Raw genomic sequence first — 57,671 nt, 5'->3', positions numbered from 1 at the left:
CGGATGTTCCTCTTGAATACTTCAATCCCCGTTCGGTTGCCATCATCGGTGCATCAGATGACCCCACAAAGATGGGATATGCGGTGATGCATAATCTTCTTCATTTCCCCGGTCAGCTCTATCCGGTGAATAATAAGCGCGATACCATTCAGGGTCTGAAGGCGTATCCGACCATTAAAGATATTCCGGCACCGGTCGATATGGCGGTCATCACCGTCCCTGCGATGTATGTGCCTCAGGTCGTTGAAGAATGTGGTGAAAAAGGCGTCACGGTGGCGGTTGTTATCACTGCGGGATTCAAAGAGATGGGTGAAGACGGCAAAGCCCTTGAAGAGCGGGTTGTTGCGATTGCCAACAGGTATGGCACACGCATTGTCGGACCTAACTGTCTGGGACTCATTGTTCCGCCCCGCGGCCTTGATACAACATATGTGCACCAGTCACCCCGTCCGGGCAATATTGCATTCCTTTCCCAGAGTGGTGCGATTGTAAATACCGTTGTGGACTGGAGTCTTTCTGAGGATATTGGCTTTTCCGCTGTCGTTTCCGTCGGAAACCAGTCTGATCTGAACTTCTTTGACTACATGCGATGGGTTGAGCGTGACCCCAATACAAAGGCAATCATCATGTACATCGAGCAGATCAGTGATGGAGAGGCCTTTATGAAGGTTGCAAGTGAGGTTTCGAAGACAAAACCCATTATTGCCATTAAATCCGGTTCTTCTCACCGTGGTTCGCAGGCTGCAGCCTCCCATACGGGATCCCTTTCCGGCTCCTACGATGTATATATGGAAGCGTTCAGGCGGTCCGGTGTCCTTGCCGTCCATACCCTGACAGGGGCGTTCCTTGCAGCTGAGATGCTCTCTCATCCCAAGAGATATCCGAAGGGCTCGCGTGCTGTTATCGTCACAAACGCCGGTGGATTTGCTGTGCTGTCATCCGACTATGCAGAACGCTACGGTATCGATATTGTGGACCTGCCCGCAGACGTTGTTGCAGAGATGGACGAATTCCTGCCTGAATTCTGGAACAAAGGAAATCCTGTCGATCTGTTGGGTGACGCATCAGAACGCCGGTTTGAACAGACCTTTGAGGTTCTCGCCAAACATGACGATCTCTGGGACATGTGCTTTATCGTAGGGTTCCCGAACAATATTCTGTCATCAGAACAGCTTGCCAACCAGATCCTGAAACTTTCCGGGAATACCGAAAAGCGTATTATCTGTTCTCTTCTTGGTGGAGCTTCGATGGACCGGGGCAGAAAACTCCTGCGCCAGCACTCGATTCCAAGCTTTGAAGAACTTGATTTCACCTTCAGGGTTATCGGAAGGGTACTCTGGCAGCAGTTCCGGGTTTCAGCACCTGGTCTGCTGTAAAAAAGCAAAAATTTTATTTTTTTAATTTAATCGTATTCGCGCCAGGTGAATTTGCACTTGGTGCAGCGGAAGAACCGTGTCTCCGATTCATCTGCTGACCGAAGCTGCCTAAGCCACCATTCTGCGATGTCATTGCCACATTCCGGACATTTTGCAGAGACGGTGGGGAGCGTCCTCACTTCGTCTGCTTCATCAACGATGACAATATCCTTCTCCACCCGTTTATTGCGAATTGTCATCTTTTCTGTATTTTCGCCCGGTTCTTCAGTATGACCGCATTTTTTGCACCGGAAAAGGCCTTCTGAAGAGATCATAAGTGATTTACATTTTGGACAGAACTTCATCTGTTACTCATTGGATGTAGAGTCAGATTAAGATATGGAATATGTGTGTTTCACAGAAATTCAAATTGTGAAAATTATTTCAAGGTATATGGATAATGGAATGTAATGCAGGAGATTTTTGTTCTCATATCCTTTATTGCATTTTTTCTGTTTCTCTTCCCCACAGGTTTCAGAAAATATTTTGCAATTGCCGGCTGGATCAGTATTATCGGGGTCCTTTTTGCAAAATTTCCGGATTATATTATTGCAAATAATTTTATGTACCCGGTTGCCGCCTTCCTTGGCATACCGTTCCTGATAATCATCGTCCCCAAACTGCTTGAAGAGAATAAATTCAGCATCACACTGAGCCGGATGGCGGGTATTGCATATGTCATATTCGCTCCTTTCATGCTGATACCGGCGCTTGCCGACTGGCTTATTGCGGTAAATGTTGACCTGCTTGCATGGATGTTTACCGGAATTGGTTTTCCCTATGAGCTGGTTGAATGGAATATGTTCAGGGCTGATGTGTATCGCGTAGAAATAATTCTCGCATGCACCGGTATTCAGGGCATGGCAATCATGCTGGGTGTTGCCTGGGCGATACCGTCTTCTGTAAAGCAAAAAGTTCTGTCGTTTCTTGTTGTCGTGCCGGCGATTTTTGTGCTAAACCTCTTACGAAATACCTTTATTATCATGGCTTATGGTGATCAGTGGTTCCCGTATTTCCCGGAGATAGCCTCAAACGGAGAGATGGGCTATGAGAGTTTCTTCTGGGCGCACAATTTTGTTGCGGAAATCGGAGCACTGTTTGCGTTTATTGCAATTGCGTATATGCTGTACCGGATAAATCCCCGGCTTGGAGAAGAAATGGCTGGAATTGTGGATTTATTTGTCAGAGAAATCAGGGGATGGTTCGGTAAAGATACATAATCCTCTGAATTGCTGATAAATTGGTACAGAGAGCGACAATAATAGCTGAAATCCATATATATCCGCTGAATCCACCGATGATGAGAATAATCAGGGTTTCAGGGCGGCCAAAAAAACCAATGCCTTCCAGGGGGTCAGCGATTTTTCCATCCTCTCTGGTATCATACCCGATTTCAGCATACACTACCGGTTTTATAAACGTGTTCATAAGAGAGCCGATGATGGCGATTGCAACTACCGTAAAATCAAGGGTATGTGCGGGAAATCCATTCACGGAAATTATATGCGAGATGATGGCAATACCGGACATTCCGACTCCCAGCAGCGCAAGAGCATCGATATATTTGTCGGCTATCCAGTCAAAAACTGCTCCAAAACCGCTGGATTTGTTATTAATCCGTGCTACACCGCCATCAATAAGATCAAGGATGCCAGAAACAAGGAGCATGATGCTTCCGGCGACAAACATCCTGTTTGCATAGAGGACAGCGCATGCAATACCCGATATGATTGCAAGCAATGTCAGTTGATTTGGGGTAATCCCTGTCTTTGCACAGGCATGTGCAAGAGGATCAAGGGTTTTTATTGCACGGGGTCTAAGCGCTGTAATATTCATTATCGTATACACAGATGGGAAGATTAAGGGTATAATTCTTTGTTAATACTCAATATTGCAACGAATGCAGATGTTAAGGGAATCTCCTGTCCGTATCCCTATCGTATAATTACATTAATTGCACATACAGATTAAGAATAGATATACTGGGGTAATATATGATAAATCGGATAACCCGGCCACATGTTCTTATTATGTCAGAGATGACTGTCGATGGGAAACTTACGCTCTGGAAAGGTGCATCAAGCAAGATTCTCATGCAGTTTATGGACCCGGAAACAGAGGTGCTGCTCCATAAGACGCGTGCCGAATATGATGCAATTATGGTAGGTTCCAATACCATCAGGATTGATAACTCGATGCTCACGGTCAGGCTTGCGGAAGGGAAGAATCCCATTCGCGTCATCCCAAACAGGGGTGCCGATATTCCTCTTGATTCAAATGTACTGGGGCCTGATGCGCAGACGGTGATTGCGGTGTCTGAGGGGGCACCTCCGGAGCGGGTGGCAGCACTCCGGAAGAAGGGTGCTGATGTGCTGGTCGCAGGGAAAAAAGATATTGACTATCCTCTTCTTATGACCCTCCTGTATGAACAATACAATGTCAGAACACTTATGGTGGAAGGGGGTCCGACACTGAATTATTATATGTTTAAGAACGGACTTGTGGACGAATTGCGTCTTATTCATCTTCCGTTTATTGTCGGTGGAGCTGATACGCCTTCTCTTGTCGGCGGCATGCATATCAATTCGGTGGATGAAATGTTTCACCTGAGCCTGAAAAACCATTATATGTGCGGAAAGAATCTGGTTACAGAGTATGATATACTCTATTGAGTGAGGAAATTCCATGGGCTGGCTTGCGGGTGAAGTAGACAGAATCAACCGAAAAAAAATGCGCCGTGGCTGGCTGAAATATTTTTTTCTGGGGGGAATTACTGCACTTCTTCTTGCAGCCATAGTGATGGCTGCAGTATGGACGGTCTCAGAAGAGTTCAGCATCTCTGTAATCCGTGTGGAAGGCACCATTGTTTCGGCGAATGTAAATGGAAACGGATATGCGGGAAGTGAATATATCGGGCGTGAACTGCGTGCGTCGGCAGACGACCCGCTCGTCGAGGGAATCGTTCTCCGGGTGAACAGTCCCGGAGGCTCTCCCGCTGCAGCGCAGGAAATCATCCGTGATATTGAGTATGCAAAAGAGCGGAAACCTGTCATTGTTTCCATGGGGGATATCGCAACCTCTGCTGCGTATCACATCAGTTCCCACGCTGATGTTATCTATGCCAATCCGGATACGATGACCGGCAGTATCGGCACTATATGGACGATTTTTGACTACAGTAAATCACTCGAAGATGAAGGGGTCTCTGTCGATGTGCTCAAATCCGGTGATAAAAAAGATATTACGTCCCCCTACCGGGGACTCACCGATGACGAGCGGGTATATCTTCAGGAGCTTGTAAACGAGAGTTCTGAAATATTCATCGATGATGTGGTTGCCCAGCGGGGAGTTGAGCGTTCGATAATAGAGGACGCACGCCCCATTCGCGGGGATTATGCACAAAGTATCGGACTGGTCGATGAGATGGGGAATCTCTTCGACGCAATTAATGCCGTATCTGCGTATCCCTGAGATTTTCCGTGTTCTTTTTTTAAATCATCCGGACGGGATCAGCCTTCATATATTCCCTGCAGATGGTGGTTGCATACTGTCCCGGCCCAAGTGAGAATGAGAGGCGCACGATATCGTCACATACCTCCGATTCAACCGTGGTGCTGACGCTGATCATGCGTAATGCCCCCTTAAATGACATGTCGGTTAATTCCCCTGCTTTTCTGAATGATGCATAGGATATGCCGTCTGCCTCCATCAGGCTGGATATGTGCTGTTCAGACGGGCTCCCGGTGGGTACGGTCTTTTCACCCGGCATCTCAAGGCAGATGTGGGCACGGCCCCGTCTGATGAGCACCGCTGCCTGGGCGGCGTTTGATTCCCCGACGATGTCAGTTTTTCCGTTCTGAAACAGGATTCTGTCTCCCGGTGCCGGTTCAGACAAGGCGTACCCCATCTGAATTCTGTGGGAAAGGCCCATGTTAAAAAGCCATGACTGATATGCTGAAACAAACATCGAGAGGAGCTTTGGGGGAACACGTTTGAGTGCACCTTCATAGTCTTCCGGCCTTTCTGCAAGGTGATGGAGGATGGCGCGTTCATACCTCATCTGGACCGGAAGATTTTCAAGGGCTTTTTTGGGATCATTGTCTGAGAGATAATCCGTCCGGGCTTTTGCAACACTCTCAGGCTCTCCTTCTGAAGGGAATCCCACATATGTCCTGACTGCCTCTTTATAGTCCTCGAGCAGAATCTGTTTACCCACAAGATGAGTGACCGGTCGTTGAACACCAAACCGCTGAATTCCAAAATAATTGGGGACTCCTGTTTTGACACAGGAATCTGCCTGAGCGACTGCCTCGGTCAGGTTGCCTGAGATGCATGAACGCAGGGTAATTTCAAAGCGGTTTCCCTGCAGATCTCCCAGTGATAACTGCTGATCAGATCTGCCAACCGGCGTCAGGGTAATGTCCTTCAGGTGGATATTTTCGATATCAGTTTCTGCGATATCATACAGGGATATCAGCTGGGTGGTGACAGCATGTTTGTCTTTGGTCCCTGCCCACGAGATCCGGCGATGACTGATGCCGAGTATTTTGGCAATTTCCTTCACCGCACGCTGGAGCTCCCAGTTTTTCTTCTCCAGACTGCAGATCAGGTATTTTCCGGATGACTGTACCGGGTTGTTTATTTCATGCACAATGAAGTCTTCTGCTTCCTGGCGTAAGAGACCCTGGATGCCTTCATTGTCACAGACATAATACTGCATGCCAAGTGTCTGTTCGACAGGATATGGTGATTGTTTCATAAGAGCTGCAGGTCCCCGGTAATTCTGTCCAGATCTTCTGAGAGTGCCGGACCAAGTCCAAGGGCGGTGACGGTACCGGGTTCGACCTCAGTCCGGCCCGCATCGGTGATAAGCGAGGTGGCTATTCCTGCCATTTCTGCATTGGCCTTGATTTCATAGAGATCGCGAAGGGAAGGGGCCTTAAGCACCACTTTCTTCATCCCTTCATTAAACCACTTTTTCCGCGTGATTTTATCGGACTTTTCATATGCCCCAACTGCAGCATGGGCGAGTTGTGCACACTTTTTCCCGCAGCTCATTTTTACATCACTGCGGATTATCAGGCATTGTTTCCACGTAAAATCGGAATCATCTTTCATCGATACTGTAGTAATGAGCTCTGGCGGGTATATACCTCTTCACCCGGCGGAATTCTTTGATTATGAAATATTCCCGAGTTTTTATCCATGATTCATGCCTATTGAATGTAGATGTACGATGTGATTGTTGTCGGTGCAGGGCCTGCCGGGTCTGCAGCGGCACGATACTGTGCTGCTTCAGGGCTCCGGACACTGATGATAGAAGAGCATGCATCTGTCGGATATCCTGTTCAGTGTGCCGGTCTTCTGAGTGAGAATGCCTTTGTTGAGTGTCACGTGTCATCGGACTCGGTGATTCAGGCGGTGCGGGGTGCCACGCTTCATTCTTCCCGTGGGTGTGAACTGAACTTTGATGCCGGCAAAACCAAGGCCCTCGTGGTGGACAGGGGTGCCCTTGACCGGGAAATGGCGGAGAATGCGGTATCAGCCGGTGCTGATATCCTGCTCAAAACCTATGCATATGATATCCGGGACAATGTGCTCTTTACGAAGGGAGTGGGCGGCCACCGTGAGATTCCGTTTCGCCTCCTGATTGCTGCAGACGGGCCACGCAGCCATATCCGGTCCATTCGCGGAATGAAGCCGCCCCTTCGGTTTTATGCCGGAATTCAGGCCGATGTTCCGTATGAAACGGACACCGCATTTGTGCATATTTATCCGGATGCCTCCCCTGATTTTTTTGGCTGGGCCATTCCTGCCGGGGAGGGCAGAGTGAGAGTGGGTCTTGCAGGAGGGGCGGATGTGCAGAGTCGTTTCTCCTCATTCATCCGCAATTTCAGTGATTCATGCCTGCATCAGGTGACAGGCACCATCCCGATGGGCGTGATGCCCCGGACCTATGGTGCACGGACCCTGTTTGTGGGCGATGCGGCCGGATTTGCAAAACCCACTTCCGGAGGGGGCGTGTATACCGGTGTCCGGTCTTCCCGGCATGCAGCAGATGTGGCGTCTGTCTGCTGCGAAGAGGACCGGTTTGATGACACATCCCTTTCCCCGTATGAATCGGCATGGAGTGCAGACTTTGGGAAAGAACTGGATTTTGGCTACCGGTTCCTTGAAATGAGGTCAAATATTTCCACGAATGATATCAGCGATATCTGCAGGGCACTGAACACGCCGGAAATGAAGCGGACGATAGTTGAATATGGTGATATGGACCGGCCAACGGAACTGATTCTCCGGCTGATGAAAAATCCAACCTTCTTCCGGATAGCACGTACGGTTGCAAAAGCAGAGCTCAGGAGTCTGCTTTTTGGTGGCAGGCGATAGATACTGACTTTTTTTATGGTCTGTGTTCATCGGATATCACGCCAGCATTTTTTTCATGTTGTATGATGAGTGTATTCTATGGAGAGTCAGTTCGGACGAGGTTTTATTACCAATATCATGTTGATTGCACGGCATTTTGCCCTGCCTCCGGAACAGGCATGGGCAGGTGTCAGTGATCATCTGACGGAGATGCAGGTACCCGAACAGTTTCTGGGGACGGAAGTTGAAGAACTGGTTGTCATGCTCCGGAAAAATGTCATGTGGCACCAGAACGGCAGTATGGATAAAGAGGATGCCGAATCTGTGGTACGTATTCTCAAAAGACTGGTGGTTGCAATTGACCGGAATCTCGGCATCCCTGATCCGCAGATCGGCAAGTACGACTGAGAGGGTGAAAGTGAGAGTGAGCAATCATTAAAGTCTGAAAAAGCCTATATTATACTAATTAATTTCATTGACATTTTTGATTCTGTCAGAGCTGAGGTTTTAGTGGTGGTTATGAAAAAACAGAGTTATATGTCTGAATTAATGGCAATATTCAGGAGTATTCTTGATGGTTGAAAAAAGCGGATACACAGGCAGCAATATCACGGTTCTTGAAGGACTGGAAGCCGTCAGGAAACGTCCTGCGATGTACATCGGCAGTACGGATGAACGGGGGCTTCATCATCTCGTCTACGAGGTCGTCGACAATGCAATTGATGAGGCACTGGGGGGATTTTGTGATACGGTTACCGTCACCCTGACGGAAGACGGTTCCTGTATGGTTGAAGACAACGGGCGGGGTATCCCCGTTGATATGATGCCAAAATACAAGAAGAGTGCACTTGAGGTCGTGTTGACGGTACTCCATGCAGGGGGTAAATTTGATAAGTCGACATACCAGGTTTCCGGCGGTCTTCACGGGGTGGGTGTGTCTGTTGTTAATGCGCTTTCATCTGAGCTTTCCGCAACGGTATTCCGGAATGGAAAAGTTCATTCAATTGCCTTTCATTCAGGTGCGGTCACCATGCCGCTCACGGAGTGCGATCAGCAAAAGGGGGACCATAAGCGTGGCACTCTTATCTGTTTCAAACCGGATCCGGCAATCTTCGAGACGGTTGACTTTGATTATGACAAACTGAGTTATCGGATGCGGGAACTGGCCTTCCTGAATAAGGGGATCTCGATCTCAATTATTGATGAACGGACCGGAGATTCTGATACCTTCCATTATGAGGGGGGCATCAGTGAGTTTGTGACCTATCTTATCGGTGAGAAGGAAGCGATTCACCGGGACGTCATCTATCTGGAATCAGAAGATGTGCCAAACAAGGTGCAGGTTGAAGTAGGCCTGCAGTATACTACTGCCTATTCGGAAACGATGCTGACCTTTGTCAACAGCGTCAACACCCGTGAAGGAGGCACCCATCTGGAGGGATTCAGAAGTGCACTCACCCGCTCGATAAACACCGTTGCACGGAATAATAATCTGCTCAAAGACCTGTCCGTTCCTCTGCGGGGAGAGGATGTCCGGGAAGGTCTGAATGCCGTGATTGCCATTAAGATTGCTGAACCGCAGTTTGAAGGGCAGACCAAGATGAAACTGGGGAACTCAAATGTCAAGGGCATTGTGGATTCACTGGTGTATCAGTCGCTTTCAACCTATTTCGAAGAAAATCCGAAGGTAATTCAGATTATCATCGAAAAAGCCAAGACCGCAGCAAAAGCACGAGAAGCAGCAAAGAAAGCCCGTGAACTTGCCCGCAGAAAGAGTACCCTTGAAGGTTCCGGCCTTCCGGGCAAACTGGCTGACTGTTCCGAGCGTGACCCTTCAAAGAGTGAAATCTATATTGTCGAGGGAGATTCTGCAGGAGGTTCGGCTAAACAGGGGCGGGACCGTAAATTCCAGGCAATTCTTCCGTTAAAAGGAAAAATCCTGAATGTCGAGAAGGCAAACCCGGTGAAAATCCTGAAGAATGTCGAAATTCAGACATTAATCTCTGCCATCGGGACCGGCATTGCGGAAACATTCGATATTGAGCGCAGCCGGTATCATCATATCATTCTCATGACCGATGCGGATGTTGACGGCGCCCATATCTGTACGCTTCTGCTGACATTCTTCTACCGCTACATGCCGGCACTGATTGAAGAAGGCTATATCTATATCGCCCAGCCGCCGCTGTACCGCGTTGCACGGGGGAAAACGGAGTATTATGCATATAGCGAAGAGGAGATGCGGGAGTATGCAAAGGAGCTGGGAGAGAAAGGCACCCACATCCAGCGCTACAAGGGTCTGGGTGAAATGAACGCCCAGCAGCTCTGGGACACCACCATGGCCCCTGCCTCCCGTGTGCTGAAAAAGGTGCAGATCGAAGATGCGAGTTATGCAAATGATATCTTTGAAAAGCTCATGGGCGATGATGTATCTGCCCGCCGTGATTTTATCCGGCGCCATGCAAAGGAGGTGACGAACCTTGACATCTGAAGAGAGAGGCCGTATTATTCCTGTCAATATTGAACAGGAGATGAAATCCTCCTATATTGATTATGCAATGAGTGTGATCATCGGACGTGCTATCCCCGATGTGCGTGACGGTCTCAAGCCGGTGCATCGCCGTACGCTCTTTGCGATGGGCGAGATGGGGAATACCCATGATAAGCCGTTTAAAAAGAGTGCACGTGTGGTTGGAGATGTCATGGGTAAGTACCATCCGCACGGTGATGCCTCCATCTATGATACGGTCGTTAAGATGGCGCAGCCGTTTTCCTATCGGCATACGCTGGTGGAAGGGCAGGGTAACTTCGGTTCGATTGACGGGGACTCTGCTGCTGCAATGCGTTACACCGAAGCACGCCTTGATCCGGTTGCAGAGGAGCTTTTAGAGGACATCAACAAAGAGACGGTGAATTTCGTCCCGAATTTTGATGAATCACTCAGGGAGCCGTCGGTCCTTCCGGGAAAATTCCCGAATCTCTTAGTAAACGGGTCCACCGGAATAGCTGTCGGAATGGCAACCAACATGGCCCCCCACAATCTGGGGGAGGTCTCCCGTGCGATCGCAGCGGTCATTGACAATCCTGAAATCACCACCGATGATCTGATGACCATCATGCCGGGGCCTGATTTCCCGACGGGCGGCGTGATTCTCGGCACATCGGGAATTAAAAACGCCTATCGGGATGGAAGGGGCAAGGTTCGTATCCGGGGGGTCGCAGAGATTGAGGATGAGGAAAAGAAACCACGCATCATCATCTCTGAGATTCCGTTCCAGGTGAACAAGTCCCGGATGATCGAGCAGATGGCGGCCCTCGTCCGTGAGAAGAAAATAGATGGGATTAGTGATATCCGTGATGAATCCGATAAGGACGGAATTCGGGTTGTCATTGAACTGAAACGCGCATCCCAGCCCCTCACGGTTCTGAATCAGCTGTATAAGCATACTGCTCTTGAAACCACCTTTGGCATCATTAATCTGGCCATCGTAGATGTCCAGCCGAAGGTACTGGGCCTGCGCTCCATCATTAATGAATATCTCCGCCACCGGCGTGAAGTGGTGCGGCGACGTACTGAATTTGACCTGAGGAAAGCGGAAGAGCGCCAGCATATCCTGAAAGGGTTATTGCTGGCCCTTGACCGGATTGATGAGGTCATCGCAACCATTCGTGCCTCAAAGACCGGTGAGGAGGCCTCCGCCGCACTGATTGCACAGTTTGGTCTGGATGCCGTGCAGGCGGATGCGATTCTGAAGATGCAGCTTCGCCGCCTTGCCGCTCTCGAACACCAGAAGATTGCGGATGAAAGGGATGCTCTGCACCGTGAGATTGAGCGCCTGTCCACCATTCTCGCTGACGACAAGAACATCCTTGCCGTTATCCGGGAAGAAATTACGACTCTCGGCGAAAAATACGGGAACGAGAGGAGAACCAAAATCACTCCGTTTGAAGGTGAATTCGATAAAGAAGATCTCATCGAGAAGCGTGAGGTGGTCATTTCCCTGACCGGTGATAATTATATTAAATCCATGCCTCTTGAGACCTATCGTGGTCAGCACCGCGGAGGACGGGGCATTATCGGAATGGCGACAAAGGAGGATGACGTCGTCCAGAAGGTTTTCACTGCCTGTACGCATGATTATCTGCTGTGTTTCACCTCTGCCGGGAGAGTCTACTGGCTGAAGGTATATGATATTCCTGAAGCCAGCCGGACCAGCCGCGGGAAGGCGATTGTCAATCTCCTGAATCTTAACGAAGAGCGGGTAACGGCAATTATCTCGGTTTCTGAGTTCAGTGACGAGAGGTTCTTCCTCTTTGTTACCAGGGAAGGAATGATTGTTAAGATTCCACAGGCAGAATTCTCCCGTCCCCGTGCCAATGGCATCAATGCAATCACCCTCCGTGAGAATGATGAACTTGTTCATGTCAAGAGTATTGATGCAACCAGTGATCTGATTCTTACCACCCGGTTCGGACAGAGTCTCCGGTTCAATATTGAGACAGTCCCCCTGCGGCACAGAAACGCACTGGGTGTCATCGGCATCAAACTCCGCTACGGCGATCTGCTGCAGGATATCGCGGTGATTGAAAAAGATCATCTGCTGACCATTACCGAGCGGGGATATGGGAAGAGAACCGAATTTGATGAGTTCATGGGGCATGGTCGTGCGACCATGGGTGTCAGAAATATTCAGACCGATTATTCAGCCGGGGTTGTTTCTTCAAAGGCAGTTTCCGATGATGATGAAGTCCTTCTGATGAGCCGGTCAGGCATCGTGATGCGGACAGCGGTATCAGAGATTTCCATCCAGAAACGCGGAACACGGGGTGTCAGAATTATGAAACTCGACAATGGTGACAGCCTGGTCGGGTTCACCATCATCAAATCCGCTCCGGAAGCAGTTGAAACCGAGACCGGGTCCGAAAGTACGTCTGATAATGATTCGGCTCCGGAGTCTGATAGCGGATCAGATGAATATGATACTGAGCCGGATACCGAACCGGAAAATATGAATGAATATTAATTAATCATTTTTTTTCGTGCAGCAGACTGCCATACCAATAATTCCTAACGCGATTACGGGAATGACAGGAGATAAGGGTGTCGTTGTTTCGGATGGTGACGTTCCCGCGGAAGGATAGAGATTTGCACTGATTTTTTCCTGTTCATCGACACTTACATCAACACTTGCATCCCAGTCCTGGTATCCTTCCAGTTTCAGGTTGATGTGGTAATTGGCGGGTCCGAGTTCCCGGATTATGAGAGGGGTATATCCCTTGAAAACATCATCGACGTATACTTCGGCATTGGATGGTGTGGACTGGATATTTATTGAACCGTCGTATGGGATTTCGCTTTTCTCCATTTTTGCACTGATGGTGACCGTTTTTCCCTGAACAACCTCTATCTCGGTGTTCCAGTCGTAATATCCATCCAGTTTTAATGCTATGGTATGTTTTCCCGTGGGAATGTCACTGATGACGCGGGGGGAAATCCCGGCATATGTTCCGTCAAGGTATATGGTTGCTCCTGCCGGTGTGGATGAAATATCGGCATTTCCTTTGTACGGCATCAGGGTAGCAGATATCGACGTGGTCTCACTGCTTTTCACTTCCAGGGTGCCAAGCCAGGAGATATAGCCGTCTTTCCTCAGTTCAATAGAATAGGATCCGGGTGAATAGCGCCCTGTCAGGTCGAGGGGTGTGTCGCCCTTGTATGCACCTTCGATATACACTCCTGCCCCGCTGGGGGATGATGAGATGAGGATGGTGGGCGGCCCTGCTGTTACAAATCCTGTCACGAAATAAATCGCAAGGAGGATGCAGAGCAGTTTTCTCACCTGTTGCATGGATATGTCTGTCATATCAGATGCCTATGTCAAACAGGCATATATGTCCTTTTATGCCTGATGACCCAAAACTACGTATCGCAGGAGTTCTCATCTGCATATGATCGATATGTACCAGGAAGATCTTGTATTCAGGACAGCGGGTGAGGGCGATATCCTCAATCTGTCAGGGCCCCTTCAGCAGGTGGTTAGCCGGTCCGGGGTCCGTGACGGGATTGTGTGTGCTTATGTTCCCGGGTCTACTGCTGCGCTGACAACCATTGAGTATGAACCCGGTGTGCTTGCTGATCTGATGGATGCCCTTGAAGCAGTTGCGTCATCGGAAAAGAACTATGCCCATGACCAGGCGTGGGGGGATGGAAACGGACGTTCCCATGTGCGTGCCGCTCTCATCGGCCCGTCATTAACAATCCCTGTCTCGCATGGCACCATAAGAACCGGCAGATGGCAGCAGCCAGTGCTGATAGAGCTTGATGTGAGGGCATCACGGGAGCGCACAATAGTCTGCAGTGTTATCGGCATCTGAAATCCCTGGTCTCAAAGGAGAACAGACAACCGAAAATACGTTTTAAGAAAAGTATTAAGAAATGGTTAGTCCAGCGGGATCGTCTCTAACTGGGAGACCAGTTCCCAGATCCGTGTGCGGGCGTGAACCGGCATATTTGGATCATTACTGATTTCATCAATAATGGATATCGCAGTAGCTGCACGCAGCCCGAGCTGCTGAGAATCATTGATGAGCACTTTGCGGGTATCATCCGCGACTCTTCTGATGTTGCGTGGAATGGTATTGTCTTCCATCATTTGCTGGAGCATCATTACACAGTTTTTGATTGTTACTTCAGGGTCACCCATTATTTTTTCCACCTTCGCAGTATACATTTTAGTAATAGCATATATAAGATATTTGAGAAACCGGAGATTACAGATGAAAAGTGAAGATGAAGTGATGGCATCATATCTGCTGAACGGTGGGAGGATGCTTTCTGCCACATGCAAAGACTGTGGGGCGCCATTGTTTGAGATAAAAGGGGGACAATGCTGTGTCGTCTGTAAGGAACTGGGTAAACCAGGGGTTTCTGAAGATAATACAGCTAATCTGGCGGAAAAACCGGTCATCTCCCAACCCCGTGTTCAGGAGACCGGGGTGCAGGTATCCGGTTCCGTGTGTGAATCTCTGGAGCAGACGATCTGTGCACTGTGCACAAAAGCGATGGAGGCCTCCCGTCCGGAGGACGCAAAAATGTATATGGATGCAGTGCGCGCAGGAACGGATGCCCTGCACGCGCTAAAAAAAGCTCAATATTAATCAGTATTTTTTGTGGGAGAGTCCGGTGATGACTCCCGATATTTTTTGGCCGATTCCCTCAACTTCTCTGAGTTCTTCTTCTGATGCAGAGATTACCGCGGAAAGGGAACCGAAGTGTTCCAGGAGGCTGCGGGCCTGATGCGGGCCAATCCCCGGAAACGATGACAGAATATACTCAAGCTGTTCACGTTCTGACTGGTATGACTTGTGATGGTGCAGTGACGGACGTCCGGATGGTTCTCCCAGTTCACGGTTCATGAGAACATAGAGCATCTCCGCCGTCTCCTCCGGTCCTGAAACCATGAATACCGAGACGCCAAACTGCACACCGATTGCGGCAAGGGCACCACGGATGGCATTGGGTGCAATGTTTCTCTGGGTATAGAGGTCCGCCGCCCCTTCGATGATGAGCACCGGATGCTCGCAGGCATCTGCCATCTGTTTTATCTGTCCCAGCAGATCCCGTTCAACGAGCGTGTCAACAAAGTCCCGTGCCGTTTTTCTCTCAACAAGCATCTGGTTTCCGATGGCATAGTCGCCGTATTCAAGCCGGGTTATTTCAAGGCCGATAGTATTTTTTTTATGGAGCCATTCCACCACGGCAGATGAGGTCTCCCGGTCATCAGCGATTATTTTCTTCTCCGGTTCACCGTCAAAATCGATGATGCTCATCTGCTGATTTTTCTCTGCCGGTACCGGGGAGCTGGTATGCGGGGTTTTCTTTAACGAAGAGATGCCTTTCTGCATGGATTTCTCCCGTGAATGACTGATCCACCGGTAGGTTTCATCAGCGGTTCCCTCGGTGACAAGAACAATGATATTCCCTGCGCCGTGTCTTCCGGTTCTGCCTTTTCGCTGAATGCTGCGGATCTCTGACGGAACGGCCTCATAGAATATCACCAGGTCGGTGGAGGGAACATCCAGCCCCTCTTCACCGACGGATGTCGCGACAAGCACCTTAAATGCGCCCTCCCGGAACCGGGCAAGGGTTGCAAGCTGCTCTTTTTGCGATAACCCTTTTTCGGTGTCGCGGCTTGCCTGCCCGACAAACCGGTGGCTTTCAATGCCCTCCGTGGTGAGCTTTTTCACGATGAGATTTACCGTGTCGCGGAAGGTGGCAAAGATGATGATTCTGCTTTCCGGGAATTCGGTGAGCTGTTTCTGCACGATTTTTACGATATATTCCGGCTTTTGCAGGAGTTCTTCCTGCCACCCTTTTGCCTGAGCGGTTAAATTCTGGAATGCCGGGTCCTGTGCGAGGCGAATACTTGCCTTTGATGCCTTTGCATCGGTTGCTTCCGCCTGAAGTTTGAAGAGGTACTGTTTGAGTGCTTCACTTCCCTGGGTTTCCGCAAGGGAGATGGCATGGCGAAGCTTCATGCATTCGGCGTGAACGGATGCGCCGACAAATCCTGTCTGGTCCTGCTGTTTGATGCGTGCCTGCACCTGTGCTGATATGGCATTCATTGCCTTCATCGATAATTTATCAGGGGCGGGTACCGTATACCCGAATCCTGAAAGCATTGAGAGACGGGTGCCCAGCAGCTGGTTTAATGTTTTAATGACATATTCCAGTTCTTTCGGTAATGGGACGGAGATATGGGTGATTTCCCGTTCGTGGATGTAGGGCTTTACGTCAGCGTCTGTTTCCGTACGGCTCTCCACTCTTCCCACCATCAGGTTTTCACAGATCTCCTGCACCTTCTGCCGGTTGCTGCCGGGGGATGCGGTCATAGCAAGCAGAAGCGCATTTTTTGCCTGCCGGAAGTATTCCTGTGCGATGAACACGTATGCATAGTTGCCGACTGCCCGGTGGCATTCATCCACGATTAAAAGCGAGACATCGGTGAGACGGTATCTGCCGGCGAGGCAGTCATTTTTGATCACCTGTGGTGTTGCAAAGATGCAGGTTGCGCTCTCCCACTGCTGCACACGCTTCTGGTTCGGTGTATCACCGGTGAACATCGCGAAGACACCGGAATCCGTCTCTGTCTCCTCTGCCCCTTCAACCCGGAGATATTTTGAAAAAAACCGATAATGCTGCTCAACAAGAGGTTTCGTTGGTGCCATCATCAGCACCTTGCCGCCAGCATTCAACAGGCGTGACGCGGTTGCTATCAGCGCAATGGCTGTCTTGCCGAGGCCTGTTGGCAGGACAACCATTGAGTTTTCCTGCAGTACCGATGCTGCTATGGAAAGCTGATAATCACGTCTTTCAATTGATTCAGGTTTGATAAAAGAATGGGATATATAATTCATATCTTCCTGCCCGCTTCAGAAAACGGCAGGGTTCCTTGAATCAGGCTGGTGAGGGTTTCCGGTACAAGGGTGGCCGGAAGACGTACCTGCTGCATGCTGTCTCTCTCACGCAGGGTGACGGTGTTGTCCTCCAGTGAATCATAATCGACAGTGATGGCATACGGGGTGCCGATCTCGTCCTGCCTTCGGTATCTTCTTCCGATTGCCCCGTTATCGTCATATTGCGCAAGGATGCCGTGTTTTTGGAGACTGGTGGTAAGATCCCGTGCAATGGTGTCAAGTCCGTCCTTGTTCATCAACGGGAATACTGCTGCCTGCACCGGAGCAACGGCCGGGTTCAGGTGGAGCACCTTCCTGATTTCCCCATCCACATCCTCTTCTTCATAGGAATGTTCAAGGGTGCAGTAAAGAATCCGGTCGATGCCGTATGACGGTTCGACAACGTGCGGCATGACTTCTTCACCACGAACTTCAACGGTCTCTTCACGAATCTGGTACAGGTCTGCCGGGATAAAGAGTTCTTCCCCGTCAATGGTGATGGTGGCACCGTCCGGACCGGGTGCAGAGTCTATCAGTGCATCGGCGACTGCCTTTGCTTTTCCCCGGTAATGCGGCCCCATTGCACCCATGTCGGGCACAATTCTCCTGCGGTTTTCTTGCCGGACTTCATCATACGGGATGAATACGGTAAAGCTGTCTCCGCTCTCCTTTGCATGAGCCTTCAGGTCATAATCCGTACGGTCTGCAATGCCGACTGTTTCAACCCACCCGAAGCGTTCTGAGAATATTTCTGCATCCCAGCAGTCCAGTGCGTAATGGGCACATTCTGTCGGAAGATGCTGGCGGAAACGCAGCTTATCCGGATTGATGCCGACCTGCGTCAAAAACTCATGTGTCAGGGCAATATAATAGGCCACATATTCATTGGCAACCAGTCCGGAATCAACGGCCTGGCGCATCGTGACGGTGATGGGCTTTATGTCCTGCATCTGCTGCGTCTGTCCCCAGAGGGGGATGGAATAGTCTGCATACCGGCCGAAATCGGGATGGTCCTTATGGTCGGGATGAATGAATATTTCCGCTTCCGCCTGCGTAAATTCACGAAGGCGGATCATTCCCTGCCGGGGAGAGATCTCATTTCTATAGGATTTGCCTACCTGAACGGCTCCAAACGGTAATTTTTCACGGTAAAACCGTGAGAGACGATTGAAGTCCGTAAATATGCCCTGTGCTGTTTCCGGGCGCAGGTATCCGGTTCGCTGTGAACCCGGCCCGATTGTGGTCTGAAACATCAGGTTAAAGTAGAACACATCTGCGTTTTCAATCGGCTCTCCGCATGACGGACAGGGGAGGCCATTAATAATCTCCGCAAGTGCTTCCGGACTCAGGGAATCGGCATTTGCCGTCCCGTGTTCTTCAGCGATGTGATCTGCCCGGTGATACTCCCTGCAGGAGGGGCACTGACACATTTTGTCTGCAAATCCCTTGACATGGCCGGAGGCAATATAAATCGATTCAACGCCGACGGTCGGTGCTTCGATTTCATAGTATCCCTCACGGATGATGTAAAAACCACGCCATAGATTTTCGATTTTCCGCTTCAGCATTGCTCCGAGGGGACCATAATCAATAAATCCGGCTACCGCCCCGTAGCACTCTGAAGACGGCCAGACAAAGCCCCGCCTTCGTGCAAGTTCCATTACATTATCGTAGATATCGCCCATTATGGATCACTGCTTTCCTCTATATTCTACGCGTGATTATAAAAGATATTTTAACGAGCGCTGAATTTACTATTGCACGGAAGAAAAGCCTTATATTGTATCATACACATTATAAAGCAGATTCCGGTGAGTGCGAATGCGGGAAAGCAAGAGTAAGAAACAGGCAAGAATGAACCAGCGCAAGAAGGAGCTTCTTGACCTTTTCACAGACATTACCAACAAGACAACCATTGTTGAACCGATGAGAAAGATCCACGGAACCCTCCGCGACAAGGAAGCTATTGAACGTGAAGTTGCTCTCATCATGCGTGATATCCTAGATCAGGGCCATTTCAAAACCAAACTTCCTCCCCGCCAGCTTGCCCAGCTTGTCTGTGCATACTATGACGGGAAGAATGATACGGAAATTGCGCGTGTGCTTGGCGATGAGAAACTTTCCAAGACTGTTGCGCGTGCCCGTGTCAGGCTGAAGCTGTTCAGAGAACTTGATTTCAAGATGCCCTTTGAACGCGCCCGTATGGAGGAGCTTCTGGATTCAGGCAATACGATGAAGGAGATCAGTGAAGAACTTGGCATCAGCCCGTCAACATTGCGTGAGTACCGGCATGTGATTGAGCAGGAGCGTGACCCTACCTTAGATCCCTATCTCGAACGGATTCGTGATGTGATGGAGGACCGTGACCTGACCGAGTCGATGACCGGCGGACTGAATAATGACGGACTTGCAGAAGCAATAGATATAACCGAAGCTGAACTTGCCGATATCAGCTGAAAAGTATTGAATCATACTTTTAATCTTAATTTTTTTGTATAAGTTCTGAATAATCTGTATACCATGAAGATAACATGGTTTGGTCATTCATGCTTTGTGATTGAAGGCTCAAAGAGAGTTATTGTCGACCCTTTTATTCCTGGGGGGAATGTTCCGAAGGATGTGGATATTGTGGCCGTTACTCACGGGCATGCTGATCATTTTGGCGAGACCATGTCATTTTCAGCACCTGTCGTCGCGGTGAATGAGATTGCCCACTGGCTGCAGAGTCAGGGAATACCTGCGGAAGGAATGAACATCGGGGGGACAATAGAGGTAGAAGGTGTTCGATTTACCATGACACCCGCACTCCATTCATCCTGGCTCGAATGTACGGGTCAGCACGGATTCTACGGAGGAGTGGCCGCTGGGTTTGTTATCAGGATGGATGGCAGGGTCATCTATCATGCCGGTGACACCGGGCTCTTTTCTGATATGAAGCTTATTCGTGAGCTCTACCACCCGGAAGTCGCACTGCTGCCCATTGGCGGGAGATATACGATGGGGCCCGCCGAGGCAATGATGGCCGCTGAATTCCTCGGTGCTGATACGGTCATCCCGATGCATTACAACACCTTCCCCCCCATCGAACAGGATGCAGAGGCATTTAAGAAGACGCTTGAGCGGACAACAGATATCCGGGTAAAGGTGCTTGCACCTGGTGTTACAATAGAAATATGAGAGAAGCGGGAATTTCCGCTTCGGTATTTTTTTTGCGATTTCTGCTTAGAAATCAGTCATAATTCTGAACTGATCAATCTCTTCACTGTTGAGTTCTTCGATGAACTGTTCAGCTGCGTTCTTGATATTCTTGCTTGCGGTGATTGCACGGCCCACCACAAGGATGTCTGCGCCGGACTTCAGTGCGGTCTTCACCACATGCTGCCTGATGCCGCCTGCGGTTGCGACGAGAAGGTTTCCGCCGGCTGCTTCTTTGATTGCCGCGATGTTGCCCCAGTTATATTCAGTGCCTTCGTCATCGATTGCACGGTGCAGTTCAACAATGCTTGGCGCTGCGCCACGGGAAGCAAGGTCTTTGATGAGCGCAACAGGGTCTGCGACATTGAGCATGTCGATGACAGAGTAGATGCCGGTCTTTTTTGCTTCAAGGATGAATTTCTCGATGGTTGATACTGGTGCAAGACCGGAGACAACAACGGCGTCTGCAGATGCATTCGCTGCCATTCGTGCTTCAAGATTGCCGGTGTCAAGGGTCTTGAGGTCGGCGATGATGAATGCGTCCGGACGGATCTTCCGGATTTCTGAGATCACATTCAGCCCGAACTGTTTGATAAGTGGTGTTCCTGCTTCAATGAGCACGTGGTCATTTTTCGGAACTTCAGTCAGGACGCGCTCGACGGATTTCATGTCGACAAGGTCCATGGCCACCTGCAGGTATGGCGGGTCCCAGAGACGGTGAACTTTGAATCCCATAACTGCATGTCCTGCGCGGTCTTTCTCTTTTATGAGGACTTCTTTGCTCGGGAACTGTGCAAATGCCCGTTCAATGGCCTGTTTTGTTGCGCCGTAGTTGTAGCGGTAAATGCGGTTGTAGTCTGCTGCGTCCGGGTGCAGGTAGATGCTTGCCAGAATGACAATATCTTCAATATCCACGTCATCAAAGACACCTTCTTCAACGCTGTCAGCAACAGCCTTGGCGACTGCGGCCTGAACCGCGCCGAAAATTGCATTAACCTGTGATCCCTTTTTCAGGGTTACTTTTGGTATAATGAGTGTGGCTGGTTTTGTCAGCAGATTGGGCCGGACGACAGCAAGCAGGGGCGTATGGCCCGCAGACAGCTGGGACATTGCATTGGCAAATGCGGTGCCAACCGGTCCGTTTTTATCACCGATCATAAGATCGATGTGGGCAAGTTCAGTACCTTCGCCCTCGAGTGATTCTCCTATAAGATACATGAGTGTCTCCTAAGCCAGTATCTATTTGATGTAGGCTAATAAAAATACTCTCAAAAAGTGGGGTCGGTGAGATTTGAACTCACGATCGACGGGTCTCTCCGACATGCGTGAGCACGACTTGCATCAGTGCTCCAACGGGTCATCATCAGGTTTTCAGTAGACCCATTGTTCATCATACGCAAAGACCGTTGGAGCCCGTCGCCATGCCGGACTAGGCCACGACCCCTCACAGAATTGCATAATAATGTCGATGCCCTGTGTAATAAGAATTGTGATTGCGATCGCGATTCATAAGTAGATATAGAAAAAGATAATGTACTGATGATTCAGCACAGCTACTCCAGTGGTATCTCTGATATTCCTCTGATGGGGATGACGATTGGAGATATGCTTGACTCGATAGTCGATAAATATCCCGATAATGAGGCCGTTGTCTCCGTTGAACAGGATGTCCGCTGGACATATGCAGAATTTAATGCCCGTGTGGAGATGCTTGGGCGCAGTCTGATGGCAATTGGCGTCAAAAAAGGGGACCGCGTTGCTATCTGGGCAATGAATTATGCAGAATGGATTCTTGTTCAGTTTGCCACCGCCAAAATCGGCGCGATTATGGTCAATATCAATCCGGCGTACCGCACGTTTGAGCTGGATTATGCGCTGAAACAGGCAGAGGTGCATACCCTTATTCTCCAGGGTCGGTTCAAGTCATCCGATTATGTCGGCATGTTCTATGAGGCGTGTCCGGAAGCCATTGAGAGCAGGCCGGGTAAAGTGTCCAGTGAAAAATACCCGTTCCTTCGCAATGTGGTATTCATGGGGGATATTCCCTATAACGGCATGTTTACCTGGGATGAAATCCTTGAGAAAGGGAAAAATATCAGTCCGGATGAGCTTCAGGAACGCGAGGAATCCCTCTCATTTGATGATCCCATCAATATTCAGTATACATCGGGTACGACCGGCTACCCGAAGGGTGTTGTGCTCACCCATCATAATGTGCTGAATAACGGATACTGTATCGGGGAGGGGATGTCGTTTACCAGCAATGACCGCCTTTGCATTCCTGTCCCCTTCTACCATTGCTTTGGGATGGTGCTCTCCAATCTGGTATGTGTGACCCATGGTGCTGCCATGGTACTGCCATCCCCGACATTTGATGCCGAGGCAGTGCTGAAGACGGTTCAGGAAGAGAAATGCACCGCACTGCACGGTGTTCCGACGATGTTCATCGCCGAACTCAAGCATCCGAATTTTACCAAATATAAGTATACCACTCTCAGGACGGGGATTATGGCAGGTTCTCCCTGTCCGACCGAGTACATGCGGGCCATCTCTGAAAAGATGAACATGACCGATGTAGTGATCGTCTATGGCCAGACCGAGACCTCGCCGGGGGTGACCATGACAACAACGCACGATCCGATTGAACGCCGTGTATCAACTGTTGGCAAGGCATTCCCGCATGTGGAGATCAAAATCATTGATCCGCAGACCCAAAAGATCGTGCCGCGGGGCATGCCCGGTGAAATCTGTGCGCGCGGGTATGTGGTCATGAAATGCTACTACAACAATCCCAGTGCAACGCGTTCGACGATTGATGCGGACGGGTGGAACCATACCGGTGATCTTGGCACGATGGATGAAGAGGGGTATGTGCGGATTGTCGGAAGAATCAAGGAGATGGTCATCCGCGGCGGAGAGAATATCTATCCCCGTGAGATTGAGGAGTTCTTCCATACCCATCCAAAAATAGAGGATGTGTATATCATCGGTGTGCCGGATGAGAAGTATGGCGAAGAACTGATGGCATGGATTAAACTGCATGACGGGTTTGAAATGACGGAAGAGGAAGTCAAGGCCTACTGTGAAGGTCGGATTGCACGGTATAAGACGCCGCGCTATGTCAAATTCGTTTCAGGCTTCCCCGCCACGGTCACCGGTAAGATCCGGAAGGGCGAGATGCAGGAGATATCCATCAAAGAACTGGGCCTTGAGAACGAGGCACGAATTGAAACCGCATAACCCTTTTTTATTCCGATCCGAATAATTTCTTCGTGTATCGGGTTCGGGAATCATCTGCCCGGTATGCATTCGCATGGTTTTTAAAAATTTCTTACGACACCAGCACTGAGCCTTTCAACAGGATTTCAGGTGCAGTTTTCTCAGGGGAAAAAATGAAAAAAGATCTGCCGGTACTTCGGCAGGCAGGTATTTTTTCGGCTATTGCGGGGCGTTTGCCCGTTCAACCAGCTGGGTTGCAATGCCCTGTGCTTTTTCAAGGATTTCGTATTCGCCGGGAATGCATTTGTCTGCCATCAGAATTCTGCCGTCGCAGATGACCGTGTCAACCGCTCCTCCGGTGCAGGAATACACAATGTTTGAGACACAGTTGTGCATCGGAACCATTGAGGGTGTTTTTGCATCGATTAACACAATGTCTGCCGGGCTTCCTTCCTGAATTGCTCCGGTTGGGATGCCCAGAGCCTGTGCACCGTTTGCGGTGGCCATCGCAAGTGCTTCATCTGCCGGCAGCAGGGTGTCGCTGTTCCAGAAGAACTTCTGCAGCAGGGCTGCGAACTTCATCTCTTCAAGCATGTCCAGATTATTGTTGGATGAGCATCCGTCCGTTCCCAGGGTGATATTTACGCCGGCCTCTTTGAGTGCCTGGTAGGGGAGTGCCCGGTTGACCGCGAGTTTCATATTTGAGGACGGGTTGTGTGAGACACTCACCCTGCGGCTGCCAAGCAGTCTGCACTCCTCATCGTCAAGCCAGCAGCAGTGTGCTGCAAGAGTCCGCTCAGAAAGGCATCCACATGAATCAAGGAAGGCCGCGGGCCGCATCTGGTGTTTTTCCATGCATCCGGCTACCTCGCCCTCTGTCTCACTGAGGTGGATGTGCAGCATGATATCCTCTGCCCGGGAGAATTCAGCACACCACTCCAGCCCTTCGCGTGATACGGTATAGGGTGCGTGCGGCCCGACGGCGGCCTGCAGCCGTGAATTTTCCAGTGACTTGATGTGTTTGACGAGGTTTTTGGTGGCGGCTATTTCCGTCTCCCGCTTTTCAGGGATGTCAAAATCGATAAACCCGTGGCAGAACGTTGCGCGGATACCGGCTTCATCTACGGCACGGGCTGCATCCTGCATAAAAAAGTACATGTCGTTGAATGCCGTGGTGCCGGAACGGATCATTTCAAGGCAGGCAAGTTTTGTGCCCCAGTAGACGTCTTCGCCGGTGAGATGCGCTTCAAGGGGCCAGATCTTTTCTGAGAGCCACTCCTGAAGGTGCATGTCATCTGCGTATCCGCGCAGGAGGGACATTGCAGCATGGGTATGGGTATTCACGAGCCCCGGAATGGCGACCATCCCTGAGGCATCGATGATGCATTCTGCCTGGCCCCGGAACTCTGCTCTGATATCGGTGCCAACCGACCGGATGACTCCGGATGCATCGATATAGATGTCCTGCGTTTTTCCGTTTACCTGTGCATTCTGAATGAACTTTGTCCTGTTCTGTTCGTAGCCATCGATTTTTTCTGTCATAGTGTCACCCGATTCGTGTGATGATTCGTTCAAGTATCATTTCCGTCTTTTTTGTGTTGGCCCGTGCAAAGTTGAGAATCTGCTCATACGAGAGTCCGTCCTCTCCAATGCCGTGTGCATAATTGTCGACCATGCAGATTGCAGAAAAGGGAATGCCCAGTTCATTGGCGAGGGTTGCTTCTGATGAGATGGTCATGCCAACGACATCCCCTATCCGGGAGAGTGCACTGACCTCAGCTTTTGTCTCGATGCGGGGGCCGCTTGTCTGCACATAGGTGCCCCCCTGCTGTGCCTCAGGGATGCAGGCGGCGACCTCTGCACTCAGCTTCGCGTCTATGCCCGGCATGACATGCGCCTGGGAATGGTTGTGGATCGTCGGCACTGCTGCCATACTTGCATAGTCATCCGGGATGATGATTGAACCCGGCCGGATTGATTTCTGCAGGGAACCCACTGAACCGAATGCCACTACCCGGTCAACTCCGGCGATGGCAAGGGCAGAGAGACAGGCAGGAAAATTGATCCGGTGAGGGGGCATGCCGTACTGGTGCCTCAGCAGGAGCGCAATCTCTCCCTGATATACTTCTGCAGTACCATGGGGTGTGGCGATCTCTGTTTTTTTCAGGTCAGGTAATTCAGCAAAAAGAAGACTGGTACCGCCAATTATGCCTAGCATATATATCTGCTCCGTCATGCCTGAATGGAATAAACCATGTCGGACAATCTCTGGTGTACTATCTGTATGATTGGGTCATAAAAACGACGGAACGGTTTGAATCAGATTGATATCCGATGTCGTCCAACCTCACAGATGATGATAAGCAGGTTTGGAATTGTCAGTGATGCAGCAATCGCATCGGGTGAATGTACGGATGTTTACTTTGTGCACACTGACGAAACCCTGCGTGGAGAAGGGTGCAATCCTGACGTTGCCGTGGAAATAACTGCGTCCTCGCTTCCCGATGAGTGGGGGGTCGTCTGCGGCACTGAAGATGTGTTGTCCCTTCTGGATGGTCTGCCGCTTGATATCTCTGCCATGCCTGAGGGAACGATATTCTATCCCGGTGAACCTGTTCTCAGAATATCAGGCAAATATCTTGATTTTTGCAGATATGAAACCTCAATTCTCGGCTTCCTCTGCCATGCATCCGGTGTTGCCAGTGCAGCTGCACGTCTCACCTGTATCGCAGGTGACAAACCGCTCTATTCCTTTGGTTCACGAAGGCAGCATCCTGCAATTGCCGGTATGATTGAACGGGCGGCATGGATCGGCGGTGTGGCCGGCGTGAGCAATACCTGTGCCCCGGCAGGTATTCCCCTTGCAGGCACCATGCCGCATGCACTGATCATGAGTCTTGGCTCAGCAGGGGCCGGATGGGCTGCTTTTAACAGGCACGCACCCCCGAATGTTCCCCGGATATATCTCTGTGATACCTTCTGCGATGAGAAACGTGAAGCCCTTGCAGCAGCACAGGCCGGTGCAGAGGCGGTGCGGCTCGATACGCCCCGTTCCCGCAGGGGGGATATGCGTGCTATTCTTGAGGAAGTCAGGTGGGAGTTGGACCTGCACGGGTTTCCCCATGTGAAAATATTTTTAAGCGGAGGGGTGACGGAATCCGATATTATTGCCTATGGTGATATTGTGGATGCATTTGGTGTCGGGGGCGCTATTGCCAATGCCCCGGTAATCGACTTCTCCATGGATATTGTCGAACGGAACGGCGAACCGGTTTCGAAACGGGGGAAAAAGGGAGGGGTGAAACAGGTGTACCTGACTGAAGGCGGAAAAAGACTCCTCCTTCCCGTCACCTCGGAACATCCATCCGGGGGAACGGCCCTAATCGTGCCGGCACTGGAGAACGGCACCCGTGTTGCACCGGATACTATAAGCGAAGCACGGGCCCGTCTTCAGTATTTTCTTCGCAGTCTGCCTGCGATGAATAAATAATCATTTTATCCTATGAATACGAAGTTAATATGCACAGTGGGCCGATAGATCAGGGGAAGATCGCTACCTTGGCATGGTAGAGGCCGCGGGTTCAATTCCCGCTCGGTCCATCTGAATTTTGTTGTTCGTCCCGTTCTTTCTCACATTGCATCATGTATCTTCGATTCAAATACGTCAGGTATCCTTTTTTATCTCCGGAAGGGCTATGGAAAGAGCAACCGGTTTGTGCATCACCGGGAGCCGGTCCTGCTGTGTTTCCCTGTGGTAATTGACATTCATGCAGAAAGAATGACGATGGGGGATAACGCATGGGTGAATGGTTCGCCGGAGAGACCTGCCTGATAGCGATGTTTCCCTTCACTCTGGTGTGTCACATGGGCGTTCAAACCCTAATCCTGATATCAGCACGTTCCCGGTATTCCGGGTCTATTTGTTCCTGATCAATATCTCTTGACATGCATCCCGGATATCTGCCTGATTTTTAAAAAAATGCCTTAATTTTCGGGCCATAGTAATGATCTGACGTGTCATTCTCCCGCCCTTTTCCAAAGCCTTTTACGGACTCGGGTGAATTAAATTGCAGGTATCTGCATGGGGATGAAAGACTGGATTATTCCACAGGATAAACAATTTTATGACCTTCTGGAGGAATCAGCTGATAACGTACGGGATGCGGCTGAATTCCTTGTGTATACGGTCGAAAATTATGATGATCTGAAAAATAAATGCCATAAAATGAAATCGTATGAGCATAAGGGAGATAATATTACCCATAATATCTACCAGCTGCTGAATACGACGTTCATTACACCAATAGAGCCGGATGAAATCTCTCGCCTTGCTTCCGCTCTGGATGACATTCTCGATTTTATTGATGGTGCCACCCGGATGATGTATCTCTATGGCATCCCGGAGACGGACCGGTTCATGGTTGAATTGTCAAAACTGATTCTGGTTTCCGCTGAAGAACTTCAGTTTGCAGTGAAGGGTATTCGGGATCTGAAGAACCAGAAAGTCATAGAAGAGCGCTGTATTGAAATCAATCGGCTCGAAAATCTCGGTGACGATCTGCTGGGTGAGGCAATCCAGGCAATATTCAGGTGTCCTGATGCAATCCGACTGATCAAATATAAGGATATTTATGAAAAACTGGAAAGCGCGACTGACCGGTGTGAAAACGCTGCAAACGTGCTGAGTGATATTGCAATACGCCACTCCTGATGTGAATTATGGATACTCTGATTATCGGACTGGGAATTTTTCTGGCACTGGCATTTAACTTTGCCAATGGGCTGAATGATGCAGCTAATTCAATTGCAACGATCATTGCGACAAAATCCCTGTCCCCGTTGAAGGCAGTATTACTGGCCTCATTCTTTAACCTCCTGGGCCCTCTCATCTTTACCACAGCAATTGCTGCCACGATTGGAAAGGGTATCGTTGACCCTGGCTTCATGACGACCCATATGCTTCTTGCGGCAATGTTTGGCGCAGTTCTCTGGGTTTTTACGACATCGATGCTGGGTATTCCGGTATCCAGTTCACATGCACTCATTGGTGGTCTGCTGGGTGCCGGTATCGCGGGTGCCGGTGTCGGTGCGATTCTCTGGCCGGCATGGGATCTTGTGGTAACAGTTGTTCTGGCAATGGCTGTGGGCGGAATGTTCAGTATGCTCCTCTATATTGCAATCGCCGTTCTTCGCAAGGGTGAGTGGAGGGGTAAGGCACCGCTGGCCTTCCTGGTGGGGGTCACCATTATTATTCCTGCGCTCATCATCGGCGGCTACCTTAAGATATCCGGAATTCTTGCGGTGGTAATATTTATTGTCATATCTCCGATGCTTGGCCTCATATCGTCCTTCCTGATAGGCCTTGTGATTATGCATCTGGGGAAAAAGCAGAATCCGTCCCGCCTGAATGCAGCGTTCAGGCCCCTTACGATTGCAGCAGGTTCATTCCAGGCAATTGGGCACGGTGCAAATGATGCCCAGAATGCAATGGGTGTTATTACTGCTATGCTTGTTGCCGGCGGAATTCTCTCCGAATTTTCTGTGCCTCTCTGGGTAATCCTTGCATCGTGTGGTGCAATTTCTATGGGTACCCTTCTCGGGGGATGGCGCGTTGTTGATAAAATGGCGAACAAGATCACAAAAATCCGGCCATATCAGGGTTTTTCAGCTTCAATGGCGGGAGGGGCGGTACTTTCCATAATGACCTCACTGGGTGTGCCCGTTTCAACGACGCATGCAATGAGTGGTGCTATCATGGGTGCCGGTGCAACACGCGGGTATTCGTCTGCTGTGAGGTGGGGTATTGTCCGTGAGATTGTGGTGGCATGGATCATTACCATCCCGGCGACCGCTCTTGTTACCTGGGTGGTATATGTCCTGTATGCCTCCGTTTTCCTGTGAAATGCCAATTTCATTTTTTTCATTGACCTGTTCGACCGAATGCTAAGAGATAATATGCGAACGGTGGCCAATGATTTCTCGCTTCAGTCCGCCGGGAGCGAACCATCTATAGCAAATACATAGATGAATTGCGTCAGATTTTTCTGTTCCACCACGAGAAAGGGTTTTCTGAAAAAAATGGTATATGGCATATTCATGAATTCCCCATATTGCATAATCCGGACGGAGGTACGATGAGAATCCATTCCCTCCTGCACGAGTCGTTTGAAGATACGGGGTATATCCGTGTCTGGGCAGAAATGAACGGTCACTCATTTTATGAGACCTGCCTGTTTTCCGGGGATCCTCTGCCTTCTCCTGATGAATGCGACCTTGTTGTGGTGATGGGCGGATCCATGAACGTATATGAGGAGGACAGATATCCCTGGCTGTCGGCGGAGAAGAAATTTCTAAAATCGGCAATTGACTCCGGAAAAAAGGTCCTTGGTATCTGCCTTGGGGCACAGCTTATCGCAGCGGTGCTGGGTGCCGAAGTAAGAAAGAATACGTATCCCGAGATTGGGTGGTTCCCGGTTGAAAAGACGGATGATGCTGAAAAGGCGGTCCTTTGCGCCTGTATGCCAGACCGCTTTATCGCCTTTCACTGGCACGGCGACACGTTTGCACTACCTCAGGGTTCCATCCATCTCTTCCAGAGCGTCGGCTGTAAAAATCAGGGATTTCTGTATGGAGAAAAGGTTCTCGGACTCCAGTTCCACCCGGAGGTGACGAAGGAGAATCTTCAGTGTCTGGTTGAAAACTGCCCGGAGGACATTGTGAGTGGTTCTGAATATGTGCAGACCATACCGGAGATACTTGACGAAACCGGCGTCGGTCCTGTACATGAGATACTGTCTGTCATTCTTGAATATTTTGGTGAAACAGAAGAATGACCCGAAAGGTGGTTTTCAATATCATCGTCGGGTGATATCTCCGGTAGGGAGAATTTTGAGATCGGTTTCAGGAGCACATTCAGGTACTGATTTTTTCCCTGAAAAAGCGGCAGTGACCGGATATTTTACATGCCGTGCAATTGGGTTTCTTTGCGGTGCAGACGGCCCGCCCGTGTGATATGAGGAGATAATTGATGTATTTCCACTGGGAGTGGTCAAAGAGGTGCATCAGATCTTTTTCAACCGCATCCGGCGCTGCTGCATCAGAAAAGCCGATTCTCTGGGAAAGCCGTTGCACATGGGTATCAACGGCGATTCCTACATTCCGTCCGAATGCATGGTTCAGGACAATGTTCGCCGTCTTTCTGCCGACTCCCGGCAGGGTGACCAGCTCGTCCATGCTCTGGGGTACCTCTCCGTCGTAGTGTGCGACAAGGGCACGGGCGGTTGCGATGATGTTCTTTGCTTTGGTGTGGTAAAATCCGGTCGGACGGATGATTGACTCCACGTCTTCATGAGCGGCATGCGCCAGTGCGTATGCATCGGGATAGTTCCGGAAAAGCGGACCGCGGACCTGATTTACGATTCTGTCCGTTGTCTGTGCGGACAGGATGGTGAGAATAAGGATCTGGAACGGATTTTCGAATTCAAGAAAAGATATCACGCCATTATGAACTGGATAATCTTCGGTGAGGATACAAAGAATCAGGTCTGCTTCTTCCTGAATCATAATAATAGATGGGGCAGGGCAGATTCGAACTGCCGTCAAAGCGTCCCAAACGCTCTAGGATGGACCAGGCTACCCTACTGCCCCCCTTGGTTGCACATTATATTGGCGTGTCGGCTAAAAAAAGGTGCCGATATGATTCTCAGAATACTGCCGGATCAGGGGTATATGATACCAGACTACCGTTGTTTTTCCCGGTTTGGATGAGGGTGCGTACATTTTCCGGGTCCCTGCCGTCAAGCACCACCATCGGAACCTTGCTGCGCTGTATGACTTTGGCCGCGACGAGGTCAATGACATTGTTTGCCCCCGCATCCATGCGCCCGGTCTGTACGATCTCAATCAGTTCATCCGGCGTCAGGAACGGGATCTTTTCAGCAGATGCATCCTTCCGCGGGTCTGCGGTGTAGATGCCGTCAACTGCCGTGGCGTTAATTAAGAGGTCTGCACCTGCGCGTTCGGCAAGTACCGCGGCAACGGCATCTGTTGTCTGTGCAGGGGTCACGCCGCCCATAATGACTATCTTGCCGCTTTCGCCGGCAATCAGTGCATCGTTATATGACTCCGGGATCTGTGGGAAGCTGTCCTTTGACAGTGCATGCATCAGGAGGGTGGCGTTGAGCCGGGTAACAAGAATCCCAATTTCGTCAGCAGTCCCTTCATCAATAGTGAGATCACGTGCTGCTCCGATGTAGCGGCGGGCTTCGCCTCCTCCTCCGACAACGATAAAAATCCGGCAGATATCCTTCAGACTGCTCAGGATGTCACGGTATTGTTTAATATTATTATTCCCGATATCCGGCACCAGAACGGAGCCACCCAGTGATATCACAATGGTTTTCATTCAGGCTATTGATTTGTCTGCATGGCTTAAAGTTTATTACATTGCCTCACTATTTTCTTTCACGGAGTGCAGGGGCAGGATGGATGTGGTGACTGAGAGAAAGGCTGAGATGTGTCATGCATGCGGAGAGAATGTGATCTGCTGTGATCTCTGCGCACACCGGTGCAGGATTCATGACGGAAAAGCAGGGATCTGCGGCGTCCGGGAGAATGTTGCCGGAACACTGCATCCCCTTACCTATGGGAAAGTGAGTGCCGAGGCAATAGACCTCATCGAGAAGAAACCCCTGAATCATTTCCTGCCGGGAACGCTTTCCTATTCACTGGGGGGGGTTGGGTGCAATTTCCGGTGTAAGCACTGTCAGAACTGGCAGATATCTCAGATTTCTGAATTCAGGGGCATGCTTCATACGCTCTCCCCTGAAGAGGGTGTGCGCCGCGCTGTGAAGGCCGGGTGCAGGAGTATTGCCTGGACCTATAATGAACCAACCATCTGGCATGAATATACCAAGGATATGGGGCGTCTTGCACACGATCAGGATCTGAAGACGATTTATGTGACAAACGGATACATGACCGAAGAGGCACTGAAGGATATCGCACCTGTCCTTGATGCCTTCCGGGTTGATATTAAATCATTTTCCGATTCCTTTTACCGCTCGGTCTGTTCGGCCCGTCTCGCGCCTGTCCTTGAATCAACAGTGGTGGCAAAGGAGTGCGGGATGCATATTGAAACCGTGACCCTTATAATCCCCGGAATGAATGACAGTCCGGATGAGATTCGCTCCCTTATTCGCTGGGTAGTGGAAAATCTGGGTCCGGAAACGCCGATGCATTTCACCGGATTTTATCCGCAGTATCACATGGACCATACGGCTCCGACATCTGCAGGCACACTTGAGCGTGCGTGCGTCATGGCAAAGGAAGAGGGAATTTTGTACCCGTACACCGGAAATGTGGGACATACTGACTATCAGAATACCTATTGTCCGTCCTGCGGCGCACTCCTCATTGAACGAAGGGGATTTATGGCGGATGCCTCCGGCCTTGACGGCTCACAGTGCCGGGCATGCGGAGAGAAGACCCCAATCGTGGTCTAAAAACCTATTCAAGCCATCCCCGGTTTTTCAGGTACTCGTATTCATGCTGCATGGTGTCCGGGTTCGCACGGACGAGTGCTGTCATATGCTCCTGCATCTGCGCATGGAATACCTCCTGTTCCGGATATCTGTTCTTTTCCCGTATTGCCTGTACCAGGATTTTTCCTGCATTTGCGGCCACCGTTTTTTGTTCTTCAAATCTCTCCGGGCCGTCTGCCATGACTGCAGCCACGCCGCCGCACATGGTTGCTCCAAGCACCTGAAGGGTGGTTCCCAGATATGAGATGACTTCATCTGTCCCCCCTCCGCCGCCGGTGGTGACTGCGATGCCGTATTTTCCGGTAAATGCCTGACAATGGATGACGTCTGCCATCCTGTCGAGCAGTGTTTTGAGCTGTGCTGTTACGGCATTTATGTATACGGGTGATCCCAGAATCAGCCCGTCAGCCTCCTCCATTTTAGCTAATATCTCTGCGTAATCGTCCTTAATCGGGCATTCCCCGGTCTTGTAGCAGATTGCGCATGCTGTGCAGTATCTGATGTCGTATTCACACAGGTCCAGATATTCTGTATCCGCTCCTGCCTCTGCCGCTCCCGTGAGTGCCGCTTCTACCAGCTGAAGCGTGTTGCTGTTTTTCCTCCGGGGGCTTGCGTTCACTGCAAGGATCTTCATATGAGGACTGAAAGAGGAGAACCAATAAGAATATTTGGGTTTCGTCCGGACGGAAAAAATCCGGTCTGCAAGGGTGCTGCTGCGTTCTTGTTTCCGGATGAAAGGATCAGGATTATTCTGTTTTCTTCCGACTCTTGCATATCCTGCCGGAACCGCAGGTGTACCTGCCATGTCCATGTCCGGGAGGGCATTTCGACAGGTGCAAAAATGAGTGGTGAGAGAATCGTGATTATTGAGGGTGGGTATCCGGGCTTTCTTTGAATACCGGGTTTTGGGCGATGGTTATTCGGTATCTGCCTTTACCACAATGTAATAGTCTGTATCGCATGAGCCAGACAGTTGTGATATATAGGAAAGGGATTCGCCGGGGTTTACCCGCTGCAGGGTTTTACTGTCAACATATTCTTTTTCACCATCGGCTGTACGCAGGAGATAGGAACGGATGACGACATTCATTTCAGGAGTATCTCCGGTATTGGTAACATGGATTCGGCCTTCCCAGAAACATGTCCCGTCCGCTTTCCAGTGCTGGACAAAATCCGGCACGTCAATAACGAGATTTCCGTACACCTGCTGACCGGTTGATGGGGTAGTGGAGGGCGTGTTTGTTATAACCGTAATGTCCCTGTCGGTGATATCCCCCGGTGCAGAATCGGTGCATCCCCCGCAGGCCGTCAATACTATCGCACAGCATACTGCCAGTGTGATCCACAGCATCCCTTCTTTCCTGTACATTGCCATACAAAAAACCATGTCTGCCGGGAGGAATATAGTTATTCCTGCAGGGTGCAGTAATCATATCCTATTTAACCAGACAGAGAAAACATAGCATTAGATTTTATGAGGTGACGTCCTGAATGGAGATGATTCGTGAGCACCGGAAATATGTTATTCCGGAGATTATTACCGGTGATAATTCACGAATGTATGCCGGCAGGTATACCAGAAATTTTCATTCGGATAGGGTTCTCATCACAACTGACGACAATATTTTTCGCCAGAAATGGATTCGGGAAATCCTCCAGAGTCTTGATGAATCCGGTACTGAATATGTCATCTTCACAGATATTGAGGAGAATCCCCGCGATTATAACGTAATGGCAGGAGCAGATGCCTATCTGAGTGAAGAATGCACCGGTATTCTTGCAATCGGAGGGGGCAGTGTCCTTGACTGCGCAAAGGGAATCGGTATCGTGGCAGCAAACGGTGGGACGATCATGGATTATATCGGCGTCGATCTGGTGAGAAATCCAATGCCACCGTTGATCTGTGTCCCGACAACAGCAGGGAGTGCAGCAGATGTCTCACAATATGCCGTGATCTGCGATCCGGCAAAAAAAACAAAAAAACTCATTATTTCCAAGTCCCTTGTTCCGGATGTCTCTCTCATCGATACTATCCCGTTGATGACACAGCCGGAAACGGTCACCATAAATTCAGGCATGGATGCCTTTACTCATGCCATTGAAGCCTATGTTTCCAATGGTTCGTCGCATTTCAGTGACATGCTTGCGCTTGAATCGATAAAAATTATCGCGGGTTTGTTTCCGTTTTCAGGGGATTATACGAATGATCCCGGCTTTCGTTTTCAGTCACTGATGGCGAGCATGTATGCGGGAATTGCGTTTTCCAATGCAGGGCTTGGGCTCATCCATGCGATGTCTCATGCCATCGGTGCCCTGTTTGATCTGCCGCACGGACTTGCCAGTTCAATCGTGATGCAGAGCGTCATTCCGTATAATTATTCGTCATCGAACCGGAAATATCGGAAAATTGCAGACATTCTTGGCGTCTCTCCAGACCTGTTCGATGATGAAAAAATTGTCGCCGCAATGTTTGAAAAAATTACAGAGATGCGGGGACGGCCGGACGATCTGGTGACCCTTTCCGAATATGGCGCATCAGCTGATGATATTCCGTATCTGGTTGCACATACCGCTTCTGATCCCTGTATTGCGACCAATCCGAGAATTCCTGATGTGGATGATCTGTCCCGTCTGTTTGAGCGTGTCCTTTGAGACGCTGTTTGTCTGTGAAAATGAACTTACCTCCCTGATTGGTAAATGATAGTCTGAGTAAGCCGAAATGACGATGGATAAAAAACAGTATGAGGAGGATCTCAAAGAGATCAGAAATCGCATAATCGGGTTTGGCGAAGCCTCTATTAAGAAGAGTTATTATCCGCAGCTTCAGTATAAACAGGAGGAGCTGGAACGGTTCCGGGTCGCACTTGACAGCACCCGCGATATTGTATTCATTCTTGAACCCTCTTCAGGACGCATTATCGATGCGAACAGCCGCGCTGAGAAAATGCTTGGGTATACCGGTAAGGAACTCCTGAATATGACGATATTTGATGTAGCACATCACTACCGGCTTCATCAAATCATTGCCATGATGAAATCTGACATCCAGTCATCGGAAATTATCCGTGCACAGGTGTCTGCCAGGGATGGTCAGGAAATACGGATGGAGCTGAGTATTAGTTCAGCCCACTTTGAGAGGGACAGTTATATAACTGTTTTATGCCGTGATATTACGGAACGCGAGAGGATGGAAGCGGCAATCCGGTACTCTGAATTTCAATACCGAACGACGATTAATACGCTTCATGATATTCTTGTGGTAATTGACGAGCACTTCCGGGTGATCATTTATAATGATGCCTTTGAAACCCTGTGCCGGAACAGCGGCATACGGGGAGAGATTCAGGGGATGAATCTGAAAGTTATGGACTCCTTTTTCTCTTCCGACCAGGATTCAGAGATACGGGATTCTTTTTTGCTGCATGAATATTTTGAAGAGGATATTAAATACCGTCATGATGGCAAATTTGCGATATATTCTCTCCGGAATATGCCCATAATCGAAAATGGCGTTTTTAAGCAGTCGGTGTTATACCTGAGGGATATCACCGAATATACCGTTCTCGAAAATATGAAAAAGGAGGCATTTGTCCAGATTGACAAGAATATGGAGCAGTTTGCTGTCCTAAATGATCATATTCGAAACCCCCTTCAGATTATTCTGAGCATCATTGACCTTGAGTGCGGTGAAGAGGTGACAGAGAAGGTCGTGCCGTACATCAAAGAGATTGACAACCTGATAAATGCGCTTGACAACGGCTGGATTGAGTCAGAAAAGGTCAGAAATATGATCGTACGCCATTACGGCATTTCCCTGATTGATCGCTCAGATATCTCGGATGTTATCCGGTATCTGCAGGACAAATGTGAATCATAACGTTCTTTTCCTGCAGGTGTTATCTGTTTTTGAGCTGTGTTGTACGGGCATACATACCTCAGAAGGCATCAATACCCCTCTGACGCCTGAAGTGCCGAAATGTTTCCTCATCATTTACGTTCGGGGGGGGCACTATGCCATGGATGCCGCTTCTCTTTTGAGAAAAGAAATACCCTGTGGGGTTTTGAACAAAAAAGAATGGTTAGATAATTCCCATAGCCGGCTCTTCATTTTCGTCGCCATTCGCATAATCCGGGTGTATCTCCTGTCGTGCAAGAATGGTCAGTCCAAGGATGATAATGGCAAAAATAAATGCGAAGAAGAATGCCAGATCAAATCCTGCGGCAAGAACGGACATTTTTATCGTAACCGGGGCATCCTGGGTGACCCCCCGGTGTTCTGCAATCGCTGACATTCCCTGGATAAAGATCAGGTTGAATATCGCAATGCCGATGGTCATGGGGGCGAACCGCTCAAGACTAGTCAGGCTTGAGACCATTCCCTGATTTTTCCGGGAAACGGAGTTCATGATCATATTGGATAGGGGGGTGATGACAAGACCCAGACCAAAGCCGATGATCAGGAGGCAGAGCACGATAAATCCTACACTGGTATCGGCACTGAGTTTCGTTATCAGGAAATATCCGACAGCAAGAGAACCCGCCGCGGCAATGCAGAGAATGCGCCCTCCTGTTTTATTATAAATCGCTCCTGCAAGAATGCCAGCGATCATCATGGCAACGGAGAGTGCGGTTAAAATGAGGCCTGCTGATGAGGTGTCGAACCCCTGTACATATTCCAGATAAAACGGGAGCAGATAATTGATTCCTGCGAAACTAAAGAAGACAAGAGACATGATCAGATTGGTGAGCAGGAAATTTTTGTTTTTAAACAGGGAGAGTTCGAGGATGGGGTCGGCTGATTTCAGTTCGTGCAGGATGAAGTATCCCAGGGATGCGATGGCAAGGACGATGGACCCTGCGATGGGAAGGGACGTCCATCCCAGCGTATCGCCCTCCGAGACTGCAAAGAGAAGCGATGCAAGCCCGATGAATATCAGTGCAGCCCCGCTCCTGTCAAAGCCGGAGAGGTTACCACGGGATGGTGTGGCGGGGATGACTTTTGCGCCCAGAATGACGGCAATAATGCCGACCGGTACATTGATGAAGAAGATCCAGTGCCAGGACATATACTGGGTTAAAAATCCTCCAAGGGTTGGCCCGAGGGCAGTACCGAGAGCTGCAATGGTCATGATGATGCCCATCGCCTTTCCCTTGAGGTTCATGGGGATAAACGCGGTGATCATCGCCGGGCCAATGGCAGAGATCATGGCACCGCCGACTGCCTGAATGACGCGGGAGCCCACCAGGGTATAAAATGAGTCGAGGATCTCGGGTAAGAATCCACATAAAAAGGATCCCAGGGAAAATACCACGAATCCTGAGAGGAATATCTTCTTAAACCCGATGATGTCTGATATCTTTCCGAAGATCAGCACGCATCCTGCCATCACTAACAGATAGGCGGTGGAAACCCAGCTTACGGTACTGGATGAGATATCAAAGGATGCGGATATTGTGGGGAGAGCAATATTTACAATGGTTCCATCCAGCGATGCCATAAAGGTGGCAAGTGCGATGGAAATGATCAATAAGCCATATTTGCCTAAAGAGTCACCGTTTTGGGAATGTTTCATATCGGTTTATCTTTTTGGTGATTGATTATCATTTCGATTTAGAAACAGGCTGAATCTACGTAATTACCGTGTTCTGACGGAACCGGTATGGGAATATTTTTTAAAATGTTTGGGTGCTGTGAACTGGTACGAATTTGTGAACGCTGATCCGGCACCTCCCGTTTTAACGGCAGGTATTTATATGGATTTGATCATTAGGCAGTTCAATCCATTGTGGGGGATGGTGAACTGCATATGCCAAAAATTTCACTTATCATTACATCGGAAAAACTGGACAAATTGTTTCCTGCAGCCACTCTGGCAACAACTGCGGCGATATCCGGTTGGGACGCTGATCTTTTCTTTACGTTCTGGGGACTATTGGCTCTGAAAAAAGGGTATGAACCCTCGGCGGTGAGCGAGGATTACAAGTATTGTAGCGACATGCTCATGGGGGCAATAGAATCGGGGGCAATGATCGGATGGCACGAATTGCTGGAACAGGGGAGAGCCACCGGCAGGATCCGGATATATGCCTGCTCGGCGACACTCGGCCTTTTTGGGATGAAAGAGGATGATCTGGAGAGCTTTGTGGATGAGGTGGCAGGCGCATCCACGTTCCTCGGGCTTGCCCGTGATGCGGATGTCTCCCTGTTCATATCCTGAGGTGGTTGCATGGAAGCAGACATTATCGTGGATGCTACATTCAAATCATGTCCGGGCCCCCTGATCGCCCTCAGTCAGGCGGTATCGGCGGCAGCTCCTCAGAAGATTGTGAAATTGCTTGCAACCGACCCCGCCGCCCCTTCTGACGTGAAAGAATGGACATCGAGTGTCGGCCACAAGCTCCTTTCGGTCGAGCGGTCCGGCGATGTATTCGAGATCTATATCGAGGTCATGGAATGATTTCAAGCGATGTCACCAGGGATATTGCCGACCTTCTTGAGGCGCATGGAATTCCCGAACGGGAGGTGTATCTCGATGCGGAGAACTCGGGTCCTATTTTTCCGGAGGCGCTTGAGGCGATGCGCAATGCGTACCTCAGTGGCGGGAGGGGGCACCCCTCCATCACGCACCGGATCGGGTGGGAAACATACGAAACACTCTATACGCGTTCGCTGGTTATTGGGGAGGCCTTCCACTGCCACCCTGACGAGATTGTGTATACCCACAGCGGCACAGAGGCAAACAATCTCGCGATATCGGGTCTTGCACAGGCCGGGAGGAAACGGAAAAAGATCATTGTTTCAGCCATTGAGCACCTGAGCGTTATGTTCCCGGCTGAACGCCTGCAGGAGCAGGGATATACGGTGGTGAAGGTTCCTGTGGACACAAACGGATTTGTCGACCAGGAATATCTCGCCGGACAGGTTGACGGCGATACACTGCTGGTCAGTATTGCTCCCGTGAATCATGAAATCGGGGTGATACAGGATATCCATGCGATCATTGACCGGGTGAGGGACAAGGATGAGGGGGTGAAGATACACTTCGACGCATGTGATGCCTTCTGCAGGATGGGCCTTGATTTGGCAGATCTCGGCGTGGATCTTGCATCTTTCAGCAGCCATAAGGTATTCGGGCCAAAGGGGGTCGGTGCCCTGTATGTGAAGGAAGGGCTGGAGCTGGAGCCCATCGTCCGGGGCCAGCTCAGTACCCAGAAACTGTGGGCCGGATTGGAGAACATACCGGGGATTGTGGGGTTTGCAAAAGCGGTTGAGATGATGACCCAAAACCGTGGGGAGTACATCACCCGTATGACTGCACTCCGTGACCGGCTCATCAGGGGGATCATCGATGAAATTGATGATACGTTGCTGAACGGGCCTGTGGGAGCGGCACGTGCGCCGGATAATGTGAACCTCAGTTTCCTGAACTGCGAGGGTGAGGCGATGACGGTCGAGATGAGCCTGAAGGGTGTGTATCTCTCAAGCGGGAGTGCATGCACCAGCCGTATCCTTGAACCGAGCCATGTGCTGCTTGCGTTAAAGCGAAAATACGAGGAGGCCCACGGGAGCATCCTCATGAAGACCACGCCGTTTCTCACCGCAGAGGATGTTGAATATGTATTGACCTGTTTCCCCGAAGCGGTTTCGCGGATTCGGTCAATCAGTCCTTTCAGAGGAGGTTAATGCTATGTCAAGCCGAATTCCGTTAGCGTATAATCCAAAAGTGCTGGAGTTGTTTAAAAACCCGAAAAATCAGGGGAAGATGGAGGATGCAGATGTTGAAGCGCTCGTTGGCAGCAGGGCCTGCGGGGATATGATCGCCATCTACCTGAAGATTGATGAAAAGACCCGGACGATCACCGATGTAAGCTTTGAAAGTTATGGGTGTGCGGCAAATATCGCTGCATCCAGTATCATCACCGAGATGGTGAAGGGAAAAACCCTTGAAGAGGCGTGGGGTGCCAGCTGGAAGGAAGTCTCCGAAGAGCTTGGCGGACTCCCCGGTGTGAAATTTCATTGCGGCGTTCTCGCGGTGGGGGCACTCCGGCGGGCCATCAGGACCTTTTTCGAAGGGGAGGGGAAAGTGCGGCCGTCCTGGCTGCCGGAGAAGCTCACCCCGGATGAAAAGCATGCGCTGGAGGAAGAGCAGCTCATGGAAGTGCTGACGAAAAAGATGGAGAGGATGGACGCGAGGATTGCGAAGGAAGAGGAGGAGAAAGATTCTCAGAAAGAAGAGGGTAAAAAAGCCATATCGTTGTGAATCGATTATGATTGCGAAATTTGCAACGGTATTTCCGATCAGAAAAACATTCCATTGTTTGGTCTTTTCCTTATTGAATGGGCCCGAAACCTCTATTTTTTTGCAAGATTAAGAGTCATATCAGGAAAATTCTTAATTTGTCTTCACGCTTTTGTTTTATTGTTGTTTTATTTTTTAATTTGAGGAATTCTACAGGGCGCGCTATACGCCTAAGACTCCCGGATGGGCATGAATATTTCACACCAGCCGAAAATTCTGTACCTGAAGTGGTTACCAATGCTCTTCAGAGAGTTAAAAAAAGAGAGAAAATGTGTTTGGATATATGCTCTAAATAATGGTTATATATCCCTTTTTACGTTCGAAGTCAACTCCTTCTTCATTTATTACTCTCAGGGTTACTGAGTATGTGCCGGGTTTTGTGTAGGTATGCGTCGGATTATGTTCGTACGAGGTTTTCCCGTCTCCGAAGTACCATGTCCATGACGTGGGATTGCCCTGGCTTTGATCGGTAAAGGTTACCTGCATTGGTGCCAGTCCGCGTACGTTGTCAGCGGTGAATGCTGCTACCGGTTCAGCTGGTACCTGTGCAGCAGTTACGGATATGTAGCCCGTTTTTGTTTCGGTATCTGTTCCATCAGCATTGGCAACCTTCAGGGTAACCGTGTATATGCCTGGCTGTGTGTAGACATGTTCCGGGTTTTCTTCTGATGCTACTGCACCGTCACCAAAATTCCATGTATATGAATCCGGGTTGTTCATACTTTCATCCGTGAAGACAATCTTCAGTGGTGCAATGCCTGATACTTTATCTGCACTGAACGCGGCCACCGGCGGGTTTTTAACTTCTGCCGGGCTGTCCTCGCCAGTTACCGTGATAAAGCCCTGCTTAGACTCAAGGTCAATGCCTTCTGTGTTGATTGTTCTGAGGGTCACCGAATATGTGCCCGGTTCTGTGTAGACATGGGTCGGATTATGTTCGTACGAGGTTTTCCCGTCTCCAAAGTACCATGTGTATGATTCGGGAATGCCTGTACTTTCATCCGTGAATGTAACTTCCAGCGGGGCAGTTCCTGACACTACATCTGCACTGAACGCTGCTACCGGGGGGCTCAGAACAGGTGTAGGTGTTGGCGTTGGAGTTGGTGTTGGCGTTGGTGTTGGTGTTGGCGTTGGCGTTGGCGTTGGTGTTGGTGTTGGTGTTGGAGTTGGCGTTGGTGTTGGAGTAGGAATTTCTGTTCCAACAGACCAGTCGACTGCCGCATCAAATAATGCCCAGCCATCTGCCGTCAGCGTTGAAGCGGATGTATCGTAAAGGAAGAAGCCCACACGTTTTGCGGGGGCTTTCATTCCCACCATCGTTGCACCCGTTTCATATCCGTAAACAACGTATTTGTTCGTGTCCTGTGAGAGAGAAGCCGCGCCAATACATTCAGCGCTCGGCACGCCGAAAGCCTGCAGATTCGCTGCACTGGTAACAGTAACGGTGCCGCTCAGTCCAGCCGCGAGGGGATGGGACGGGTTGGTAATCTGCACCTGTGTCTGCCCTGTCACCCACTCGTAATCGTCTGCCCGGACAGTGCCGGTCATTTTCATATCATCATAGATGTCGGGTTCCCAGGTGATCAGGGGTACGGATACATCCATGAACTTGCTGTTGACGCTCGCTGATAAACAGGTGGAGGAGACGAGGATCAGATCCCTGCCCTCTGCATCCGAGGCCGAGCTGGCAGCATCGCCCACAACCTTCACCGTGTAACCGCTGGCTTCAAGCCGGCCCTTTACCGCTGCATCACCCGTATTCAGATTCGTATTCCCGACGACAAACAGAACCTCACCGGAGGGCTGAACCGGAGACGGCGTTGGTATCGGGGTTGGGGTTGGTGTGGGTATTGGTGTTGGCGTTGGTGTTGGGATTGATGGTGATGAAACTACAACACAGTCTTTGACCTGGACTGCTCCAGAAGGAACCTGACTGGTTAATGTAATTCCCGTTGAACCAACAGGAAGGGTCTTTGACACTGTCACAACATCATGAACGAATGTATTGCTGAAGGCAGATCCATCAAAGACAAACGGCCGGGCAACATCCGACACAATATTTCCGGTAAAATCCGCATTTACACCTTTGTTCACACTGATGAGAGTTGATGCCCGGTTTCCGGACGCATCAATATCAAAAGAGCCCTCAACACCCCTCAGCTGTATGGCACTTCCATCTACACCCGCTGCATTTGTCATGACAAAGTTTTTGACCTGACCTTTAACGGGCCAGGTGGGATCTGCCCCAACGAAGAGACCGCGCCCATTTGAGTTAATGCTTGAGCAGTCCTCCATAACAAACGGTGCAGTCCAGGTGTAGAGCATAACGAATGATGCCGGTTTCCAGACGGAAAAATCGTTTTCGTCGATTGCAGTATTTACGTCAGTGCAGCCATACATTTTTACATTGCTTGCATCATCGGCATAGAATCCTGCAAAACTGTTTCCTTCCGCCTGACAATTCACTAATGTAACCTCACCTTTTCCGATAAAGTATCCGGCAAGGAACTCCTGTGTGTAGGTGGCCGGAAATGGCTTCTGTCCGTTGTTTCTCGCAATACAATCTGTTAATACAGCGTCGGTGACGACGGGATCATATTCAAAATGGAATCCTGATTCCCAGCTCCCTTCAGCGATGCACCCTGTAACCCGGAGATTCTCCATATCGTTCAGTTCTGCAAAGTCGAATCCGGTAACCCAGGGATAGAATTGTTCAAATCTCCCACAGTTGATTGCCTGACAATCAGTATATCTCACATTTTTTATGAGCTTGTATTTTGATCCCCATGCATCGTGCTGGAATCCAAACCCGGCGGGATCTATGGCTTTACACCGGGTAAATTCAATGTCTTCGATGTTCTTGTTGTAACCGCTCCAGTCAACAGTCAGCACTTTGAATACTGCCTCGATAGTTTTATCGCTGGTGCCTGTGACATCGCGGACGGCACAATGACCTGCCCGTATGGTAATAACACCCAGCCACTCAAGATTTGCTGTGTGGGTACTCCCGGACATATGAAATTTTTCAAGCGTGACATATTCTTTGTCCACCTGTATTAACCCATCTTTCGTAAATTCCAGAAATGTTTTTGTATCGCCCTGTCCACGCAGTGTGATACCGGTCTTGGGATAAATGGCTTTATCAAAATTGAATGTTCCTTCGGAAAGGATCACTTCCCCCCCCTGGGGTAATGCATTAAATGCCGCATTTATCTCATTCTGGTCCTGAATTCCGTCACATATATAATTAGCCTGATTTTTCGATAGCACACTGCTATCGCTTGCAGCTACCAGAAGGGAGGCTGCGCTTACCGCCTGTACAAGGCAGATAAGAAATACCATCCCCAAAAGCAATTTAGTCACATGATTTTTCAGAATATGACATCACCTCATGTCAATGGTGATATATTGGTATGATTGACATAAGAAGATATACATGGTGATATCAATAAATAGCATCATATTGATTTGTTAGAAAAATAAATCACATTCTATTGTCTGCATATATAATCATTTCGAACACAAACAATCAAATCATATGATGGATTTCTCACCTGGTATGGTGTCTTCGTTCTGTCTTTTGAGACAATCGGAAATTTTCGCCTTGTAGAAATCCCATAATAAACAGCGATCGAAATATCGATCGTACGGGAACTTCAGGGTTTTTCACCACAAAATTTCGGGAGTTCCTTTAATAATGTCTGAGAACAGGTGTATCAACCTTGTGAAAACCTCTCTTTAGCGTCATAAATAATTCTCATATTCTTCCCCATTCTTCCAAATTTTCTAAGAGGCAATACGGGGGAATATGGCAGTGTCTGCTTTTGGGCATGACCATTATGAAATAAAAGTCTGGATGTATTGTCGTGATATCTCTGAATTGATGCAGATCTCAACTCCAATACAGGACGTGCCTGAATTGACGGGCATCGTGTTTTTTCCTCCTATTCAAAAATATTTGACGCGCATACCTGCCTTCTCAGAAATTATTCTGAAATGTGGTATTTGCATATTGCATGAAAAGGGAGGGCTGATCACAAGTACGTCGATTGATTCTAACGGGTTTAGTGCCCCTGTGCAGGCCCTCTTTATTCCAGAAATCAACAGGACACGAAATAAATCACCGGGGCTTTCATTGCTGTTGATTCAGATAAACTGACGATCCTTGCCTGCAAGTTTCAGATCTGCCGGTGCATGATTCCCGGTATGCAAAATCCCGGATATCCGGTCCGGAGGATACCATCATCGGGGTGTTTTCGTATGAATAATGATATGATTCTGAAGACATTCACAGATTGATTTTGGAGTTGATTGGAGCTTAATCTGTAATTCCTGTTCTTGAATGGATTAGAACTGTTTTCTCCGAAAAATATCGGATGAGGATGTTTTGAGAATTTCAGCCGGGATAAAAATGGTCAGAGAAATGGGGTGGCGGGGTATTTTCGATTCTAAAGAGGGTGTCTGGAGAAATCGTTCGATCGGGAAAATGGTACCGCCGGATGAAAGAAATCAGGATCAGAATGATCCTCCATACTATGGCTCTTTAAATGGGGGCGAGAGGTTTTCTGCAGAGTCCATAATTTCACATTTTCCCCTCATAATGAATCCATCCGGTACTGCCCATTCTACATGAAACCGAAAGATGACTTTGGTGAAATCACATGGCAGTTTACTATCTGCACTGCTCCTGCCGGCACATTTTCCGTTATGGTTATTCCTGTTGATTTAGCAGGAAGTGTATTTGAAATTGTTTCGACATCATGGATTACTATATTGCTGGTGCCGGATCCATCAACAACAAACGGTTGAGCAACATCTGAAACAATACTTCCGGTGAAATCCAGATTTATGCCTCCTACAACACTAATAAGGGTTGGTGCCCTGTTTCCGGATGCGTGGATATCGACGGAACCACTGACTGTTCCCAACTGTACGGCAGTTCCATCCATCCCTGCCGCATTCGTGATGACGAAGTTTTCCACCTGGGCGGTAACCGGCCCCATGAAGAGCCCATGCCCATTCGAGTCTATACTTGAACAGTCCTCCATCATCACAGGGGTAGTGCTGGAGATAATATAGAACGAGGCTGGCTTATATATGGAGAAATCGCTTTCGCCGACCGCCGTATTTAAATCCGTGCAGCCATTTATTTTCACATCACTTCCATCATCGACATAGAATCCGGCAAAACTGTTTCCCTCTGCCTGACAGTTCCGGAATGTGACATCGCCCCTTCCAACATAGAATCCGGCCAGGAATTCCTGTGTATTCATAGTTGGAAATGGCTTCTGACCGTTGTTCCTCGCGATACAGTCTGTTAATATGGCGTCGGTTACGATGGGATCATATTCAAAATGGAACCCAGATTCCCAGCACCCCTCTGCAATGCACCCTGTCACCCGGAGATTGTCCATGTCGTTTAGCTCTGCAAAGTCAAATCCGGTTACCCAGGGATTAAATTGATCATATCTTCCGCAGTTGATCGCATGGCAATTAGTATATCGGACATTTTTTATGAGATTGTATTCGTCTGACCAGGAGTTGTGTATAAATCCAAATCCCGCGGGATCAATGGCCTTACAACTGGTAAACTCAATATCTTCAATGATTTTGTTGTATCCGTTCGAATCAACGGATATCACCATGAATACTGCCTCGATTGTTTTATCGCAGGTGCCTGTGACATCACGGACGGTGCAATGGCCCGCCCGGAGGGTGATGACACCATACCACATAATATCTGCCGTGTGGGCACTCCCCGAAATATAGAATTTTTCCAGCGTAACATATTCTTTGTCCACCAGGATTTGCCCGTCTTTCGAAAATTTAAGAAATGTATTCGTAACGCCCTGACCACGAAGTTTTGTGTGTCCCCCGGGTAAAATTGCCTCATCGCAATTGAATGTCCCCTGAGTAAGGATCACTTCACCTCCCTGGGGTAATGCATTAAATGCCGCATTTATTTCCTTCTGGTCCTGCGCTCCGTCACATACATAATCGGCCCCCGACTTCAATGCCGCACTGCTGTCATGTGCTGCAACAATGAATGAGGATCTCTCTGGCATATCATCAGGAGATGAGGGCATTGGGAGCAGCGTCGGCCCCAGTTCCGGTCCGGCAACCTCAAAAACCCATGGAAAGAGGAATATGCCAATCAGCCCCAGCAGGATTGCCACCCGTATTCCAATCCCCATATTCTCGACGATGTCCTCATATGGCATGTTCAAATACCACCTTAAATCCAATGATATGCCTGATCAGATTCCAGTATTATAATCTCAACACCAACAATTCAAATCATTCTCTGCCTTTTGGAGAATGAAAATGTGTACTTTCAGGAAGTGGCAGGGGTTGATTAAAATTGAAAAATACACTCCGGTGAATAAAGGGGGCATCCTTCCTATTCCACCTGTATCCAAAGGTGAAGATCACGATAGCTGGCATTGATCCTCTCTTCCCCCATCACCTGTTCTGGCGGCACCTTTTCGTTGAAGAGCAGAAATTCGAGGCGATTGTATTCCGTCTCATTGACAAAAAATGTAAACATCCGCTCCTCGTTTTGATCATGCGAAAGGTTGACCCTAAACTCGTCGAGGGGCGCCATGGCATTGATAACCGACTCATTCCAGTCAGTGGTTTCGTCAAGAAGATAAACCTCTACCTGATATGCAACATCCCTATACTCGTGATTGTGAATGCCGATGATCACCGTTTCTGGCTCTCCGATACGTATCCGTTCGGGATATCCTGCTGCCACTCCATCCTTCCCGAGAAGATAAAATTCCGTGTAATGCTCGCCTTCAATCGGTACAAGGATGACAAATACAATTGCAGCAATTGCAAAGAGCAATACGATCCCGAGCACCACAATCATGAACCTGTGCAGTGCCAAACCATTTGAGGTGCCTGCTGTCATCTTCTCCTCACCGCATACGCCCCCAACACACCATTTTTTCATTCATCATTCAAATCTTCCAGAACCTAATGTCTTGTATCACATCTCCCCTCCCTGTGGGCCACTCACGTTCCTTGGATATCAGACATTAATCTCCTTTATTCAATCTACAATCCGGTTCTGATCCAAATGCATCCCGTAATCGGAAAATGTCCGGCAACCTGTGGATCTCGTCCCCTCGGGTATTTTAAGAAGTTCCCTTCTCCGCCCCTATCTCCCTCCATGGCAAAGGTATTCGCCCCCGGACGCTGTCTTATACGTAGGCAAAGCGGGTCTGTTCATTCCCCGGGGGGTGGACTGTCGGCTGTAGGTCTCCTTCATTCGATGAACTTCACTCTTTATCTCCGCTGCATACTCCGGAGATGGATCACGCCACGGCCCGAATGCATAGAAGCACTGCAGGGCCACTGCCGTTCATGACCACATCATTCTCTCAATCACACAATTCCCTCAATCGGTAAGTAATTTTCCCCTCTTTTCGTTTGAATGTGAGTCTCACCGACCAGTCCGGCTCCATTCCGGATGTGATATGCAATACTGACTGGCAGATCGGGTTGCCTCAATTTCGTATTGGTAAATCATAGGGATTTCTCGCAGTCAGATAGGAAGAAAAAGATCATTCCTTCTTCCTATTCAACTGAAAGAATGGGGGCCAAATTCGAAAGATTGGCTCTGGTGAATTCCCCGGGTATAGTAACAAAACTGCAGATTGAGTCGCGTTTGTAAGGCTATGGAGGATCATTTATATTTTGTATTCCCTGGCCCGATATCGATATTTTCGTGCATTTGATTCTTCCGCAAATTTTCTTTCAATGACGGGGAATGCTGTGTCGACTTTATCTCTTTCATGATACTGCTGAATAATCCCTGCTATCAAAACAAATCCTCATTTTTAGGTTCTTTGATGTTGTCTGAGCAGTTTTTTAGTGTTTGAGTTCATATACCGGCTTCAGGGAGAGTTTGCGAACATGATCGCCTGTTTATGTGTATCAACCGAAATGGCGTTTTCAGAACGTTCTTTCGCATTTTTCCTGTGTATCGCGAGTAATATCGGCTGGCACATTGGCTGGTGAATCCCGAAGAATCAATAGTGGTTGTGGGAATGATCCTCCCAAGAATAAAACTGTTTGGGAGTTTTATTCAGGAAATTGGTAGAAAGGATGGGTGAAATGGGGGGTACTCGGGGGTGAATGAACCGCCGGGAACGGATCGAAAGGGGGAGAGGCTGTTTCCTATCATCCAATCTCTCTATTAATCAGGATCAGAGCAAGTGAAGGGTCTAAGCAGAGACTGGGTGGCGATTCCTTTGCGTTGCATTCTGCTCCAGCAGCTATCAGACAAAATCGATTGAGAATGTGAATACTTTGAATAATGCTTTGAATAATAGCTGGAAAAAAATGCCAATGTTCAGTCAAACGATGATAAGGTATTGTGTAAGGTCATCCTGGGTATAATAATATATTGATTGTTGTGATTCTCATGTTAATAGTCTATTAATAAAAAATTTTATTGTATATTTATACTTTGTTTATTTTAGGTTTTGCACGTGCAGATTTATATACAATAAATACGACCCTGTGTCAATGAATGCTGATATAGATGGGGTGCACATCAAACATCTCAAAGTCATCCCGGATGAGCGCGGCTGGCTGATGGAAATCCTGCGATGTGATGATGAAATATACTCACAGTTTGGGCAGGTGTACTGTACAACAGCATATCCCGGTGTTGTCAAGGCATGGCATTACCACAAGAAGCAGACAGATAACTTCACCTGTGTCCATGGGATGATGAAGGTCGCGCTCTACGATGACCGGGAGGACTCGCCAACATTCCGAAATCTCATGGAGCTTTTCATCGGGGAGAAGAACCCCGCTCTTGTCACCGTACCGCCGGGAGTCTGCCATGGGTTCAAAGCTATCGGTGATACGACAGCATTCTTTGTCAGTATCCCTACACTTGCCTATAATTACTCCGATCCGGATGAGTTCCGCCTGCCTCCGGATACTGATGAAATACCTTACGACTGGGGGCTTGTCCCCGGAGTGAAACACGGTTAATCCATTCCGGGAGTGGGAGAAGATGCATCTGTTGGTCACAGGGGGGTCCGGTTTCATCGGCAGCAATTTTATCCGCCATATGCTGGAGAGCCATCCCACGATTTCAGTCACGAACCTTGATGTCCTCACCTACGCCGGCAACCCGGCGAACCTCAGGGACATTGAGGACGATTCCCGCTACGCGTTTGTACAGGGCGACATCTGCGACCGGGCAGTCGTGGATGGGGTGCTGGATCAATATCACATAGACACGGTGGTCCACTTCGCAGCGGAGAGCCATGTGGATCGTTCCATCGCCGACGGATCGGTCTTTGTGAAGACCAATGTGCTTGGGACCTTTACGATGCTGGACGCAGCCCTTGCCCATGGGATCGAACGGTTCATCCATGTCTCAACTGATGAAGTCTACGGAAGTACTCGTGAGGGATCTTTTGTTGAGACCGACAATCTGAATCCCTCGAGTCCCTATTCATCGACCAAGGCGGGGTCCGACCTCCTCGCCCTCTCATACTGGCACACACACCGGCTGCCGGTGATCGTCACCAGATGCACGAACAATTATGGGCCTTTCCAGTATCCTGAAAAGCTCATTCCCCTTTTTGCGACGAATCTCATGGAGGGGAAGAAGGTCCCTATCTACGGAACCGGGGAGAACGTCCGCGACTGGCTCTTTGTCACTGACCACTGCAGGGCTATCGACTTTCTTCTCGAAAACGGTAAGCCCGGTGAGGCATACAATATCGGCGGCGGTGAGGAGAAGACGAACCTCGAAATTACGCATACAATTCTTAGGGCGCTCGGCAAGGATGAGTCGATGATTGAGTATGTCGAGGATCGGAAAGGGCATGACTTCCGCTACTCGCTCGACTTTTCCAAGCTCCGCAGGATAGGCTGGGAGCCCGCATTTCCCTTTGACGAGGCGATGACGGCGACAGTCCGGTGGTATGGTGAGAACGAATGGTGGTGGCGCCCACTAAAGGAAGGGGCCCGATGACGGAAAAAAAGGTGCTCATCCTCGGGGCGTCCGGTATGCTCGGTCACGATCTGCAGGAGGTCTATCCCGGTGCGGTTTGCCGGGGCCACGAACTCGACATCACCGATGAAAAAGCGGTATCGTCCTTTATTTTCGACCTGAAACCGTCGCTTGTCATCAACGCCGCGGCGTTCACGAATGTCGATGGCTGTGAAGAACAGCAGGAACTCGCATTTGCAGTGAATGGTGAGGGTCCCGGCTACCTTGCTGCCGCCTGCCATGAGGCAGGGGCGGCTCTTGTCCACTACAGCACAGACTATGTATTCGATGGCTCACAGGAGTCGTATCAAGAGGTGGATACACCACATCCGATCAACGTCTACGGGGCATCAAAGCTCAGCGGTGAGCAGAGGATTATGGTGGCGATGGAGGATTATCGTATCATCCGTACGTCCTGGCTTTTTGGCCTGCATGGCCCGAATTTTGTCGAGACGATGATCCGGCTCTCCACAGAGATGGAGATGGTCCGGGTTGTCAATGACCAGTTCGGGAAACCCACCAATACTCGCGACCTCGCTTCAAAGACACCGGAGATAGTCAAAGGGGAGCCCGGGATATATCATATCACAAACGATCGCATATGTTCGTGGTTTGAATTTGCCTCTGCAATCATACCGAATGTGGAGCCCTGCTCATCCGAAGAGTTCCTCCGGCCCGCTAAGCGACCGAAGTTTTCCGTCCTTGAAAATACAAAGACAAATCCAATGCGTCCCTGGCAGGACGCCCTGACAGACTACCTGAAAATCAGATCCAAGAGATCCAGGGAGATATCATTATGAAAGGCATTATCCTCGCCGGGGGGACAGGATCCCGCCTTCACCCCCTTACCAAGGTGACGAACAAGCACCTGCTGCCCGTCTACGACAAACCGATGATCTACTATCCGCTCCATACCCTCATTGACGCAGGGATAACGGAGGTTATGATCGTTTCCGGCAAAGGCCATGCCGGCGACTTTCTTGAGCTCCTTGGGTCCGGGTCGGAGTTTGGCATCCGAATTACCTATGAAATTCAGGACGAGGCCGGTGGAATTGCACAGGCGCTCGGTCTCGCGGAGCGCTGGGCCCGCAAGGAGGATGTGGCAGTCATTCTCGGTGACAACATATTTCAGGATAATTTCAGAAAGGATGTCGAGGCGTTCGAGGGTGGGGCGAAGATTTTCCTCAAGGAAGTGCCAGACCCCTACCGCTTCGGTGTCGCGGAGGTTGACGGAAATCAGGTCATCGGCATAGAGGAGAAACCGAAAGAGCCAAAGTCAAACAACGCTGTCACCGGCCTATACTTCTACGACGGGCGTGTCTTTGACAGCATCAGGACTCTCGTACCTTCCGGGCGTGGCGAGCTCGAAATTACAGACGTCAACAACTCCTACATCAGAAGGGGGGCAATGGAATTTGCGATCCTCAAAGGATTCTGGAGTGATGCGGGCACATTTGATAGTTTGCTGAGAGCGAGCATGATGGTTCAGGAGAAGAGGGCTCTCTAAAATAACTGTGTATAATCACTTGAGGAAACAAATTGCTACATGAGGGCCACAAAATATGAGAAATCGTGAGAGATCGGTAATGATTATCACGACGAATATGATTCCATACAGCCCATGGGGGGGGTGTCAACGGATGTATTTTTTGGCTGATTATCTTCACGATCACTTATATGATGTGTATGTCGTCCACTCACGAAATGCGGAATACTGGGGTGACTCCGGCCACAAAATTCGATTTCATCCTATTCCGATTGGTTCTTCCAATGCAGCAATTTCTTCGGAGGATAACGCTGTGCCGGAGGGGGAACATACTGGAAGCGAATTAAAAAACAAGATGAAAGGTATTGCGGAATATTTTGTTTATAAGTCAAATCTCATTTCTCTTGAGAAGGGAATTTTTAATGAGCCAAATCGTGGTATGGGAACGGGTGGTTACTTATTTATCAGAAATGCACGGGAACACATATTTAGAACGATATCTGAAAAGGGGATCCGGCATGTAATAATAAGCGGCCCTCCGTTTTCGCTGTTTTGTCTTGTTCCACAGATAAAAAAGCGTTTTCCTGAAGTGAATGTAATCATTGACTACCGGGATCCCTGGAATACCCCCTATTTATCATATGCAATATCGTCGTATATTGAGCGAAATGCTCTGAAATATGCAGATAAAGTTGTATTTCTCAATGAGAGGATGCTCTCAGATGTTTCATCCCAGTTTTGCCTGCCAGGAGATAAGTGCGAGGTTGTCCTGAACGGATATTCCAAACAGAATTGGGATGAGGTTTTGGAGAAGTATGCGAATCATGATACTGCGTCCGGTCACCAGCTCACTGATCGGATGATTATTGGATATGTCGGTGGTGTTTCATTTGATAAGGGGGGGTACTATGATATACCTACATTTCTGAAGGCATTTCAAATATTTCAGGAAAATAAAATGGTGCTGCTAAGATTTGTCGGTGTAAATACATCCGATGCTGCTGATGTAGAAAAAGTAAAAAAGCAGTTTCCTGAGACTCTCGAAGTGCTGCCCCCGGTAAATAACGATATTTCCTTAAAAACCATGTTGGAGTGTGATGTATTATTTCTCAATTATGCTGATGAAAGAAGGGGAAGATATATGCTAACAGGAAAATTTTTTGATTATATTCGAAGTGGAAAAGTTATTTTTGGTGTCGCAGGAAGTGAGGACACCTATTTTCTTGAACTTATTCGAAAACATCATTTAGGCATTGGTTGTTTATCCCAATCCCCACAGATACTGGAATGTCTGGAACTGCTCTATGAGAACTGGGAGAGGGGGACTCTAGGAGAGCTGAGGGATGATAGGGGATTGGATCTTGAAAATCTGTCCCGGGATGCGCAGAACAGCAGGTATTTGAAATTACTGGAAGGTCTTTGAGCCTCACAAATGACTTATATAGGTTAAATGATGTGTATCTTTTACTTTCTGCCGGTATCGCCATTGTCTGCCCCCACAGTGAGAGGGGGCCGTTGGGGAGCATGACCGAAAAAATAAAATTTGGAAGGAAGATGCCTGATGATATGCAAGAGGGGTGAATAATATGGAAGCAGCTCCTCGTGTTTCGATCATTATTCTGAACTGGAATGGATGGGAGGATACAATCGAGTGTTTGGAGTCTGTCTATCAGATATCGTATCCCAATTTTGATGTGGTGGTTGTGGATAATGGATCAGAAAATGATTCACTGGATCAGATCAGAAATTACTGTTGTGGCAATACGCCTGTCCAATCAGACTTTATAGATTACCAAATGGGTAACAAACCAATTCACATTTTTGAATATGAGCAAAAATATATTGAATCAGTATCATCTTACGAAAATGCTTTTCAGTCTATCCCCTCAAATCAGAGATTAATACTGGTGAAAAATGAAAAAAACGAAGGTTTTACGGAAGGCAATAACATTGCGATGAGATTCGCAATTGATTATTTAAATCCTCAATATGTTTTGCTTCTCAATAATGATACCGTGGTTGACAGGAATTTTCTGACAGAACTAATTACTGCTGGAGAAAGTGATTGTCAGGTCGGGTTTGTCGGACCAAAAATATATTATTATAACTATAATGGGAGCAAAAAGACGATTCAGTTTGCAGGAGCGAAACAGAATACCTGGACTTTTCATCCTAAGCATATTGGGTATAATCAAAATGATGTTGGCCAATATGATGAGAACAACGAGGTTGCTTATATTCATGGTTCCTGTCTATTGGCAAAGGTCAGTATGATAAAACTGGTGGGAATGCTGGATAGCACCTTCATTTCATTTAGAGAAGAGAATGACTGGGGTATGCGAGGATATAGGGAAGGCTGGAAATCAGTGTATGCATATAATTCGAAGGTTTGGCATAAAGGAGGGGGGTCAACAAAAAGTGGGAAAGGGAGATCTATTGCAATATACTACATGGTGCGAAATGAGTTTTTATTTATGAAGAAACACGCAAAAATTTACCAACAGCTATTTTATCTGTGTTATTTTTTTATTATGGAATTTTGGTTTAATGTTGGAGTATATCTGCTCTACGAAAAGAACCTGGATCAGACTCAGGCCTACCTGAAGGGAACAAAAGACGGATTGAAAATATTGATGGCATAATTGATTTTATAATTCGTTGACTTGTAAAATAATCTATGTATCTGAATGCAATCATTTTAATTATCACTTAGATATAGAATGCTTTGAGTATATTTTTTCAACATCATCAACAATTTTATTCCAGTCATATTTTTGTTTAACAAGCTGAAGTCCATTTGAAGCAAACCGTTCTCTGACCTCATCATCCAGTAACAATTTTTCAATAGAGGTGGCGAAACATGTTTCACTGTAGTCAGTTGTATATCCTACAAAATTATCGATCCATTCCAGATTATTTTCGTTTCTGGATGTAATTATTGGAGTTCTGCATGCCATGGCTTCAATAAAAGTTACCGGAAATCCCCAATAATATGGAGTAGCAAAGATGTCTGCATCGAGTAATGCTGCTATTTTTTCCTCTTCACTAACGAAACCGGTGAATATGACATCCTGATCGATTGCTAATTCGTTTGCAATTGTCTTGAGATCATTCAGGGCACCATCGTCAGGACCAATTATTACTAATTTTACATTATTGTAGTTCATCTTAACGAGAGAAAATGCTTTAAGCAGCAGATCTAATCCTTTGCCCTTGTTAACACGCCCTAAATAGAGAATCACTTTCTCAGATTCAATACCATATTGATGTTTAAATGATTCGTATTTATTTAATCCATCATATTTGTCAAGTGATATTCCATTTGGAATTATTTCAATATTTTCTGTTTTTGCACCCATTGATTCGTATTGCATCATTTCTGCTGTGGAAAGTGCAATAAAACCGGCAGAATCAGCCAGGAGATCAAAACCCCATAGATAATCAAATACTTTTTTAATTTCTTTTTTTTGAAAAAAAGTGCATAACGACCCATGTGCCTGCAAAATGTATGGTATATTATTTGATTTCGCAAACCGGCATGTCAATAAATTTTGATACGACCGATAGCTGTGGAGGTGGATTATATCAAAAGATTTCATCTGTTGTTCCAACCACTTTTTCATTGATGGAGAGATGAAAAAATACGACATATTAAAACTGCAATGAAACGGGATCACTTCAATTCCGCCTGATTGCAGTTCTGATGAAAAGTTCTCATCATAATCATAATCGGATGTAATAATCGTCAGAGAGTGGCCTTTCTCCGCCAGCTTCTTTGATATATTACAACACACATTTACATCTCCTCCTTTTTGGGGGTTTAAATAAGGAATTACCTGAAGGATTTTCACGTTTTCACCTCTGATCAATTTATATGTCGTTTCAAATTAAACCCGGTTTTTTTCAAGCATACCGATTCATGTGCTGTTTTGATCCTGCTCATTTTTCTCTTCTGTTTCTGATATTCCGGGTATTTTCAGTCTCATTTCGCAAAATTCTGAACGATTTTCTTAGCTCGGTGATGAAATGTATGTTCCATCATAATCCGTTTCCGTGCATTTTCCCCCATTTTTTCTCTCTCCTCCCCGGAAGACAGCAACCAGTTGTATATTTCAATTGCTTCACGTTCATTTTGGACAACCATAATTTCCTTCCCAACATCAAACCACTCTTCAATTCCATTGTAGGGCTGTGACACGATGCATGCACCATATGCTGCCAGCTCAAATGGTCGTGCCGTTGCCGAGGCATAGACGTTCGTATGTGACCACCGGGTTATATTCAGGCATATCTTGCTTCGGCAGCAAAACTCTCTGAAGGCACTGTATGAGAGATCTCCGATGAGGTGTACTTTTTTCATGGGGATTCCAAATCCTCTCCCGCCAACGCTGAAGTTTACATCGGCAAGATGCATTGAAGGATTGGCAATCATCTTTGTCATCCATTCCTCCCTGAATTCGCTCCCATAACCAAAAAATGAGATGTCAATATCCTTTTCAATATTGACCGGTGTAAAGAGATCCGGATCTGCCGCATAATAGAGGGGGTGAACGTTTCTGGCCCCCATCTCTTCAAGGTCGGGTATGACACCTTTTGAGTTCGTAAAGAATGCATCAAACTCCGAAAGGTCTGCATCAACATAATAATTGAATTTAAATCCTCTTC

At 48.6% G+C, this 57,671-nt stretch carries 52 protein-coding genes, 3 tRNA genes and 1 pseudogene (2 of these 56 running past the window's edge); 32 read left to right on the top strand and 24 right to left on the bottom strand.

The genetic code is table 11. The features are described from left to right. Positions 1-1,376, top strand: partial view of an acetate--CoA ligase family protein gene (locus tag L1S32_RS04490; RefSeq protein WP_278156494.1) — the 3' portion only. The gene continues 688 nt to the left of window position 1, outside the view; the window shows 1,376 of its 2,064 coding nt (coding positions 689-2,064); the start codon falls outside the window, past its left edge; its stop codon occupies positions 1,374-1,376. 26 nt (positions 1,377-1,402) lie between these two features. On the opposite strand, the gene L1S32_RS04485 is transcribed toward L1S32_RS04490, so the two are convergent. Then, positions 1,403-1,720: a transcription factor S gene (locus L1S32_RS04485; protein ID WP_278156492.1), complete on the bottom strand. Its 318-nt coding sequence runs from the start codon at positions 1,718-1,720 to the stop codon at positions 1,403-1,405. Between the two features lie 105 nt (positions 1,721-1,825). Between L1S32_RS04485 and artA the strand changes: the two genes are divergently transcribed. Then, complete coding sequence (gene artA / locus L1S32_RS04480) at positions 1,826-2,635, top strand: archaeosortase A (RefSeq protein WP_278156490.1); 810 nt, start codon at positions 1,826-1,828, stop codon at positions 2,633-2,635. Here the strand turns inward: artA and L1S32_RS04475 are convergent. Next, positions 2,607-3,251 (bottom strand): CDP-alcohol phosphatidyltransferase family protein, encoded by a 645-nt coding sequence (locus L1S32_RS04475; RefSeq protein WP_278156488.1) that lies wholly within the window; start codon positions 3,249-3,251, stop codon positions 2,607-2,609. The two genes, artA and L1S32_RS04475, sit on opposite strands and share 29 nt — an antisense overlap. 158 nt (positions 3,252-3,409) lie before the next feature. Here L1S32_RS04475 and L1S32_RS04470 point away from each other — a divergent pair, with 158 nt between their 5' ends. Next, positions 3,410-4,087, top strand: coding sequence for a dihydrofolate reductase family protein (locus L1S32_RS04470; protein ID WP_278156486.1), 678 nt, complete (start codon positions 3,410-3,412; stop codon positions 4,085-4,087). Between the two features lie 13 nt (positions 4,088-4,100). Beyond that, complete coding sequence (gene sppA, locus L1S32_RS04465; RefSeq protein WP_278156484.1) at positions 4,101-4,886, top strand: signal peptide peptidase SppA; 786 nt, start codon at positions 4,101-4,103, stop codon at positions 4,884-4,886. Between the two features lie 19 nt (positions 4,887-4,905). On the opposite strand, the gene truD is transcribed toward sppA, so the two are convergent. Beyond that, a complete protein-coding gene (gene truD / locus L1S32_RS04460; RefSeq protein ID WP_278156482.1) occupies positions 4,906-6,174 on the bottom strand; it encodes a tRNA pseudouridine(13) synthase TruD in 1,269 nt (422 codons plus the stop codon). Beyond that, the gene (pth2, locus tag L1S32_RS04455) at positions 6,171-6,533 is read right to left on the bottom strand and encodes a peptidyl-tRNA hydrolase Pth2 (RefSeq protein ID WP_278156480.1); all 363 of its coding nucleotides are present in this window, start codon (positions 6,531-6,533) and stop codon (positions 6,171-6,173) included. Before pth2 ends, truD begins: the two co-directional genes overlap by 4 nt. Positions 6,534-6,644: 111 nt before the next feature. Between pth2 and L1S32_RS04450 the strand changes: the two genes are divergently transcribed. The 4 genes from L1S32_RS04450 to gyrA all read left to right on the top strand — a co-directional run bounded on the left by L1S32_RS04450 (position 6,645) and on the right by gyrA (position 12,805). Beyond that, entirely contained in the window at positions 6,645-7,802 is a 1,158-nt protein-coding gene (locus L1S32_RS04450) for an NAD(P)/FAD-dependent oxidoreductase (RefSeq protein WP_278156479.1), read from the top strand. 78 nt (positions 7,803-7,880) lie between these two features. Beyond that, positions 7,881-8,189 (top strand): hypothetical protein, encoded by a 309-nt coding sequence (locus L1S32_RS04445; protein ID WP_278156477.1) that lies wholly within the window; start codon positions 7,881-7,883, stop codon positions 8,187-8,189. A 166-nt stretch (positions 8,190-8,355) separates the two neighbouring features. Next, positions 8,356-10,272: a DNA topoisomerase (ATP-hydrolyzing) subunit B gene (gene gyrB / locus L1S32_RS04440; RefSeq protein ID WP_278156475.1), complete on the top strand. Its 1,917-nt coding sequence runs from the start codon at positions 8,356-8,358 to the stop codon at positions 10,270-10,272. After that, a complete protein-coding gene (gene gyrA / locus L1S32_RS04435) occupies positions 10,262-12,805 on the top strand; it encodes a DNA gyrase subunit A (protein ID WP_278156473.1) in 2,544 nt (847 codons plus the stop codon). Before gyrB ends, gyrA begins: the two co-directional genes overlap by 11 nt. Here the strand turns inward: gyrA and L1S32_RS04430 are convergent, their stop codons facing one another. Then, positions 12,806-13,645 carry a PEGA domain-containing protein gene (locus L1S32_RS04430; RefSeq protein WP_278156471.1) on the bottom strand — a complete coding sequence of 280 codons (840 nt, stop codon included), beginning with the start codon at positions 13,643-13,645 and terminating at the stop codon, positions 12,806-12,808. 85 nt (positions 13,646-13,730) lie between these two features. On the opposite strand from L1S32_RS04430, the gene L1S32_RS04425 reads away from it, so the two are divergent. Further along, positions 13,731-14,156, top strand: a complete 426-nt coding sequence (locus L1S32_RS04425) for a secondary thiamine-phosphate synthase enzyme YjbQ (protein ID WP_347403365.1) — start codon at positions 13,731-13,733, stop codon at positions 14,154-14,156. Between the two features lie 65 nt (positions 14,157-14,221). On the opposite strand, the gene L1S32_RS04420 is transcribed toward L1S32_RS04425, so the two are convergent. After that, positions 14,222-14,485 carry a UPF0147 family protein gene (locus L1S32_RS04420; RefSeq protein ID WP_278156469.1) on the bottom strand — a complete coding sequence of 88 codons (264 nt, stop codon included), beginning with the start codon at positions 14,483-14,485 and terminating at the stop codon, positions 14,222-14,224. A gap of 73 nt (positions 14,486-14,558) precedes the next feature. Between L1S32_RS04420 and L1S32_RS04415 the strand changes: the two genes are divergently transcribed. After that, the gene (locus L1S32_RS04415; RefSeq protein ID WP_278156467.1) at positions 14,559-14,939 is read left to right on the top strand and encodes an Sjogren's syndrome/scleroderma autoantigen 1 family protein; all 381 of its coding nucleotides are present in this window, start codon (positions 14,559-14,561) and stop codon (positions 14,937-14,939) included. Here the strand turns inward: L1S32_RS04415 and L1S32_RS04410 are convergent, their stop codons facing one another. Both L1S32_RS04410 and glyS read right to left on the bottom strand, forming a co-directional pair. After that, on the bottom strand, positions 14,940-17,198 hold the full coding sequence (locus L1S32_RS04410; RefSeq protein ID WP_278156466.1) for a DEAD/DEAH box helicase: 2,259 nt from the start codon (positions 17,196-17,198) through the stop codon (positions 14,940-14,942). Beyond that, positions 17,195-18,922 (bottom strand): glycine--tRNA ligase, encoded by a 1,728-nt coding sequence (gene glyS / locus L1S32_RS04405; protein WP_278156464.1) that lies wholly within the window; start codon positions 18,920-18,922, stop codon positions 17,195-17,197. Before glyS ends, L1S32_RS04410 begins: the two co-directional genes overlap by 4 nt. Before the next feature lie 136 nt (positions 18,923-19,058). On the opposite strand from glyS, the gene L1S32_RS04400 reads away from it, so the two are divergent. Next, positions 19,059-19,694: a response regulator receiver protein gene (locus L1S32_RS04400; protein WP_278156462.1), complete on the top strand. Its 636-nt coding sequence runs from the start codon at positions 19,059-19,061 to the stop codon at positions 19,692-19,694. Positions 19,695-19,757: 63 nt separating this feature from the next. Further along, positions 19,758-20,414 (top strand): metal-dependent hydrolase, encoded by a 657-nt coding sequence (locus L1S32_RS04395; protein ID WP_278156460.1) that lies wholly within the window; start codon positions 19,758-19,760, stop codon positions 20,412-20,414. 45 nt (positions 20,415-20,459) lie between these two features. Here the strand turns inward: L1S32_RS04395 and L1S32_RS04390 are convergent, their stop codons facing one another. Beyond that, on the bottom strand, positions 20,460-21,650 hold the full coding sequence (locus L1S32_RS04390) for a bifunctional 5,6,7,8-tetrahydromethanopterin hydro-lyase/3-hexulose-6-phosphate synthase (RefSeq protein ID WP_278156458.1): 1,191 nt from the start codon (positions 21,648-21,650) through the stop codon (positions 20,460-20,462). 58 nt (positions 21,651-21,708) lie between these two features. Then, positions 21,709-21,876, bottom strand: a tRNA-Trp gene (locus L1S32_RS04385). Between the two features lie 95 nt (positions 21,877-21,971). On the opposite strand from L1S32_RS04385, the gene L1S32_RS04380 reads away from it, so the two are divergent. Then, the gene (locus tag L1S32_RS04380) at positions 21,972-23,672 is read left to right on the top strand and encodes an AMP-binding protein (protein ID WP_278156456.1); all 1,701 of its coding nucleotides are present in this window, start codon (positions 21,972-21,974) and stop codon (positions 23,670-23,672) included. Positions 23,673-23,870: 198 nt separating this feature from the next. Here L1S32_RS04380 and L1S32_RS04375 read toward each other — a convergent pair whose 3' ends face one another. After that, positions 23,871-25,193 (bottom strand): amidohydrolase, encoded by a 1,323-nt coding sequence (locus L1S32_RS04375; RefSeq protein WP_278156454.1) that lies wholly within the window; start codon positions 25,191-25,193, stop codon positions 23,871-23,873. A 4-nt stretch (positions 25,194-25,197) separates the two neighbouring features. Beyond that, the gene (locus L1S32_RS04370) at positions 25,198-25,869 is read right to left on the bottom strand and encodes an MTAP family purine nucleoside phosphorylase (protein ID WP_278156452.1); all 672 of its coding nucleotides are present in this window, start codon (positions 25,867-25,869) and stop codon (positions 25,198-25,200) included. Between the two features lie 135 nt (positions 25,870-26,004). On the opposite strand from L1S32_RS04370, the gene L1S32_RS04365 reads away from it, so the two are divergent. The 5 genes from L1S32_RS04365 (at position 26,005) to L1S32_RS04345 (ending at position 30,484) form a co-directional block, all read left to right on the top strand. Then, entirely contained in the window at positions 26,005-27,141 is a 1,137-nt protein-coding gene (locus tag L1S32_RS04365) for a nicotinate phosphoribosyltransferase (RefSeq protein ID WP_347403364.1), read from the top strand. A 38-nt stretch (positions 27,142-27,179) separates the two neighbouring features. Then, a tRNA-Ala gene (locus tag L1S32_RS04360) sits at positions 27,180-27,251 on the top strand. Positions 27,252-27,732: 481 nt separating this feature from the next. Beyond that, on the top strand, positions 27,733-28,362 hold the full coding sequence (locus L1S32_RS04355) for a DUF47 family protein (RefSeq protein WP_278156450.1): 630 nt from the start codon (positions 27,733-27,735) through the stop codon (positions 28,360-28,362). A gap of 8 nt (positions 28,363-28,370) precedes the next feature. After that, on the top strand, positions 28,371-29,552 hold the full coding sequence (locus L1S32_RS04350) for an inorganic phosphate transporter (RefSeq protein WP_278156448.1): 1,182 nt from the start codon (positions 28,371-28,373) through the stop codon (positions 29,550-29,552). Positions 29,553-29,785: 233 nt separating this feature from the next. Next, positions 29,786-30,484, top strand: coding sequence for a type 1 glutamine amidotransferase (locus tag L1S32_RS04345; RefSeq protein WP_278156446.1), 699 nt, complete (start codon positions 29,786-29,788; stop codon positions 30,482-30,484). 79 nt (positions 30,485-30,563) lie between these two features. Here the strand turns inward: L1S32_RS04345 and nth are convergent, their stop codons facing one another. The 3 genes from nth to pyrH form a co-directional block, all read right to left on the bottom strand. After that, a complete protein-coding gene (nth, locus tag L1S32_RS04340; protein ID WP_278156444.1) occupies positions 30,564-31,214 on the bottom strand; it encodes an endonuclease III in 651 nt (216 codons plus the stop codon). Positions 31,215-31,223: 9 nt separating this feature from the next. Further along, positions 31,224-31,298: transfer RNA gene (locus L1S32_RS04335), tRNA-Pro, on the bottom strand. Between the two features lie 55 nt (positions 31,299-31,353). Further along, entirely contained in the window at positions 31,354-32,055 is a 702-nt protein-coding gene (gene pyrH, locus L1S32_RS04330) for a UMP kinase (protein ID WP_278156442.1), read from the bottom strand. A 109-nt stretch (positions 32,056-32,164) separates the two neighbouring features. Here pyrH and amrS point away from each other — a divergent pair, with 109 nt between their 5' ends. Further along, positions 32,165-33,154, top strand: coding sequence for an AmmeMemoRadiSam system radical SAM enzyme (gene amrS / locus L1S32_RS04325; RefSeq protein WP_278157029.1), 990 nt, complete (start codon positions 32,165-32,167; stop codon positions 33,152-33,154). 4 nt (positions 33,155-33,158) lie between these two features. On the opposite strand, the gene L1S32_RS04320 is transcribed toward amrS, so the two are convergent. Both L1S32_RS04320 and L1S32_RS04315 read right to left on the bottom strand, forming a co-directional pair. Then, positions 33,159-33,827, bottom strand: coding sequence for a flavodoxin family protein (locus L1S32_RS04320; protein WP_278156440.1), 669 nt, complete (start codon positions 33,825-33,827; stop codon positions 33,159-33,161). Between the two features lie 282 nt (positions 33,828-34,109). Then, positions 34,110-34,568 (bottom strand): hypothetical protein, encoded by a 459-nt coding sequence (locus L1S32_RS04315; protein WP_278156437.1) that lies wholly within the window; start codon positions 34,566-34,568, stop codon positions 34,110-34,112. A gap of 116 nt (positions 34,569-34,684) precedes the next feature. On the opposite strand from L1S32_RS04315, the gene L1S32_RS04310 reads away from it, so the two are divergent. Together L1S32_RS04310 and L1S32_RS04305 are read left to right on the top strand one after the other, a co-directional pair. After that, positions 34,685-35,845: an iron-containing alcohol dehydrogenase gene (locus L1S32_RS04310; RefSeq protein ID WP_278156435.1), complete on the top strand. Its 1,161-nt coding sequence runs from the start codon at positions 34,685-34,687 to the stop codon at positions 35,843-35,845. Between the two features lie 73 nt (positions 35,846-35,918). Further along, positions 35,919-37,070, top strand: a complete 1,152-nt coding sequence (locus L1S32_RS04305; protein WP_278156433.1) for a PAS domain-containing protein — start codon at positions 35,919-35,921, stop codon at positions 37,068-37,070. 202 nt (positions 37,071-37,272) lie between these two features. Here L1S32_RS04305 and L1S32_RS04300 read toward each other — a convergent pair whose 3' ends face one another. Beyond that, the gene (locus tag L1S32_RS04300; protein ID WP_278156431.1) at positions 37,273-38,766 is read right to left on the bottom strand and encodes a DHA2 family efflux MFS transporter permease subunit; all 1,494 of its coding nucleotides are present in this window, start codon (positions 38,764-38,766) and stop codon (positions 37,273-37,275) included. 234 nt (positions 38,767-39,000) lie between these two features. On the opposite strand from L1S32_RS04300, the gene L1S32_RS04295 reads away from it, so the two are divergent. From L1S32_RS04295 to L1S32_RS04280, 4 genes are read left to right on the top strand one after another with little or no spacing between them, the layout of a single operon-like run. Continuing rightward, entirely contained in the window at positions 39,001-39,411 is a 411-nt protein-coding gene (locus L1S32_RS04295; RefSeq protein ID WP_278156429.1) for a DsrE/DsrF/DrsH-like family protein, read from the top strand. 9 nt (positions 39,412-39,420) lie between these two features. Beyond that, positions 39,421-39,651, top strand: coding sequence for a sulfurtransferase TusA family protein (locus L1S32_RS04290; protein ID WP_278156427.1), 231 nt, complete (start codon positions 39,421-39,423; stop codon positions 39,649-39,651). After that, the gene (locus L1S32_RS04285) at positions 39,648-40,877 is read left to right on the top strand and encodes a cysteine desulfurase family protein (protein WP_278156425.1); all 1,230 of its coding nucleotides are present in this window, start codon (positions 39,648-39,650) and stop codon (positions 40,875-40,877) included. The genes L1S32_RS04290 and L1S32_RS04285 overlap by 4 nt, the downstream gene beginning before the upstream one ends. 4 nt (positions 40,878-40,881) lie before the next feature. Continuing rightward, positions 40,882-41,454 (top strand): iron-sulfur cluster assembly scaffold protein, encoded by a 573-nt coding sequence (locus tag L1S32_RS04280; RefSeq protein WP_278156423.1) that lies wholly within the window; start codon positions 40,882-40,884, stop codon positions 41,452-41,454. Between the two features lie 327 nt (positions 41,455-41,781). Here L1S32_RS04280 and L1S32_RS04275 read toward each other — a convergent pair whose 3' ends face one another. Then, on the bottom strand, positions 41,782-44,856 hold the full coding sequence (locus tag L1S32_RS04275; protein ID WP_278156421.1) for a PKD domain-containing protein: 3,075 nt from the start codon (positions 44,854-44,856) through the stop codon (positions 41,782-41,784). Positions 44,857-45,301: 445 nt separating this feature from the next. On the opposite strand from L1S32_RS04275, the gene L1S32_RS04270 reads away from it, so the two are divergent. After that, a complete protein-coding gene (locus L1S32_RS04270) occupies positions 45,302-45,652 on the top strand; it encodes a hypothetical protein (protein WP_278156419.1) in 351 nt (116 codons plus the stop codon). A 466-nt stretch (positions 45,653-46,118) separates the two neighbouring features. Here L1S32_RS04270 and L1S32_RS04265 read toward each other — a convergent pair whose 3' ends face one another. The 3 genes and pseudogenes from L1S32_RS04265 to L1S32_RS04255 all read right to left on the bottom strand — a co-directional run. Further along, complete coding sequence (locus tag L1S32_RS04265) at positions 46,119-47,714, bottom strand: right-handed parallel beta-helix repeat-containing protein (protein WP_278156417.1); 1,596 nt, start codon at positions 47,712-47,714, stop codon at positions 46,119-46,121. Positions 47,715-47,893: 179 nt separating this feature from the next. Then, a complete protein-coding gene (locus L1S32_RS04260; protein ID WP_278156415.1) occupies positions 47,894-48,451 on the bottom strand; it encodes a DUF1616 domain-containing protein in 558 nt (185 codons plus the stop codon). A gap of 932 nt (positions 48,452-49,383) precedes the next feature. Further along, a pseudogene (locus tag L1S32_RS04255) lies at positions 49,384-49,616 on the bottom strand (IS5/IS1182 family transposase); the annotation flags it as partial. 415 nt (positions 49,617-50,031) lie between these two features. Here L1S32_RS04255 and L1S32_RS04250 point away from each other — a divergent pair. The 6 genes from L1S32_RS04250 (at position 50,032) to L1S32_RS04225 (ending at position 55,648) form a co-directional block, all read left to right on the top strand. Beyond that, complete coding sequence (locus L1S32_RS04250) at positions 50,032-50,508, top strand: dTDP-4-dehydrorhamnose 3,5-epimerase family protein (protein WP_278156413.1); 477 nt, start codon at positions 50,032-50,034, stop codon at positions 50,506-50,508. A 22-nt stretch (positions 50,509-50,530) separates the two neighbouring features. Beyond that, positions 50,531-51,502, top strand: a complete 972-nt coding sequence (gene rfbB, locus L1S32_RS04245; protein WP_278156411.1) for a dTDP-glucose 4,6-dehydratase — start codon at positions 50,531-50,533, stop codon at positions 51,500-51,502. After that, entirely contained in the window at positions 51,499-52,320 is an 822-nt protein-coding gene (gene rfbD, locus L1S32_RS04240) for a dTDP-4-dehydrorhamnose reductase (protein WP_278156409.1), read from the top strand. Before rfbB ends, rfbD begins: the two co-directional genes overlap by 4 nt. Further along, positions 52,317-53,027, top strand: coding sequence for a sugar phosphate nucleotidyltransferase (locus tag L1S32_RS04235; RefSeq protein WP_278156407.1), 711 nt, complete (start codon positions 52,317-52,319; stop codon positions 53,025-53,027). The genes rfbD and L1S32_RS04235 overlap by 4 nt, the downstream gene beginning before the upstream one ends. 142 nt (positions 53,028-53,169) lie before the next feature. Beyond that, positions 53,170-54,429 carry a hypothetical protein gene (locus tag L1S32_RS04230; RefSeq protein WP_278156405.1) on the top strand — a complete coding sequence of 420 codons (1,260 nt, stop codon included), beginning with the start codon at positions 53,170-53,172 and terminating at the stop codon, positions 54,427-54,429. A gap of 163 nt (positions 54,430-54,592) precedes the next feature. Further along, positions 54,593-55,648, top strand: a complete 1,056-nt coding sequence (locus L1S32_RS04225; RefSeq protein WP_278156403.1) for a glycosyltransferase family 2 protein — start codon at positions 54,593-54,595, stop codon at positions 55,646-55,648. A 63-nt stretch (positions 55,649-55,711) separates the two neighbouring features. On the opposite strand, the gene L1S32_RS04220 is transcribed toward L1S32_RS04225, so the two are convergent. Next, complete coding sequence (locus tag L1S32_RS04220; protein WP_278156400.1) at positions 55,712-56,857, bottom strand: glycosyltransferase; 1,146 nt, start codon at positions 56,855-56,857, stop codon at positions 55,712-55,714. A gap of 131 nt (positions 56,858-56,988) precedes the next feature. Next, positions 56,989-57,671: the 3' portion of a glycosyltransferase gene (locus L1S32_RS04215; RefSeq protein ID WP_278156398.1), read on the bottom strand. Its footprint extends 445 nt past the window's final position; 683 of the gene's 1,128 nt are visible here — the last part of the coding sequence; its start codon lies off the right edge, out of view; its stop codon occupies positions 56,989-56,991.

This window comes from Methanogenium sp. S4BF, assembly GCF_029633965.1.
GTDB lineage: Archaea > Halobacteriota > Methanomicrobia > Methanomicrobiales > Methanomicrobiaceae > Methanogenium.
The sequence above is the reverse complement of the archived record's forward strand: the minus strand, read 5'-3'. Positions and strand labels throughout refer to the sequence as shown.

What these genes read in the sequence shown, in the direction of transcription:
- L1S32_RS04485 (WP_278156492.1), bottom strand. Translation starts at nt 1,720, where the DNA reads ATGAAGTTCTGTCCAAAATGTAAATCACTTATGATCTCTTCAGAAGGC.
- artA (WP_278156490.1), top strand. Translation starts at nt 1,826, where the DNA reads ATGCAGGAGATTTTTGTTCTCATATCCTTTATTGCATTTTTTCTGTTT.
- L1S32_RS04475 (WP_278156488.1), bottom strand. Translation starts at nt 3,251, where the DNA reads ATGAATATTACAGCGCTTAGACCCCGTGCAATAAAAACCCTTGATCCT.
- L1S32_RS04470 (WP_278156486.1), top strand. Translation starts at nt 3,410, where the DNA reads ATGATAAATCGGATAACCCGGCCACATGTTCTTATTATGTCAGAGATG.
- sppA (WP_278156484.1), top strand. Translation starts at nt 4,101, where the DNA reads ATGGGCTGGCTTGCGGGTGAAGTAGACAGAATCAACCGAAAAAAAATG.
- truD (WP_278156482.1), bottom strand. Translation starts at nt 6,174, where the DNA reads ATGAAACAATCACCATATCCTGTCGAACAGACACTTGGCATGCAGTAT.
- pth2 (WP_278156480.1), bottom strand. Translation starts at nt 6,533, where the DNA reads ATGAAAGATGATTCCGATTTTACGTGGAAACAATGCCTGATAATCCGC.
- L1S32_RS04450 (WP_278156479.1), top strand. Translation starts at nt 6,645, where the DNA reads ATGTACGATGTGATTGTTGTCGGTGCAGGGCCTGCCGGGTCTGCAGCG.
- L1S32_RS04445 (WP_278156477.1), top strand. Translation starts at nt 7,881, where the DNA reads ATGGAGAGTCAGTTCGGACGAGGTTTTATTACCAATATCATGTTGATT.
- gyrB (WP_278156475.1), top strand. Translation starts at nt 8,356, where the DNA reads ATGGTTGAAAAAAGCGGATACACAGGCAGCAATATCACGGTTCTTGAA.
- L1S32_RS04430 (WP_278156471.1), bottom strand. Translation starts at nt 13,645, where the DNA reads ATGACAGACATATCCATGCAACAGGTGAGAAAACTGCTCTGCATCCTC.
- L1S32_RS04425 (WP_347403365.1), top strand. Translation starts at nt 13,731, where the DNA reads ATGATCGATATGTACCAGGAAGATCTTGTATTCAGGACAGCGGGTGAG.
- L1S32_RS04420 (WP_278156469.1), bottom strand. Translation starts at nt 14,485, where the DNA reads ATGGGTGACCCTGAAGTAACAATCAAAAACTGTGTAATGATGCTCCAG.
- L1S32_RS04415 (WP_278156467.1), top strand. Translation starts at nt 14,559, where the DNA reads ATGAAAAGTGAAGATGAAGTGATGGCATCATATCTGCTGAACGGTGGG.
- L1S32_RS04410 (WP_278156466.1), bottom strand. Translation starts at nt 17,198, where the DNA reads ATGAATTATATATCCCATTCTTTTATCAAACCTGAATCAATTGAAAGA.
- glyS (WP_278156464.1), bottom strand. Translation starts at nt 18,922, where the DNA reads ATGGGCGATATCTACGATAATGTAATGGAACTTGCACGAAGGCGGGGC.
- L1S32_RS04400 (WP_278156462.1), top strand. Translation starts at nt 19,059, where the DNA reads ATGCGGGAAAGCAAGAGTAAGAAACAGGCAAGAATGAACCAGCGCAAG.
- L1S32_RS04395 (WP_278156460.1), top strand. Translation starts at nt 19,758, where the DNA reads ATGAAGATAACATGGTTTGGTCATTCATGCTTTGTGATTGAAGGCTCA.
- L1S32_RS04390 (WP_278156458.1), bottom strand. Translation starts at nt 21,650, where the DNA reads ATGTATCTTATAGGAGAATCACTCGAGGGCGAAGGTACTGAACTTGCC.
- L1S32_RS04380 (WP_278156456.1), top strand. Translation starts at nt 21,972, where the DNA reads ATGATTCAGCACAGCTACTCCAGTGGTATCTCTGATATTCCTCTGATG.
- L1S32_RS04375 (WP_278156454.1), bottom strand. Translation starts at nt 25,193, where the DNA reads ATGACAGAAAAAATCGATGGCTACGAACAGAACAGGACAAAGTTCATT.
- L1S32_RS04370 (WP_278156452.1), bottom strand. Translation starts at nt 25,869, where the DNA reads ATGCTAGGCATAATTGGCGGTACCAGTCTTCTTTTTGCTGAATTACCT.
- L1S32_RS04365 (WP_347403364.1), top strand. Translation starts at nt 26,005, where the DNA reads ATGATGATAAGCAGGTTTGGAATTGTCAGTGATGCAGCAATCGCATCG.
- L1S32_RS04355 (WP_278156450.1), top strand. Translation starts at nt 27,733, where the DNA reads ATGGGGATGAAAGACTGGATTATTCCACAGGATAAACAATTTTATGAC.
- L1S32_RS04350 (WP_278156448.1), top strand. Translation starts at nt 28,371, where the DNA reads ATGGATACTCTGATTATCGGACTGGGAATTTTTCTGGCACTGGCATTT.
- L1S32_RS04345 (WP_278156446.1), top strand. Translation starts at nt 29,786, where the DNA reads ATGAGAATCCATTCCCTCCTGCACGAGTCGTTTGAAGATACGGGGTAT.
- nth (WP_278156444.1), bottom strand. Translation starts at nt 31,214, where the DNA reads ATGATTCAGGAAGAAGCAGACCTGATTCTTTGTATCCTCACCGAAGAT.
- pyrH (WP_278156442.1), bottom strand. Translation starts at nt 32,055, where the DNA reads ATGAAAACCATTGTGATATCACTGGGTGGCTCCGTTCTGGTGCCGGAT.
- amrS (WP_278157029.1), top strand. Translation starts at nt 32,165, where the DNA reads ATGTGTCATGCATGCGGAGAGAATGTGATCTGCTGTGATCTCTGCGCA.
- L1S32_RS04320 (WP_278156440.1), bottom strand. Translation starts at nt 33,827, where the DNA reads ATGAAGATCCTTGCAGTGAACGCAAGCCCCCGGAGGAAAAACAGCAAC.
- L1S32_RS04315 (WP_278156437.1), bottom strand. Translation starts at nt 34,568, where the DNA reads ATGGCAATGTACAGGAAAGAAGGGATGCTGTGGATCACACTGGCAGTA.
- L1S32_RS04310 (WP_278156435.1), top strand. Translation starts at nt 34,685, where the DNA reads ATGGAGATGATTCGTGAGCACCGGAAATATGTTATTCCGGAGATTATT.
- L1S32_RS04305 (WP_278156433.1), top strand. Translation starts at nt 35,919, where the DNA reads ATGGATAAAAAACAGTATGAGGAGGATCTCAAAGAGATCAGAAATCGC.
- L1S32_RS04300 (WP_278156431.1), bottom strand. Translation starts at nt 38,766, where the DNA reads ATGAAACATTCCCAAAACGGTGACTCTTTAGGCAAATATGGCTTATTG.
- L1S32_RS04295 (WP_278156429.1), top strand. Translation starts at nt 39,001, where the DNA reads ATGCCAAAAATTTCACTTATCATTACATCGGAAAAACTGGACAAATTG.
- L1S32_RS04290 (WP_278156427.1), top strand. Translation starts at nt 39,421, where the DNA reads ATGGAAGCAGACATTATCGTGGATGCTACATTCAAATCATGTCCGGGC.
- L1S32_RS04285 (WP_278156425.1), top strand. Translation starts at nt 39,648, where the DNA reads ATGATTTCAAGCGATGTCACCAGGGATATTGCCGACCTTCTTGAGGCG.
- L1S32_RS04280 (WP_278156423.1), top strand. Translation starts at nt 40,882, where the DNA reads ATGTCAAGCCGAATTCCGTTAGCGTATAATCCAAAAGTGCTGGAGTTG.
- L1S32_RS04270 (WP_278156419.1), top strand. Translation starts at nt 45,302, where the DNA reads ATGGCAGTGTCTGCTTTTGGGCATGACCATTATGAAATAAAAGTCTGG.
- L1S32_RS04265 (WP_278156417.1), bottom strand. Translation starts at nt 47,714, where the DNA reads ATGCCATATGAGGACATCGTCGAGAATATGGGGATTGGAATACGGGTG.
- L1S32_RS04260 (WP_278156415.1), bottom strand. Translation starts at nt 48,451, where the DNA reads ATGAAAAAATGGTGTGTTGGGGGCGTATGCGGTGAGGAGAAGATGACA.
- L1S32_RS04250 (WP_278156413.1), top strand. Translation starts at nt 50,032, where the DNA reads ATGAATGCTGATATAGATGGGGTGCACATCAAACATCTCAAAGTCATC.
- rfbB (WP_278156411.1), top strand. Translation starts at nt 50,531, where the DNA reads ATGCATCTGTTGGTCACAGGGGGGTCCGGTTTCATCGGCAGCAATTTT.
- rfbD (WP_278156409.1), top strand. Translation starts at nt 51,499, where the DNA reads ATGACGGAAAAAAAGGTGCTCATCCTCGGGGCGTCCGGTATGCTCGGT.
- L1S32_RS04235 (WP_278156407.1), top strand. Translation starts at nt 52,317, where the DNA reads ATGAAAGGCATTATCCTCGCCGGGGGGACAGGATCCCGCCTTCACCCC.
- L1S32_RS04225 (WP_278156403.1), top strand. Translation starts at nt 54,593, where the DNA reads ATGGAAGCAGCTCCTCGTGTTTCGATCATTATTCTGAACTGGAATGGA.